Consider the following 56,146-nt stretch of genomic DNA (forward strand, 5'->3'; position numbering starts at 1 on the left):
GCTCGACGTGGCGCAACCGTGCCCGAAGGCGACGCAGTCCGATCGCGTCCATCCCGCCGAAGGGCGTGCGCAGCGCCTCCTCCCACTCCTGGGGCGTGCGGTCCTGCGGCGGCGTCAGCGCGAGCCGCACGACGCCGACGATGTCGCGCACGACGGACTCGCTGCCGAGCGGTCGCTGGATGCCGGCCGCCCTCGTCGGGATCTCCCGTGCGGCGAGCTCGGTCTCGAGCTGGGCGACCTGCCTCGTGTCGTGCGCGATGACCGCCATGCGGTCCCAGGGCACGTCGTCCGTCAGATGCCATTCCCGCATGACACCGGCGATGCGGTCGAGCTCCTCGTGCGGCGACGGCGCGAGGAAGGTCCGGACCGCAGGGTCGCTGTCGTCGGCGCTCGCAGAGGGCTGCGGCGCGCGGCGGTGATCCACTCGGCCCGCGGCCCCGATCGCCTGCGTCACGGCGCGGGTCAGTGTTGTGAGCTCGGCCGCCTGTCGATGCGGTACGTCGAGCACGTACACCTCACCGAGCGTCCCCGCGAGCTCCGCGAAGAGCTCGGGAGTCGCTCCGCGGAACGCCCCGGAGGAGATGTCGGGGTCGCCGAAGGCGAGCACGGCGATCTCTCGAGCCCGCAGCGCCTGCACGACCGCGACGCCGCCGCGCGTCAGCTCCTGGGCGTCGTCGATCAGCACGACGCGGAGCGGCGCGAGCGGACCGAGGGTGGCGGAGTCGGCCGTGCGCAGGATCTCCGCGGCTTCGGCGAGCAGATCGGCGGCGTCGCGGTGGGCGGCGCGTGCACTGTCCAGCACGGCGCGGTACTCGACCAGGAAGTCCGCAGCAGCCGTCCAGGCGGGGTCGCCCGCGGCGCGCAGCTCGGCCGGATGCGCTCCCAGTTCGACGCATTCGGCGAGGAACGCCCGCAGCTCCGAGCGGAATCCCGTGGACGCGCGTACGGATGGGCTCAACGCGTCGGGCCACACGATCGCCTCGTCCTCGGCGTCGCCCGCGAGCAGCTCGGCGATCAGGCGGTCCTGGTCGGCGCCGGTGAGCAGCGCGGGTGGCTCGGCGCCGGCACGCACCATCGCACCGCGCACGATCTGGAACGCGAACGACCCCAGAGAGCGCGCGAGCGGCCCCGGTGTCGCCTGGCCGATCCGCACCCCCACGCGGTCGCGCAGCGCGGTGGCCGCCTGCCGGTTCGGCGTCAGGACGAGGACCTGCTCCGGGGCGAGCCGCTCGACGTCGAGCAGGTGCACGACCCGCTCGATGAGCGTACGGGTCTTGCCGGTGCCCGGCGCGCCGATGATGATGCCCGATGATGTCGCCGCGGCGCCGATCACGGCGGTCTGCGCGGCATCCTGGGTCATGTCCTCCACGCTACTGGCGTGCGCCGACATCGCAGTCCGGCCCGCTCCCCCGCGCGTGTGCGCTCACGGCGAAACCGCGCCTTGACGCCGATCCGGCGTCATCCGCGCGGGGTAGAGTTGGGCGCACAGCAAGGTCGACGAGACAACGGGAGTACGCGTGGAAATCCGCATCGGCATCATCAACACCGGCCGCGAGCTCAGCTTCGAGACCGCCGCGAGCGCGGACGAGGTCCGCACCCAGGTCTCCTCGGCTCTCGAGCAGAACACGGCGCACCTGAGCTTCGCCGACGTCAAGGGCAACTCCTACCTCGTCCCGACCGCGCAGCTGGCGTACATCGAGCTCGGCACCGAGGAATCCCGCCGCGTCGGCTTCGTGGCCTGACCGGCGATGTACATCCTTCTCGCGCTGATCGGCGCGTGCGTGCTCGGCGTCGCCGCGCACTTCGTCCTGCCGGGGCGTGAGCTCCGCGGCGTGGCGCTCACGCCCGCGCTCGCGACGGTTCTCTCCGCGATCGCCTATACGGGCCTGCAATGGCTCGGCGTCGGCGAGGACAGCATCTGGCTGTGGCTGGCGAGCGTGCTCGGCGCGGTCGTGGTGGCCGGCGCCGTCACGGCGCTGATCGTCGGCATCCGCCGACGCACGGATGCCGAGGCCAAGGCCGCCCTCGGCATCTGACGGGGCGCCGATCCTCTTACGAGGCAAGTCCCATCGCATCCATGCGGCGGGCGTGTGCGCCCATGAGCTCGGTGTACACGGGTTCGACGCGCTCCTCGGTCATCGCGGCGAGCTCGGGCTGGCGCAGCGCCGACCGGCACACGAGGATCGTGTCCCCCACGAGCCGGCGGGCCCACATCGACAGCAGCGAGCGCCACTCGCCGTCGCCGTCGATCGTCTCCTGGATGATCGCGACGATCTCGTGCCGTGCGTCGTCCTCGCTGAGGATCGCCACGACACGCTCCCCGACCTCGCCGTAGCTCGATGCGAGCGCGAGGTAGAAGTCGTCGAGCATCCCGGCCGTGATGTACACCGAGAGCAGGGTCTCGCGCGGACGCGCCCCGATCGTCTTGCGACGGAACGCGTCGAGGTTCTCGCGGAAAGGCAGCATGAGCTGCGTCGGGTCGTCGCCCCGCTCGGCGATCAGATCGACGATCGCCCTGTGCTTGGTGAGGGCGGCGCCGGCGGCTCGGGACAGCGATTCCTTCTCGGAGAGCTCGGGCGTGGCGCGGATCAGGCGTGTGAGCGTCTCGAAGTAGCCGAGCTGCAGATACGCGGCCTGACCGAGGAACCGGTCGAGCTCGGGAGCGACCTCGGCGAAGTCGACCCTCGTCGCCGTGCCCTGATCGCCGCGACTGCGCAGCGTCATCGTCCGCCGGGGCGTCCGACGCTTCCAGAACCAGTTCACCACGGGCTTCACAATACTCGGGCGGACCTCCACTTCCAGGCCGAGCCACGCCCTGGGGGTAGGCTGTTCCCGTCCCCGCCGTCGGAGCGGGGCCCGCGCCTGTGGCACAAGAGACGGCGTGGATCCGTGAACGTGGCGATCTCACCGGTCGCCGGACAGGCATCTGAACATTGACAACCTTCGCTGATCTCGGAATCGATCAGGACATCGTCGACGCACTCGCCGCCAAGGGCATCGTCGACGCCTTCCCCATCCAGGAGCAGACCATCCCGCTGGGACTGCCCGGGCAGGACATCATCGGCCAGGCCAAGACCGGCACCGGCAAGACCTTCGGCTTCGGCATCCCGGTCGTGCAGCGGCTCGGCCAGAACCCCGAGCCCGGGGTCAAGGCACTCATCGTCGTCCCGACCCGCGAGCTCGCGGTGCAGGTGTACGAGGACATCGATCTGCTCACGAGCAACCGCTCCACGAGCGTCGTCGCGATCTACGGCGGCAAGGCGTACGAGGGGCAGATCGACCAGCTCAAGGCCGGAGCGCAGATCGTCGTCGGCACCCCCGGTCGTCTGATCGACCTGGCCGGCCAGCGTCTGCTCGACCTGTCGAACGCGACCGAGGTCGTTCTCGACGAGGCGGACAAGATGCTCGACCTCGGCTTCCTCGCCGACATCGAGAAGATCTTCCAGAAGGTCCCGGCGGTGCGGCACACGCAGCTGTTCTCGGCGACCATGCCCGGCCCGATCGTCGCGCTCGCGCGCCGCTTCATGTCGAACCCGATCCACATCCGTGCGAACGACCCCGACGAGGGTCTGACGCAGGCGAACATCAAGCACCTCGTCTACCGTGCGCACTCGCTCGACAAGGACGAGGTCATCGCGCGCATCCTCCAGGCCGAGGGCCGCGGCAAGACCGTGATCTTCACGCGCACCAAGCGTGCGGCGCAGCGCCTCGTCGACGAGCTCGGCGACCGCGGCTTCAACGTCGGCGGCGTGCACGGCGACATGGGCCAGGATCAGCGCGAGCGGTCGATGGCGGCGTTCAAGGCGGGCAAGAAGGACGTGCTGGTCGCGACCGACGTCGCCGCCCGCGGCATCGACGTCGACGACGTCACCCACGTCATCAACCACACGATCCCCGACGAGGAGAAGACCTACCTCCACCGCGCCGGTCGCACGGGACGAGCCGGCAAGACCGGCATCGCGGTCACGTTCGTCGACTGGGAGGACCTGCACAAGTGGGCCCTCATCAACCGCGCGCTGGAGTTCGGCCAGCCCGAGCCGCTGGAGACCTACTCCTCGAGCCCGCACCTGTACGAGGACCTCGACATCCCCGCCGGCACCAAGGGCCGTCTCGTCACGGCGCCGAAGGCCGAGAAGCCCGCACGCCAGCCGCGTCCCGAGCGCGCGGCGGACGCGGCGGCCGAGGGCACGGCGGAGGGCGGCACGCGCCGTCGTCGCCGTCGTCGCGGAGGGTCGAGCTCGGTGGGCTCGACGTTCGCCGAGGGCGCGAACGCCTCGTCATCCGGCGACGGACAGTCGGCTCCGTCCGCCGACCGCAGCGCGGAGGGCGCCGGCACGCACGACGGCGCCGGCAAGGAGCATCACGACGGCAAGCCGGCTCCCGCGCGTCGCCGTCGCCGCCGTCGCGGCGGCTCGGGCGCAGCCGGGACCACCCCGGTCGCCGGGGCCTGATCGCCCGGGACCTGGACGTCCGAGGGGGCGGATGCTGCAGCGGCGGCATCCGCCCCCTCCGTCGTCTCGGCCGCCCGCCTCGGAAGCGGCGGACGCGGCGGGTAGACCCACGTGACCATCACGACCGAGATGATCATGAGCAGGAACCATGAGCTGAGCTTGCTGAGCGACACCGGCTGCCACGCGATCACCTGATCGGGATAGGCCCAGGCACCCGCCCACGTGCCGATGTTCTCGGCGAGGTAGATGAACACCGCCACGCCCGCGAACACCGCGAGCAGCGGAAGCCGGATGGTCCGTCGCCACACGCGCGCGTGCATGATCGTCGGGGCCCACAGCAGCACGACGGCGGCGAGCAGCACCCAGCGCGCATCCCACCACCAGTGATGCGTGAAGAAGTTGACGTAGATCGCGGCGGCCAGTACCGTCGTCGCCCACCGCCACGGATAGCGGGTGAAGCCCAGGTCGAACAGCCGGTGCACGCGCACCATGTAGGAGCCGACCGCCGCGTACATGAAGCCGCTGAACAGAGGGACGCCGCCGATACGGAGGATGCCGTCGGCGGCATACGCCCACGATCCGACGTCGGTCTTGAACAGCTCCATGGCCGTCCCGGTGAGATGGAAGAGCACGATGACCCACAGCTCGCGACCCGATTCGAGGCGGAACACGAGCATCGCCACCTGGATCAGGACGGCGGTGATCGTCAGGGCATCGTTGCGCGCGAGCGCCGCGTCGTCGGGATACCACAGCCGCGCCGCGACGATCGCGAGGAGCAGCGCTGCGCCGAACACGCAGGCCCATGCCTGCTTGAGCACGAAGACCGCGAACTCGACGAGACCGGCCCGGAGACCCCCCGCGGGAGCACCGCGCAGCACACGGTGGGCGATCGCGTCGATGCGTCGTTCGAGGGGTGTCGCTCTCTGCATGCTCGGAACAGTATCGACGCTCCTCGACAGTTCGCCGTGAGTTGCGGTGCTCCGTCGCGATCGCGTCAGGGGTAGCGCGGCTCGCTTCCCGTCGCCCGCTCGATGAGCCGCGCCACCATGCGCTCGTCCGTCGTGTTCTCGCCGGGGAGGTTCGGCTTGCCGCTGCCGTGGTAGTCGCTCGACCCCGTCACGATGAGGTCGTGGTCTGCGGCGATGCGGCGCAGGGTCCGCTTGCCCGACTCGGTGTTCTCACGGTGGTCGATCTCGAAGCCGCCGAGTCCCTCCGCGATCAGCCTCTCGATGAACGGGATCGGCATCATGCGGTCGCGTCCGCTCGTCACGGGATGCGCGATGATCGCCACTCCCCCGGCATCCGTGATCAATCGCACCGCCGTGAGCGGGTCGGGCGCGTAGTGCGGCTCGTAGTACCCCTCGCGCGGATGCAGGATGCCGTCGAACGCCTCGGTGCGGTCGCGCACGATGCCCCGCGCCACGAGCGCGTCGGCGATGTGCGGCCTGCCCACGGTCGCATCCGGGGTCGTCTGGGCGAGCACGTCGTCCCAGTGCAGGTCGTAGTCGCGGCCGATGTTCCGCACGATGCGCTCGGCGCGACCGATCCGATCGCCGCGGATCCGCTGCGTCTCGGCGACGAGACCCGGGTGCGCAGGGTCGAAGAGGTAGCCCAGTACGTGCACGCTGCGCCACTCGTGCTTCGCCGACAGCTCCATGCCGGGAAGGAACGTCAGGCCGCGGCTCACGGCCTCCTCGCCCGCGGCGTCCCACCCGGTCGTGCGATCGTGATCCGTGAGGGCGAGCGTGCGGACGCCGTGGGCCTGGGCCTGGCGCACGACCTCGCGCGGCGACTCCGTACCGTCCGAGTGGTTGGAGTGCAGGTGCAGGTCAGCGGGACCCGCGAATCGGTGCGAGCGAACGACGGCCATCCTCCGAGAGTACCGAGCGCGGCCGGTCCGAGACGCGCACGGACACGGCAGGGTGTTCCCAGCGAGTCCTCCTAGGCTGGAGGGGATGCTGAGACTTCTGGGGATCCTGTTCACCGTGCTGCTCGCGATCGGGACGGCGATCGTGGTGTGGCCGCAGTTCTTCCACCTCGAGCAGACCTACCCCTTCGCACAGATCGTCGCGGCACGCGGCATCGTCCTGGCGGCGTTCCTCGGCATCGCCGTGCTGGCACTGCTCCTGACGATCGCACGCCCGCTGCGCGGCTTCGCCGCCTCGGTGCTCATCGTGGCGCTGCTCGGGGCCGGAGCGACCGGCGTGGTCGGCATGACGAGGGGGTTCGGGGCCGCCGGGCTCCCCGCCGCGACCGATGCCAGCATCCGCGTCCTCACCTGGAACACCGCAGGAGACGCGGTCACCGCCGAGCAGATCGCCCGTGAGGTGCTCGACCAGGGCGCCGACATCGTGGCGCTCCCGGAGACGACCGAGGCCGTCGGCGAGCAGGTCGCGGTCATGCTGCGCGACCAGGGACGCCCGATGTGGGTGCACCATGTGCAGTTCAAACCCGATGTGGTCGACGGCCCGAAGTCCTGGTTCACGACCGTGCTGGTGTCGCCGGAACTCGGCGAGTACTCGGTCATCGAGTCCTCGGAGGACGGCTCGAGCAACACCGGCTCGGTGCCGAGCGCGGTGCTCATGCCGGTCGGCGGCAACGGGAACGCACCGACGATCGTCGCCGTGCACGCCGTGGCCCCGCGCATGGAGGAGATGGAGGGTTGGCGCAGCGACCTCCGCTGGATCGCCGACCAATGCCCTGAGGGCAACTTCGTGCTCGCCGGGGACTTCAACGCGACCATCGACCACATGGCGGGACTCGGGGTCGACGGCGGCGACATGGGGTACTGCCGAGACGTCGCCTCGCGCACCGGCAACGGCCTGAGCGGCACGTGGCCGAGCTCGCTGCCCGCGCTGCTCGGCGCGCCGATCGACCACGTCATGGCCTCGCCGAACTGGACCCCGACGGGCTCCGAGGTGATCGACGACGCGAGCGGCAGCGACCACCGGGCGCTCGTGGTGCAGCTGGAGCCTGCGGGCTGAACCGCTCCGGCGCGGCATCCCGCTTCCCCGTCTCAGGTGACAGACTGGAGGGATGAGCACCGCAGAACGCGACACGATCGCTGAGCCCGCCGTCGAGACCGCCGCGGAGAAGCCGGCCGAGACCGGCACGACGAACCGCAAGCAGCCGTTCCCCCGCGGCTTCCTCGACACGATCTCCACCGGCTGGGCGGAGCGCCCCGAGCCCCTTCCCTCGCCCCGCGCGCAGGCCCCGTACGCCGCGACCCGTCGTGCGGCCGTGTCCGCCGCCTTCCCCGGGCTGCGCCTGGTGGTCCCCGCAGGCTCGCTCAAGCAGCGCAGCAACGACACCGACTATCCGTTCCGCGCGCACTCCGCGTTCGCCCACCTGACCGGCTGGGCAGCCGACAGCGAGCCCGACTCGATCCTCGTGTTCGAGCCGACCGACGACGGCCACGACGTGACCCTGTTCTTCCGTGAGCGCGCCGACCGCACGACCACGGAGTTCTACGCCGACGCGACCGTCGGCGAGTTCTGGATCGGCCCGCGCCCCTCGCTCGCCGGAGTCGCCGCCGACCTCGGCATCGCGACCGCGCACCTCGACGACTTCGCCTCCGTGGACGGCGAGCTGTTGCTCGAGGAGTCCGAGGACCTCACGCGCTTCGTCTCCGAGCTGCGTCTCGTGAAGGACGAGTACGAGATCGCCGAGATGCGCCGCGCGGTCGACATCACCGCCCAGGGCTTCGACGACATCATCCGCGCTCTGCCCGACGCGGTCTCGCATGCCCGCGGCGAGCGCGTCGTGGAGGGCGTCTTCCACCGCCGCGCGCGAGAGGACGGCAACGGAGAGGGGTACGACACGATCGCGGCCTCCGGTCCGCACGCCTGCTACCTGCACTGGACGCGCAACGACGGCACCGTGGTCCCGGGCGACCTGATCCTCGTGGATGCGGGCGTGGAGGCCGACAGCCTGTACACGGCCGACATCACCCGCACGCTCCCCGTCTCTGGTTCGTTCACCGAGGTGCAGCGCCGAGTGTACGAGACGGTGCGCGAGGCCGCGGACGCCGCGTTCGCGGCCGCGCGAGTGGGTGTCCGCTTCCGTGAGGTGCACGAGGCCGCCATGAAGGTCATCGCCGCCCGCACCGCCGAATGGGGTCTGCTCCCCGTGACGGCCGAGGAGGCGCTCGACGCGGATGCCGGCGGGCAGCACCGTCGCTACATGGTGCACGGCACCTCGCACCACCTGGGCATCGACGTGCACGACTGCGCGCAGGCGCGCCGGGAGATGTACTACGACGGGATCCTCGCCCCCGGCATGGTGTTCACGATCGAGCCGGGCCTGTACTTCCAGATCGACGACGTGACGGTACCGGCCGAGTACCGCGGCATCGGCGTGCGCATCGAGGACGACATCCTCATGACGGAGGACGGCCCGGTGAACCTCTCGGCGGACATCCCCCGCACCGCCGACGAGATCGAGGCGTGGATCGCCCGAGTGCAGGGCTGAGCGCCGCACGTGCATGACGGCGAGCTCGGGGTCACCGACGAGGTCGCCGCGCGGCTGATCGCGCAGCGTTTCCCCGAGCTCGCCGGCCTGCCGCTGCGTCGGCTGCGGACCGCGGCGACGGTGAACACGATCGTCCGCATCGGCGACGATCACGTGGCGCGCTTCCCCCTCGTGGGCGAGTCGGAGGAGCGGCTGCGCGCCGAGGCCGCGGCCATGGTCGAGTTCGCCGATGCCTCGCCGGTCGTTGCGTCCGTTCCCGTGGGTGTGGGCGCGGCGTCGGAGGAGTTCGACTCCGCGTGGTCGGTGCAGACGTGGGTCGCGGGCGATCCGGTCGGACCCGTCACGCACGAGTCCTCCGACGACTTCGCTCGCGATGTGGTCGGTGTGGTCTCCGCTCTTCGCGCGGTGCCGCGGCGCGGCCGCGTCTTCGGCGGGCGCGGGCGCGGAGGTCGGCTGCGCGACCACGACGACTGGGTGGAGCACTGCCTGGGTCAGAGCACGCGGCTGGTGGACGTCGGTCGGGTGAGGCGACTGTGGCGTGCGCTGCGCGATCTGCCGACGGCCGGACCCGATGTCATGAGCCACCGCGACCTCACGCCGTTCAACCTTCTCTCCGCGGGTGATCGCCTGGCGGGGGTGCTGGACACCGGCGGTTTCGGCCCTGCGGATCCGGCACTCGACCTCGTCGCCGCCTGGCACCTGTTCGACGCCGACCGCCGCGACATCGTCCGTGACGGCCTGGGAGCGGATGCCGTCGCCTGGCGCCGCGGAGCCGCCTGGGCCTTGCAGCAGGCGATGGGGCTCGTCTGGTACTACGTGGAGAGCAACCCGGCGATGAGCGGACTAGGCCTCTCGACCGTGGGGCGCCTGCTGTCGGACGAGGAGCTGGCGGCACTCCGTTGACCGTCAATCGTCGGTCTCGGCGGCGATCTCGACCTTGAACCCCTGGGCGTTCTCGAGCCAGCCCGCGTAGTGGTCGGGCCCTCCCGCGTGCGGATAGCGGTCGTGATAGAGCGGGTTCCAGCCGTGGTCTGGCGCCTCGCCCATCAGCGCGTCGACCTCGCCGGGCGTCCCACCCCAGAATGCGAGATGGTTCAGGCCGGAACGACGCCGGTCGTGCTCGGGCGCTGCGAGGTTGGGCGAGGTCGTCAGCGTCAGGTAGGTCGTCCCCGCCTCCCACGTCCGCCCCTCCGACCACTGCCCGGTCTGCTCCAGTCCGAGCCTCTCGAGCAGCCAGCTCCACGAGCGCGCCGCCTCCTCGATGTCGGGCACCCAGATCTCGACGTGGTGCAGGCCCTTCACGACGGGAGTCCCCGGTGAACAGCGGCAGGAGCGAGGATCGGGGCACCGGGTTCGAGGTTCACCCCGCCATGCTGTCAAGCCTGTGCGAACGTAGCAATATATGGCGCGAGCGAGGCGCCGATCTGCTCTGCCGGGCGCTTGCGTCCCTTGACCTCGAACGTGTGGCCGCCGCCGTCGATCCACACGACGCGCGCATCCTGGCAGGTCTGCACGACGGCCTCGAACTGGTCGACGGGCTGGATGAACGGATCGTTCGAACCCTCCACGAACAGCTGCGGCACTGAGATCGCCGGCAGGTGCTCGGCGCGCGGCTTCTCGGGACGACCCGGCGGGTGCAGCGGATACCCGAGGTACGCGAGGCCGTCGACCGCGAGCCCCTCGGCCACCGCCATCGACGCCATGCGCCCTCCGTACGACTTGCCCGTCGCCCAGATGCGCGAGTTCGGTGCCTGCTCACGCGCGAAGGTCACGACCGCGTTCCAGGTCGCCACGGCATGAGTGGCGGGCCCCGGCATCCGGCGACCCTGTTCGACGTACGGGAAGTTGAACCGCAACGTCGCGAAGCCGAGTTCTCCGAGGGCTTCCGCGAATCCGGTCAGGAACGGATGGTCCTTGCCCGTGCCGGCCCCGTGGGCGATCACCACGACGTCGTCGCGCGTGCCCTCGCTCCAGTCCGCGGACACCGTCACGGAGCCGGTGGACAGCTGGACCGGGATCGAGGGCATCAGCGGCGCAGGAACGGGATAGCGAATGGGATCCGCATCACCTTGCCGGCGGAGGCTCGCACCATGCCCACGATCACGAGCACGACGTGCAGCACCGACAGCGCGAAGTAGATCGTGATGATCGTGCCGAACGGGAAGAAGCCCTCGATCGGCCCGCGTGCGGAGAGGGCGAAGAGCAGCACGAAATGGCTGATCACGAGCACGGTCGACACGAGGAGATATGTGAGGCCCCAGTTCAGCGCGACACGCGCGTTCTCGGCGGCCACACCGCCCGATCGGCGCGAAGCTCCCCCGCTCACCGCCATCGCGATGCCGGAGGCGAGACCCCCGACGAACGGGAAGGGGATGAGGATGAGCAGCCCGAGCGCCCACGGCAGGAGTCCGCGCGGAGGAGGTGCCGCAGGGTAGACGCCAGCGGGGTACCCGGGAGCGGGCGCCGCGTACCCGGGAGCCTGGGCCGCGTGCGTCGGGGGCTGCGTCGGCTGTCCCGGTGCCTGCGCCGGGAATCCGGGAGCCGCGGGCGGTGCGACCTGCCCCGGCACGACGGGCGGGGCAGGCGGCGCAGGCGGTTGCGGGACCGCGGACGGCGTCTCGGGTCGGATCGGCTCGTCGGCGCTCATCAGGCTCCTTCGGCGGGTTTCGGTCCGGCGGCCGGTCCGCTGCCCGGCTCCTGCTCGGGCGTCGTCTCCGGGTCGGCGGGGCGCGGGGGGATCGGCGCCTCAGCACCCTCCGGAGGAGCCGTGACCGCGGGCGGTGTCTGATCGGCGGGAGCCGGCGGCTGCGCCTGCCCCTCCCCGCTTCCGGGCGTGATGCGCTCGCCGTACCGCGGCGGCTCGTCGAGGTTCACGGGAGGACGCACCGTGGCTGGGCGGACCGCGCCGAGGACCTGGCGCGCCTTCGCGAGCGATGCGGCCTGCACGCGCACCTCGTAGTGGTCGGCGGCGAACTGCGTGACACTCGCGAAGTCGCGCCGACGACGGACGATCGCGTAGGTCACGAGGCTGAGGATCATCCCGAGCGCGACGCCGATGAAGACGAAGCCGACGAACATCTGGATCGGCACCTCGGGGTTGCCGATCACGAGGATCGCGGCGAGGAAGAGTCCGATGAGCACGCCGTTGATGGCGCCGGATCGCGCGGCGGCGGCGTAGCCGAGTCGACCGGTGATGCGCTCGACCGTGCGCACGCTCTGCCCGACGATCGTGATGTCGCGCGCGGGCACCTCCTGGGCGATGAGCTTCGACACCGTCTTCTGGGCACCCTCGTAATCGCGCGTCGAGGCGACGATCTCCCCTTCGTCGCGGCTGTCGGCGGGACGGTTCAGCATGCTCATCCCGCCATTGTTCCATGCCTCCCCCTGATCGGCCCGGGAGCGGCCGGATCGGAGGCGGATGCCGCGTCGCACGCACGACCGGCGGACTACGCTGGACGAGTGAGCACACAACGGGTATTCGCCGCGCGCCTGGCTGGCTGCGCCGTCTTCGACCCCGTGGGCGATCGGCTCGGCAAGGTCCGTGACGTCGTCATCGTGTACCGAAGTACCGCGGCCCCGCGCGTCATCGGCCTCGTCGTCGAGATCCCCGGGCGCCGCCAGGTGTTCCTGTCGATCGGACGCGTGACCTCGATCCGCTCCGGCCAGGTGATCAGCACCGGCCTCATCAACGTGCGCCGCTTCTCCCCCAGGGCGGGCGAGGTGCGAGTGCTCGCCGAGCTGCTCGGGCGTCGGGTGAGCCTCGTCGACGGCAGCGGTGACGCCGTCATCGAGGACGTCGCGATCGAGCCGAACCGGCTCGGGGAATGGGCGATCAGCCAGCTCTTCCTGCGCCGCCCGAAGACGAGCGCCTCGCCGTTCGCGAAGGGATCGACCACGTTCGCGGCCTGGAGCGAGGTCGCCGAGGAGCGCGCGCCCGGCGAGGCGCAGTCGGCCGAGCAGCTCGTCGCCTCCTATTCGGAGCTGCACGCCGCAGACCTCGCCAACACGCTCCTCGATCTGCCACAGCAGCGCATGATCGAGGTGGCGGAGGAGCTCTCCGACGATCGTCTCGCCGACGCTCTCGAAGAGATGCCCGAGGACGAGCAGGTGCACATCCTCGACCGCCTCGGCGACGAGCGCGCCGCGGACATCCTCGACCAGATGGAGCCCGACGACGCGGCCGACCTGCTCGCCCAGCTCCCGCCGAACCGCCTGGAGCAGCTCCTCGAGCTCATGGAGCCCGAGGAGGCGGAGGACGTGCGGATGCTGCTCCGCTACGGCCCCGACACGGCCGGCGGTCTCATGACGCCGGAGCCGATCATCCTGTCCGCCGACGCCACGGTCGCCGAGGCGCTCGCACTGATCCGCCGGCACGAGCTGCACCCGGCCCTCGCTGCCGCCGTCTTCGTGACCCTGCCGCCTTTCGAGACGCCCACGGGACGCCTCCTCGGCATGGTGCATTTCCAGCGGATGCTGCGCTCCCCGCCGCACGAGCGCCTGGGCGCGATCGTCGACGACAGCCTCGAGCCCGTGCCTGTCACGGCCTCGGCCGCCGAGGTCGCGCGCATGCTGGCGAGCTACGATCTCGTGTCGCTGCCCGTGATCGACACGGCGCATCGCCTGGTCGGCGCGATCAGCATCGACGACGTACTCGACTACCTGCTGCCCGACGACTGGCGCACGCACGACAGCGACGAGCCCGTGCAGGCCACGGCTCCGGGTGCGGCCACCGCCCGCGCACAGAGCGCTCCCGCCCCGCGGAAGGAGGTCGGATGATGGCCCGCTCGCCTCGCCTCGACGCTCCCGGCCGCGGATCCTCCCGGCCCCGGGCGACGTCCCGCGACCGGTTCGGCCGCTTCACCGAGTGGGTCGCCCGCGCCATGGGGACGCCCGCGTTCCTCGTGATCCTCAGCCTGTTCTGCATCCTGTGGATCGGATGGAACACCCTGATGCCCGACGGCCTGCGCTTCGACGACGCCGCTCTGGGTTTCACGGCGCTCACGCTCATGCTCTCGCTGCAGGCGTCTTACGCCGCGCCCCTGATCCTCCTCGCGCAGAACCGTCAGGACGACCGCGACCGGGTGCAGATCGAGCAGGACCGTCAGCGCGCCGAGCGCAACCTCGCCGACACCGAGTACCTGGCGCGCGAGATCGTGGCGCTGCGGATGTCGCTCGAGGAGCGCAACTCCCAGGTGGTGACGCGCGACGTTCTCCGCCAGGAGCTCAAGGCGCTGCTGGTCGAGCTCGGCGACTCCGACGAGCCGTCGGGGACGCATGCGGGGCAGCACGTCGACGATCGCCGGTCGAGCGGTCGCACGACCCCATGAGCTCCGCGGATTCCGTCCGAGCGGCGGTGGCGGCGGTCTCGGATCCCGAGCTCCGGCGTCCGATCGGCGACCTCGACATGGTGCGCGAGATCTCGGTGGAGGGATCGCGCGCACACGTCGCGATCGTCCTGACGATCGTCGGATGCCCGGCGGCGCAGCGCATCGAGTCCGACGTGCGCGCTGCCGCGGCCGCCGTGCCTGGCGTCGACGATGTCGAAGTCGAGGTCGGGGTCATGACGCCCGCCGAGCGCAAGGCACTCACCGAGAAGCTCCGCGACGGCCGTGCGCCGCGGCAGATGCCCTTCGGCCCCGATTCGCTGACCCGGGTGATCCTCGTCTCCAGCGGCAAGGGCGGAGTCGGCAAGTCCACGGTCACGGCGAACCTCGCCGTCGCCCTCGCCGAGCAGGGCCTCGCGGTCGGTCTGGTCGACGCCGACGTGCACGGCTTCTCGATCCCCGGCCTGCTCGGCATCGCCGCCGGCACCCAGCCCACCCGGATCGACGACCTCATGCTCCCTCCCGTCGCGCACGGGGTGAAGACCATCTCGATCGGCATGTTCCTGCGCGACGGGGAGGCCGTGGTCGCGTGGCGCGGTCCGATGCTGCACCGCACCGTGCAGCAGTTCCTGACCGACGTGTTCTTCGGCGCCCTCGACGTGCTGCTGATCGACATGCCTCCGGGCACCGGCGACATCGCGATCTCGATCGGACAGATCCTGCCGCACGCCGAGGTCCTCGTCGTCACCACACCGCAGGCCGCGGCGTCCGACGTGGCGATCCGCAGCGGCCTCGTCGCGCGGCAGACCGGGCAGAGGGTGATCGGCGTGGTCGAGAACATGGGCCCCCTCACGCTGCCCGACGGAACCGTGGTCGACCTGTTCGGCTCGGGCGGAGGAACGGCCGTCGCGGATGCGCTGTCCGAGACCGAAGAGGTCCCGCTGCTCGCGAGCATCCCGCTGAGCCCCGGTCTGCGTGCGGGAGGAGACGCCGGAGTCCCGATCGTGCTCGCGGATCCGACGGATGCCGCCGCCGCGGCGATCCGCGATCTCGCACGCTCGCTGTCGCGCCGGGGGCGCGGCCTGTCCGGGCGCCCGCTGCCCATGTCCCTCGGCTGAGAGGATCCCATGACGATCACGATCGATGAGGGCCTCCTGCGCCGCATGGCGCGCGATGCGGCCGTCTACGGGTTGACCCGTCCGTGGGCCATCGTGATGTGGGTGGCGCTGGCCGCCGGCCTCGCGCTGAGCTTCCTGACGCTCGGCACAGGTGCAGCCGATGACGCCGATGCAGCGGCGTGGCTGCCCCTCGCCACGCTCGGGCTGGGCGTCGTCGCGGTCCTCGCGACCGTGTCGAGCGCCCGTCGCGCCGTGCGCACGGCTACTCCGCCGGGCACGGTGGTCTGGGCCCGGCTCGAGCCGGACACCCTGCAGATCGGGGCCGACCGCCGCGTGTCCGACATCCGCTACCGCGAGTTCGAGGGGATCCGGGTGGGCCGTGACGCCGTGATCCTGCGTATCCGCAACAGCACGGCGGTCACGGTCGTCCCCCGGGTGCTGCTGACGGACGACGACATCGCCCGGCTGAGACTCAGCGTCGCCTGACCGAACCCGTCAGGTCGATTCCGGCCCGTCAGGTCGATTCCGGGTCGTACGGCGGCGGGTTGTCCCGTGAGAAGTCGGGGCGGACGACCCGCGAATCCGGCTTCACGACGGCCGGCTCCGCGACCACGGGCGTCGGTGTGGCCCGAGCGGGGGTGTTGTCGTCCTCGAACAGCGCGTCGCGGATGATGCGCCGCGGGTCGTACTGGCGGGGATCGAGGCGGCGCCAGTCGACGTCGTCGATCTCGGGCCCCATCTCGTCGCGCACACGACTCTTGGTGTCGCGGAGGAACTCGCCTGCTCGGCGCGCGAGCTTGGCGACGCTCTCGGCATAGCGCGGCAGCCGCTCCGGTCCGACGAGCAGCACAGCGATCAGACCGATCAGCAGCAGCTTCTCGAAGGTGATCCCGAACTGCATCTCCCCAGGCTACCGCCGCGCCTGCCCGCCCGTCGCACGCCGAGCGCATACCCTGGGAGAACAGACCCCTGAGGCAGGAGATCCAGGCCATGAGCGAGAACGATGCGAACGCACGCTTCCTCCGTGAATCCATCGTCGAGCCGTCCTCGATCGCCCGTGCCCGCGCCCACGCCGTAGAGCTCGGGGCCGCGCCCCTCAGCGCCGCGCTCGGCTCGCAGATCGCCGTGCTCGCGGCGGCGACGGGTGCGCGTTCTATGGTCGAGATCGGCACGGGCGCCGGAGTCTCCGGACTGTGGCTGCTGCGCGGCGCCCCTCAGGCCGTGCTGACCTCCATCGACAACGAGCCCGAGCATCTGGCGGCCGCCCGTCAGGCGTTCGCGGACGCCCGCATCCCGGCCACCAAGGCGCGCTTCATCACGGGCCGGGCATCGGATGTCCTCCCCCGCATGAACGAGGCGTCGTACGACATCGTGCTCGTCGACGCCGACCCCGAGAACGTCATCGAGTACGTCGAGCACGGTCTGCGGCTCGTGCGGACGGGCGGCATGGTGCTCGTGCCGCGCGTGCTGGCCGGCGGTCGCGTCGCCGATCCCGTGCAGCGCGATGAGATCACCGCCGCCTACCGCTCCCTCGTGCAGGAGACCCAGGAGTCGGCCGCTGTCCTCGCGACCGTCTCCCCCGCGGCTGAGGGGCTGCTCCAGCTCCTCAGCATCGGCACCGACTGACGCGATCCCGGGCGACGCGGATACGCTGCGGATACGCGAAGAGGGCGACGGATCGCATCCGTCGCCCTCTTGCGGGTCCGCCTCAGAGCGGGCCAGAGTCGATCAGGCCGGCGCCACGACGGCTGCCAGCACGTCGTGGAGTTCCTTCGCCTCGGCGTCGTTCACGGAGACGACCAGACGGCCGCCGCCTTCGAGCGGGACGCGCACGATGATGAGTCGCCCTTCTTTCACGGCCTCCATGGGTCCGTCGCCGGTCCTCGGCTTCATCGCTGCCATCGTGGGCTCCTTTTCCTCCGGTGGTATGCGATCAGTTTATCGGGTGTCACTCGAACCTGAGCGTCGACCGTGAAGAAATGCATCAAGGATTAACAATCACGGAACCTGCCAGAACGTGTTCCCGAGGGCGTAGACGTGGAAGATCCACACCCATTGGCCCAGGATGCAGACGGCCAGCACGCCGAAGCGCCAAAGGCGCGAGCGCGGCACGGCGACCGCTCCCCACAGCGGACTGAGCGGCAGCAGGAGGCGGAAGGTGCTCGACTGCGGGAAGAAGACGGCTAGCAGGTACAGCAGGTAGCTCGCGCTCCACAGTCGCAGATCGGCGCCGAGCGCACGCACCTGCGGGAGGAGCAGCAGGGCCGCCCCGACGGCCACCACCATCAGCGCGAGCACGGTCGGCCCCCATTCCCCCGGCAGTCCCCACTGGGCGAACCAGAACGACGAGGACTGGATCCATCCTTCGAATGGGATGAACGTGTCCACACCGCCGGCGATCCAGTGCTGGCGCCAGGCCAGCTCGGTCGCGAGATACGCCCCGGGGTCTCCCGTCACGAGTGCGGCGATCCCCTGCCACGCGAAGCCGCAGGCCGTCGCGAGCGCGCCGAGCACGAGGATGTGCACGACCTCTCCGCGCGACAGCGGATCGTCGCGGCGATGCACCAGACGCAGGATGCCGTGCAGCCCGAGGTACAGCGCGAACGCGAGGATCCCCGGGCGGGTGAACGCCATGACGGGGATCAGCAGATACAGCCAGGCGTAGCGGCGCCGCGCGGTGGCGTCGAGCGCGAGGAACAGCAGAAGCAGGAACAGCGTCTCGGCGTACCCGACCTGGAACATCGCCGCGAGCGGCCCGAAGGCGAAGAACGCCACCGACCACATCGCCGCCGAGCGTCCGATGCGGTCCCGCAGCAGTCGATGCAGCGCGAGGCATGCGAGGTACCCGGCCCCGAAGGAGACGAGCAGTGCCCCCATGCCCCACGAGCCGAACACGAACCCCACGGCCTTCGCGACGAACGCGAAGACCGGCATGAACGCCCACGCGTTCTCCGCGACGTCACCGGAGTCGGTGAGCGGCAGCTCCGAGGGGTACCCGTTCTCGGCGACCAGCCAGTACCACTGCGCGTCCCAGCCGACGACGAAGTCGGCGAGTCCCGCGTCGGCGCCGAACCGCGACAGCGAGGTCGACTGCACGGCGGCGACGATCATGAGAGCGGTGGTCACGAGACGGGCCGCGACGTAGACGATCGCGATCCTTCCGGGCAGCGGGATGCCGGCCCAGCGGCGCGCGGCGGTCAGCGCGAGCTGAGCCATGCACGCAGTCCTCGCTCGACGGCGTCGATCTGCGCGACGGGCACGCGCTCCTCATCGTGGTGCGCGAGGTGCGGGTCGCCGGGGCCGTAGTTCACGGCGGGGATGCCCAGCGCCGAGAAGCGCGCGACGTCGGTCCAGCCGTACTTCGGGCGGGGCTCGGCGCCGACCGCGGCGACGAACTCCTGGGCGATCGGGGCGTCGAGACCGGGACGGGCGCCCTCGGCGGCATCCGTGATCTCGACGTCGAAGCCGGCCAGGAGGTTGCGGATGTGCGCTTCGGCGTCCGCCGCGGTCTTGCTCGGCGCGAACCGGTAGTTGACCTCGATCTCGCAGGCGTCGGGGATCACGTTGCCGGCCACTCCGCCGGAGATGCGCACGGCGCTCATGCTCTCGCGGTACAGCAGGCCCTCCACGGGCACCTCCCGCGCCCGGTACTCGGCCAGCCGGGCGAGGATCGGGGCGGCACGGTGGATCGCGTTCTCCCCGATCCAGGCGCGGGCGGCATGCGCGCGCACGCCCGAAGTGCGGACGATCGCCCGCATGGTGCCGTTGCAGCCGCCCTCGACCTCGCCGTTGGAGGGCTCGCCCAGGATCGCGAAGTCGGCCTGGAACAGGTCGGGGCGCACGGCGGCGAGCAGCGCGAGGCCGTTCTTGGATGCCTCGACCTCCTCGTTGTCGTACCACATCCAGGTGATGTCGACCGCAGGATCGGTGAGCTCGGCCGCGAGCTTGAGCTGCACCGCGACTCCCGCCTTCATGTCGACCGTGCCGCGCCCCCAGAGGTACGGCTCGCCGTCGATCTCGATGTCGCGCGTGGGGACGTTGTCGTTGATCGGCACCGTGTCGATGTGACCCGCGATCGCGACGCGCTGCGCGCGCCCGAGCTCCGTCCGGGCGCCGATCGTGTTGCCGTGCCTGATCACCTCGAGGTGGGGGTACGCCGATACCGCGTCCTCGATGAGGTCGGCGAGGGTCTTCTCGTCGCCGGACACGCTCGGGACGTCGCAGATCGCGCGGGTCAGATCAAGAGAGGACGCGGTCAGATCGAGCACCATCCCCCCAGCCTACTTACCGCGTCACGTGGACGTCAGCGCCCGGGCGGGGCGATAGCGTGGAGGCATGACTGAGGCGCGCACCGTATGGGGTACCGGACTTTCGACCATCGCCGCGGACGGCACCGCGCTGGACGCGTGGTTCCCCGAGGTGTCCACGACCGCTCCGACGCCCGGGGACGCGGCCGCCGCGCTGCTCACGCTGGATGCCGTCGCGGGGCCGGACGAGCGGCGGAACGTCACGGTCGAGACCGTGCAGCTGCACATCGACCTCGACGCGGCTCCTGCGTCGACCGCCGACGCCTACCTCCGACTGCACGCGCTGTCGCACCTCGTCGTGCGTCCGAACGAGGTGAACCTCGACGGGATCTTCGCGCATCTGCCGATCGTCGCCTGGACCAACGCGGGGCCCGTGCATCCCGACGACGCCGCGCGCCTGCGTCCGCTGCTGCAGCGGGCCGGCATCCAGGTGCAGGGCCTCGACAAGTTCCCGCGTCTGACCGACTACGTGCAGCCGACCGGGGTGCGCATCGCGGACGCCTCGCGCGTGCGCCTCGGCGCCTACCTCTCCCCTGGCACAACGGTCATGCACGAGGGCTTCGTGAACTTCAACGCCGGCACGCTCGGCGCGTCGATGGTCGAGGGCCGCATCTCCCAGGGCGTCGTGGTCGGCGATGGCAGCGACATCGGCGGCGGCGCATCCATCATGGGCACCCTGTCGGGTGGCGGCTCCCACCGTGTGTCGATCGGCGCCCGCACGCTGCTGGGCGCGAACGCCGGCATCGGCATCTCCCTCGGGGACGACTGCGTGGTGGAGGCGGGGCTCTACGTGACCGCCGGCACCAAGATCGTCGTCGCCGACGGTCCCGCGACAGCGGGCGGAGGACTGCCGACCGTCAAGGGCGCGGAACTGTCGGGCGAGAACGGCATCCTCTTCCGCCGCAACTCGCTGAGCGGCGCGGTCGAGGCAGTGCGCCGGGCAGGCGTGGGCGTGACCCTGAACGAGGCGCTGCACGCCTGAGCGCGCCGCTCAGCCTCGGCGGCCCCCGCACTGATATGCTGGGACCGTCATCCGGACGACCCGTCCGCTGATGTCGTCGTCGTCACGGGGTCTCCGAGGACCGAAACGAGCACGCGGAACGCTGCTCCCGTACCAGCCGCTGCTGGCCTTTCGCACGGCGAACCGATGCGCTCCCTGCGCCGTCGCCACCCCTCATCCAGAACCCTCGCGTGCGATCCGCCGTGCGCGCTGCCGGAGTAACCCCATGCCTTCCTTCCTCGATCTCGGCGTTCCCGCCGATCTCGCCGCCGTGCTCGCCGAGTCCGGCAAGACTGAAGCGTTCGCCATTCAGCGCGACACGCTCCCCGACTCCCTCGCCGGACGCGACCTCCTCGGTCGCGGACGCACGGGCAGCGGCAAGACCATCGCGTTCGCGCTCCCGCTCGTCGCGCGCCTCGCCGCCTCCGGCAAGAAGCGCCGCGCCGGCCTGCCCCGAGGTCTCGTCCTCGCGCCGACCCGCGAGCTCGCCACGCAGATCGCCGCGACCGTCGCTCCCCTCGCCGCCGCCGCCGGCCTCAAGGTCACGACGGTGTTCGGCGGCGTGAGCCAGCGTCCGCAGGAGCAGGCGCTGAACGGCGGTGTGGACATCGTCGTGGCGTGCCCTGGTCGCCTCGAGGACCTCATGAAGCAGAAGGTCGTGCGCCTGAGCGAGATCGAGGTCACCGTGCTCGACGAGGCCGACCACATGGCCGACCTCGGCTTCCTGCCCGGCGTCACCCGCATCCTCACCGCCACCCCGGCGGGCGGTCAGCGCCTGCTGTTCAGCGCCACCCTCGACCGAGGAATCGACACGCTCGCGCGCCGCTTCCTCGTGAACCCGGTGAGCCACGAGGTCGACGAGGCCAGCGTGCCGGTCGGCGAGATGACGCACCGCGTGCTCGTCGTGGACTCCACCGAGAACAAGACGACCCTGGTGCGCGACCTCGCCTCCGGCACCGGCCGGCGCATCCTCTTCACGCGCACGAAGCACCAGGCCAAGAAGCTCGCCAAGCAGCTCACCGCGGCGGGCATCCCGGCGGTCGACCTGCACGGCAACCTGTCGCAGAACGCCCGCGAGCGCAATCTCGGCGCCTTCTCGTCCGACCCGGACGACGGCGGTGTGCGCGTGCTCGTCGCGACCGACGTCGCGGCCCGCGGCGTGCACGTCGACAACGTCGACCTCGTGGTGCACGTCGACCCGCCCATGGAGCACAAGGCGTACCTGCACCGCTCCGGCCGCACTGCGCGTGCCGGCGCCGCCGGCACCGTCGTCACGGTCGTGCTCCCCGAGCAGCGCCGCGACGTGAAGGACCTGCTGCGCAAGGCCGCGATCAGCGCGCCCCTGGAGGACCTCACCTCGGCCGCCGTGACCGAGCTCGTGCCGGAGCGCGCCCCGCACGTGCGCCCCGCGCCCGTCCAGCAGCAGCAGCGTCAGGCGCCGAAGCAGCGTCCCGCCGGCGGAGAGCGGAACGGAGCAGCCACCCCACCTGCCCGTCGTCGCCGTCGCCCCCGTTCGGGTGGCCAGGGCGCTGCCCAGGGCGGCGGCGCCCGTCAGGGCGGCCGCGGACGCGGCGGTCAGGCGCGCTGACGCAGCGCCGACAGACGAGAAGAGCGGATGCCGTGACGGCATCCGCTCTTCTTGTTTCTGACGACGATGCGTCAGCGGGTCTGGAACGTGCGCTCCGCCGATCCCGTGTACAGCTGCTGCGGGCGGCCGATCTTGGTCTGCGGGTCGAGCTGCAGCTCGCGCCACTGGGCGAGCCAGCCGGGCAGGCGGCCGATCGCGAACAGCACGGTGAACATGCGCGTCGGGAAGCCCATCGCCTTGTAGATCACTCCGGTGTAGAAGTCGACGTTCGGGTACAGGCGACGCTCCTTGAAGTAGTCGTCTGCGAGCGCGATCTCCTCGAGCTCCTGCGCGAGGTCGAGCAGCGGGTCGGTGACGCCGAGCTCGGCCAGCACCTCGGCCGCGGCCTGCTTGACGAGCTTCGCGCGCGGGTCGTAGTTCTTGTACACCCGGTGCCCGAAGCCCATGAGCTTCACGCCTTCTTCCTTGTTCTTCACCCGCTCGACGAAGCGCGAGACGCTCTGACCCGAGTCGCGAATCTGTCCGAGCATCGTGAGCACGGCCTCATTCGCGCCGCCGTGGAGCGGACCGGAAAGGGCCTGGATGCCGGCCGAGATCGAGGCGAACTGGTTGGCGCCGGTCGATCCGACCAGACGCACGGTCGAGGTGGAGGCGTTCTGCTCGTGGTCCTCGTGGAGGATGAGCAGCAGCTCGAGCGCCTTCGACATCACCGGGTTGATCTCGTAGGGCTCGGAGTTGACGCCGAAGTTGAGCTTCAGGAAGTTCTCGACGAAGCCGAGCGAGTTGTCCGGGTAGAGGAACGCCTGTCCGACGCTCTTCTTGTGCGCGTACGCCGCGATCACCGGCAGCTTGGCCAGCATGCGGATCATGTTGAGCTCGACGTGCTCGGGGTTGTGGGGGTCGGTCTGACCCTCGTAGTAGGTCGAGAGCGCGGCGACCGCCGAGGAGAGCACCGACATCGGGTGCGCGGTGTGCGGGAGCGCCGAGAAGAAGCGCTTGAGGTCCTCGTGCAGCAGCGTGTGGCGGCGGATCTTCTCGTCGAACTCCGCGAGCTCCGCGGCGGAGGGAAGCTCGCCGTAGATGAGGAGCCAGGCGACCTCGAGGTAGCTCGTGTTGCCCGCGAGCTGCTCGATCGGGTACCCGCGGTAGCGCAGGATGCCCTTGTCGCCGTCGATGAAGGTGATCTCCGACTTGGTGGACGCCGTGTTGACGAAGCCGTAGTCGAGGCCCGTGTAGCCGGTCTGGCGGGTCAGGGTCGAGAAGTCGATGCTGTCGTACCCGGCGGTGCCGCGTACGAGAGGGAACTCGGCGGTGGTCTCGCCGATCGTCAGCGTCGCCTTCGCCTGCTGGTCTGCCGCTGCGCTCACGCGTGGGCCTCCTCTGGGGTCGTCATCAAGCCTTTTGTGGCGATGTCACGGCGTCGTGCGCCGAGCCGGATCGAGATCGTCGATACGCGACCGAATCGCTCCTACAGCCTAGTAGTCGCACCGGCCTACTGTGACAACCGACAAAACAATGACGGTCTGCCGGGTGTTTCCTACAGAGTCACGGACTGAAGACGGCGAGCGGCCTCGAGCACCCGCTCGGTCGGCGCCGTGAGCGCCAGTCGCACATGCTTGCCGGAGTGCGCGCCGTAGAAGGGACCGGGCCCCGCGAGGATGCCGAGATCCGCGAGCCGTCCCATGCTCGCCCAGGCATCCTCCCCCGCGGTCGCCCACAGGTAGAGACCCGCCTCCGAGCCGTCGATCCGGAAACCGGCAGCCTCGAGCGCGGGGCGCAGCGCATCGCGGCGCTCCCGGTACAGCTCCTTCTGCGCCGCCACGTGCTCGTCGTCGCCGAGGGCGACCGCCATGGCGTGCTGCACGGGGGCGGGCGGCATGAGGCCCAGGTGCTTGCGTGCGGTCAGCAGGTCGCCGACGATGCGCGCGCACCCCGCCAGGAACGCGGCGCGATAGCCGGCGAGGTTGGACTGCTTGCTCAGCGAGTACACGCTCAGCAGGTTCGCTCGGCTGCCGCCCGTCACCCGAGGGTCGAGGATCGACGGCACGGGCTCGCTCGCCCATCGGCCGTCCCAGCCCAGCTCCGCGTAGCACTCGTCGCTCGCGAGGACGGCGCCGAGTTCCCGAGCACGCACCACGGCCGCAGCCAGCTCCTCGACCGTCCAGGTGCGACCGTCGGGGTTGCCCGGGGTGTTGATCCAGATGAGCTTCGCACCCTCAGGCCACTCCGCCGGGTCATCCGCCGCGAGCGGCGTCGCTCCCACCACGCGCGCGCCGACCTCGTAGGTCGGGTAGGCGACGCGGGGGTGCACGACGATGTCGCCCTCCCCCAGGCCCAGCAGCGTCGGCAGCAGCGCGACCAGCTCCTTCGAGCCGATCGTGGGCAGCACGTTGTCGGTCGTGAGATCCTCGACGCCGCGGCGACGGGCGTACCAGGCGACGATCGCCTCGCGCAGCGAGGGGGTGCCCACCGTCTGCGGGTACGCGTGCGCGTCGGTGGCCTCGGCGAGTGCCCGGCGGATCAGCTCGGGCGTCGGATCGACCGGCGAGCCGACAGAGAGGTCGACGAGGCCCTGCGGATGCTGCGCCGCGCGCTCACGGTAAGGGACGACCGCATCCCAGGGGTAGTCGGCCAGGTCGTGGACGCTCACGGGCTACTCGCCCTGGGGCGGGAGCGCCGCGATGATGGGGTGATCGTGCGCGATCACGCCGACCTTGGCCGCACCACCGGGCGAGCCGACCTCGTCGAAGAACTCGACGTTGGCCTTGTAGTAGTCCTGCCATTCCTCGGGCAGGTCGTCCTCGTAGTAGATGGCCTCGACGGGGCACACGGGTTCGCACGCGCCGCAGTCCACGCATTCATCGGGGTGGATGTACAGCGAACGCTCACCCTCGTAGATGCAGTCAACGGGGCATTCGTCGATGCAGGCGCGATCCTTGACATCGACGCACGGAAGGGCGATCACATACGTCACCCCTCCAGTCTACGACCCGTGGCCTGTGCGCTCTCCCTGCGCGGGTCGCGGGACGACGCCGGGCACCTCGGTGATCGGGGCAGCCGGCGCCGTGTCCTCGGGGACGGATGCCGCGCCCGGCGCCTCGGTACGCACCGGTACGCGCGAGAGCGAGGGCCAGGCCACCACGAGGAGCACGAGACCCGCGACCAGGTAGATCCAGATCTGACCGCTCAGCGAATCCTGAACGACGATCGACCCACCGGGACCGACGCCGGAGATCAGGATGAGCATCCCGACCATGCCGAGTCCTGCCGCGAGCGCCGCGCCACGGTCGTGGGTGAGAGCCCGGATCGCGACGAGGATCGCGCCGCAGGCGATGGCGCCGACGATGAGCCCCGTGGGCACCGGGCCCCACGTCACGCTGTGGGCGATCGTCCCGGCGACGCCGAACACACCGCCGACCAGGGCCGCTGCCACCCACGACAGCACTCGGGAGATCCATCCGCTACGCACGCAACGATCCTACGCGGGCGGGAGCTGCACCCGTTCTCCGCCCTCTCAGCCGGCGAGACCGAACAGGCGCAGCAGGGCCGCCGTCACTGCTGCCGCGACGACCACCACGAGGAACGACTGCCGCAGCCACAGCAGACCCGCCGCGACGAGCACCGCGGGAACACGGGCGTCCACGATCACGGCCTGCCCGTCACCCAGCGTCTGCACCGCCACCAGCGCCGCGAGCAGTGCCACCGTGAGGAGGTCGGAGATGCGGGCGGGGCGTGGGCGCTCGAGCACCTTCGGCGGCACGAGGTAGCCGACCGCTTTGAGACCGAGGCAGATCACCGCAGCGAGCAGCACGGCGCTCCACACGCTCACCGGATCACCTCGGGCTGCGGTGCAGCGGGGTCCGCGTCACGGCCCAGCCAGTCGAACCATCCCACCAGGATCGCGACGCCGGCGGCCACGAGCACCGGCAGCCCCGGCATGAGCGCAGGGGTCAGGGCGGCCGCGACCACCGCCGCGGCGATGCCGACAGCGACCGCCTGGCGCTGCTTCAGGCGCGGCCACAGCAGCGCGAGGAAGGCCGCGGCCGCCGCCGCATCCAGCCCCCACGTCTTCGGGTCGCCCAGCACGTCACCCACGAGCGCGCCGATGAGCGTCGTGGCGTTCCACCCGAGGAAGATGCCGATGCCGGTGACCCAGAAGCCGACGCGCCGCAGACGAGGGTCGCTCTGCGACACCGCCACGGCCGTGGACTCGTCGATCGTGAAGTGGGCCGCGAGGACGCGGCGTCCCGCGGTCGTGCCGACGATGGGCGACATCCTCATGCCGTAGGCGACGTTGCGCACACCGAGCAGCACGGCCGAGGCGATCGCGGACGGCAGCGCGGCGACCCCGCCGGCCGCGAACACCCCGACGAACGCGAACTGCGACCCGCCGGTGAACATCAGCAGGCTCAGGACGCACGTCTGCCACACGTCGAGGCCGGAGGCGACGGCGAGCGCGCCGAAGGAGACGCCGTACGCACTGGTGGCGAGCACGACCCCGAGCGCTTCGCGCCACACCTCGCGTTCGGCGGTCACGCGAGCTCCGTTCGCTTCACTGAACACATGGTCATAATTCTGAACATTCGCGGATGGATAGTCAAGCGAACGATCGTTTGACATGATGAACGGATGGACGACCTCCGCACCCGCATAGCGCGCACCCTCCGACGAGAGCGCGAAGCCGCGGCGATCTCCGTCTCGGAACTCGCCCGACGTGCCGGGATCTCGAAGGCCACGGTCTCCCAACTCGAGTCCGGGGCCGCCAACCCCAGCGTCGAGACTCTGTGGGCTCTCGGCGTCGCGCTCGGCATCCCCTTCGCCGTCCTGGTGGATCAGCAGCAGAACGCACCGACCCTGATCCGGGCCGACGAGCTCGCGGGCGTCCCCTCCGCCGCCGCGGCCTACAGTGCGACGCTGCTCTCGGCGAGCCCGCCGGGAGCGCGCCGCGACCTGTACGTGATCACCGCGGAGCCCGGCGACCCACGCCGCTCCGACCCGCATCACGCCGGCACCACCGAGCACGTGATCCTCATCTCCGGCCAGGCTCACATCGGCCCTGTCGGCGCACCCGTTTTACTGAACCCCGGCGACTACCTTTCTTACCCCGGGGACGTGCCGCACGTGTTCGACGCGACCGTGGCAGGCACCCGCGCCGTACTCATCTCCGAGCTCCGCTGACCTCACTCCGAGCGAGTCGCGGGCGACGGATCGGGGATCTCGTCCGGCTTGTACCGCGGTAGACGCGAGGCAGGCAGGATTGCGATCGCGCTGATCCCCGCGAGGATCAGCAGCCCGAGACGCAGAGTGCCCAGGCGCGTCTGCTCGTTCACCTCGACGGCCGCGTCGATCTGCGCGGGTGTCGCGTCCGTCTGCGCGAGAACGGCACGCAGGTCGTCGTTGCTGATGAAGTTCACCTCGTCGAGGTCGACCTGTGCGACCAGCTCCGGCGGCAGCTCGGGATGCTCGACGACAGCGCGCGCCACTCCGAGACCGAGCAGCGACACGAGCAGCGCGCCGGCGACCGCCGTGCCGACCGCCGAGGCCAGATTCTGCGTGGTGCCGCGCAGCGATCCGACGTCGCCCGCCAGCTCGGAGGGGGCAGCGGTCACGAGCACGTTGAACACGAGGGTGACGAGCGCGCCCTGTCCGATCCCGAAGACCACGAGACCCAGGATCGTCGGCAGCGTCTCCCAGTTGTTGTCGACCACGAAGGAGAGCCAGACGAGCGCGGCTGTCGTCAGCACGAACCCGGCCACGCCGATCACGCGCGGCGGATAGCGGCGGTAGAACCGCACGACGAGCGTCGCCGTCACGAACACCGTGAGGTTGAACGGCATCATCGCGAGCGAGGTGTCGAACGGCGTGCGCCCCTGCACGATCTGGATGTACAGCGGGATCGTGAAGTTCACGCACGCCTCGAGCGCCACCACGATGAACATCGCGTACACGGCCGCGCGCTCGCGCGAGGAGTCGAGGACGCTGAGATCGATCAGTGGGACCTTGCCCTCCGCCATCCGCCGACGCGTCCACAGGAAGAACAGCTGACCGAGCACGACGCCCACCACGATGAACACCGGTGCAGGCGACAGTCCGAGGATGCTGAACGGCGCAGCCTCGGTCGCCGCGACGGCGCCCCACCCGTTGAGGTTGTTGAAGCCGAGGGTGAGCAGCACGATCGCCGCTCCGATCAGCAGGGAGGCGACGAGGTCGATGCGGATGGAGGCGTCGCCTCTGTCGCTGCGCAGCGTGAAGCTGAACGCGAAGACCACGACGGCGATACCGAGCACGATCGCGAACATCGGACGCCATCCGACCAGCGTCCCGAGCGTGCCCCCGATGAGGAACGCGGTGACTCCCGAGATCGCCCGCGCCGAGCCGATCGCCCCGATTGCCGTGGCCTGCTGCGTGCCGCGGTAGTTCTCGGCGATGAGCGCCACGATCGAGGGCACGATGATGGCCGCAGCCGCGCCCGCGACCGCCTGGCCCGCGATCGCCCACCCCACGCTCGGCGAGACGATCATGAGCACGGCGGACCCCGCGAAGAGCACGATGACGACGCGGAAGATCAGCACCCATCCGACCCTCTGCCCGAGCTTCGCTCCGGTCATCACGAGCGCGGCGACCGCGAGCCCGTACATCACGATCGTGGTGCTGGCGACGGTGGGCGGCACGCCGAACTCGCTCACGATGCCGCCCAAGGAGATCGGGAGGGCTGCGACGTTGAACGACATCAGCACCTGTGCCAGGAAAAGACTGATGAGCGGGAGCCAGGACTTCCTGACCTCGGTCGACGCCGTGTGTGCCATGCGGAGCTCCTCTGGGATGGTGGGGGATCTCAGTCCCCGGGGTGCTGCGCTGCAGCGGGCGCGGAGGCGAACAGGTTCAGCCCGAGGGACCGGGACAGATGTGCGATCGCGAGCTGCGCGCGCACCGAGTTGCCCGCGTGGTCGAGTCGCGGCGAGAACCCCGCGACGGCTCCTTTCCCGGGCGAGACCGCGACGATGCCGCCGGAGACGCCGGACTTCGCCGGGAGGCCGATCTCGAACAGCCACTCCCCCGAGCGTTCGTACAGCCCGGTGGCTGCGGCGACCGCGAGCGTGTCGCGACAGACCTCGGCCGACACGACCTGAGCCCCGGAGACCGGGTTGACCCCGCCGTCCGCCAAGGTCGCACCCATCACGGCGAGGTCGTGGGCGTCGACGAGGAGGGCGCACTGGCGCGTGTACACGTCGACGATCTCGTCAGGGTCCCCCTCCAGCCGTCCATAGCTGCGCAGCAGTCGCCCGATCGCGCGGTTGCGGTCGTTCGTGGCGGCTTCGGAGGCGTACACGGTGCCGTCCAGACTCAACGGGCGCCCCGCGAAAGCCGACAGCCCTTCCCGCAGGCGCTCCCACTGCTCGACCGCGGTCGCCCCCGGCATCAGGGCGGTCGTCGCGATCGCCCCGGCATTGACCATCGGGTTCATGGGGTGTCCGCCATTGAGCTCGAGCGCCATGACCGAGTTGAAGGCGAGACCGGTGTTGTTGACGCCGACGATCTCGCGCACCCGCTCGTGACCGTGCTCCTGGATCGCGAGGGCGTAGACGAAGAGCTTCGAGATCGACTGGATCGAGAAGGCATGGTCGGCGTCGCCGGCGTCGTGCACTCCGCCGTCGACCTCGATCAGCGCCAGTCCGAAGAGATCGGGGTCCACGGCAGCCAGGACGGGGATGTAGTCGGCGACGGTCCCCGTCCGGTCGTCGGCGTACCTGCCGTGCGCTTCGAGGACGAGTTCGTCGACGCGGGCCCAGCCGGGCAGCGCACCGGTGGACACGCTCTGGGGAACTCCCTGCAATGCTGTGGGATCCACGCGCCCTCCTCCGGATCGACGACGCCCCACCCGTCCTCCCTCACGGTAGTGCGGCGACGGCCCCCTGCCTAGGGGTCCGAGGACCGGAAGGCAGAGGGCCGTCGAGGGCGGTGTGAGAACTCAGTACCAGTTCGAGGCCTGCGAGTGCCCCCAGGCGCTGCATGGCGAGCCGTACGCACGGTCGATGTAGCCGAGGCCCCAGGCGATCTGAGTCGCCGCGTTGGTCTGCCAATCGCTGCCGGCCGAGGCCATCTTGCTGCCGGGGAGAGCCTGCGGGATGCCGGTGGCGCCGCCGTTCTTGTTGTACGCCTGGTAGTTCCAGCCGGACTCCTTGGTCCACAGCGAGTTCAGGCAGGAGAACTCGCCGTCGCCCCAGCCGTACTGGCTCGACATCATCTGCCGCGCCGTGGCCTTGGCGCCCTCGACCGTGTTGGCCTGGGCGAGGGCGGCCGCAGCCGCGGCCGCCTGCTCCTCCGCGACCTTGCGCTGCTGGGCGGCGGCGTACGCCTGCTGCAGCGCGGCGGTCTCGGCGACGATCTCGTCGGTCCCGGTGACGGTGTAAGCCGTCAGGCTCGTGACCTCGCGCGCCGACAGGTCGTCGCGGTCGCCGAGGCGGTCGATCCACGCGGTCAGATCGGTCGTGTCGACGGCAGCCGGCGCTCCGGCGAGGTCGAGACCGGAGGCTGCGACCTCGGAGCTGAGTGCGGTGGCCGCGGACATGGCGTCCTCGGCGAGGGAGATCGTGATGGCCGAGTCATCGACCGACTTGCCGGTCGGCTGCGGCGAGCCGGTCACGAAGGATGTGACGTCGGCGACGGCATCCGGGATCTCGGCGCCTGCGGCCGGAGCCGAGACCAGGCCGACGGTGAGAGCGGCGCCGACGACGCCGGCGGCGACGGTGCCGAAGATCCACTTCGGACGTCGCGAGGTGACCGCGGCACGCGCTTCGGCCACGTCGGAGGCGCGCCGGAGCGCGCGGGTGTTCTGCAACATGGGTAATCGACTTTCGGGTCGTCGTGCGCCCTCCGCGGGACCCTCATCGGGAGTCGATCCCGGGCGCAAGGTAACGATTCTGCAACATCGACCCTGGATGCTTCATGAGAGAGGGCCCCGCCCCGTCGATCTCGACGGTGCGGGGCCCTCTCAGGACCTGCGTATACCCAGGCTCAGGCGTTGGCGTCCTGGCGCTTCAGGCGCGCGGTCTCGCGGGCACGGGTGTTCGCGTCCAGGTTGACCTTGCGGATGCGCACGCTCTCCGGCGTGACCTCGACGCATTCGTCGTCGCGCGCGAATTCGAGGCTCTCCTCGAGCGTCAGCACGCGCGGCGGCGTCATCGACTCGAAGTTGTCGGCCGTGGCCGAACGCATGTTGGTGAGCTTCTTCTCCTTGGTGATGTTCACGTCCATATCGTCGGCGCGCGAGTTCTCGCCGATCACCATGCCCTCGTATACCTCGGCGGTCGGCTGCACGAAGAACGACATGCGCTCCTGCAGGGCGATGATCGCGAACGGCGTGACCACACCGGAGCGGTCGGCGACGATGGAGCCGTTCTGGCGCGTCGTGATCTGTCCGGCCCAGGGCTCGTAGCCGTGGGAGATCGCGTTCGCGATGCCCGTGCCGCGGGTGGTGGTGAGGAACTCGCTGCGGAAGCCGATCAGACCGCGGGAGGGGACGATGAACTCCATGCGCACCCAGCCGGTGCCGTGGTTGGTCATGTTCTCCATGCGGCCCTTGCGGTTCGCGAGGAGCTGCGTGATCGCGCCGAGGTGCTCCTCCGGCGTGTCGATCGTGAGGTGCTCGAAGGGCTCGTAGGTCTTGCCGTCGATCTTCTTGGTGACCACCTGTGGCTTGCCCACCGTGAGCTCGAAGCCTTCGCGACGCATGTTCTCGACGAGGATGGCGAGAGCGAGCTCGCCGCGGCCCTGCACCTCCCACGCATCCGGGCGGCCGATGTCGACGACCTTGAGCGAGACGTTTCCGATGAGTTCGCGGTCGAGACGGTCCTTGACCATGCGGGCGGTGAGCTTGTGCCCCTTGACCTTGCCCATGAGGGGCGAGGTGTTGGTGCCGATCGTCATCGAGATGGCGGGGTCGTCGACCGTGATGGCCGGCAGCGGACGCACATCCTCGGGGTCGGCGATCGTCTCGCCGATCGTGATGTTCTCGAAGCCGGCGATCGCGACGATGTCGCCGGGGCCGGCGGACTCGGCGGGGTAGCGCTCGAGCGCACGGGTCTTGAGCAGCTCCGTGATGCGGGCGTTGCTCGTCGTGCCGTCCGAGCGCACCCAGGCGACCGTCTGGCCCTTCTTGAGCGTGCCGTTGAAGACGCGCAGCAGCGCGAGACGACCGAGGAACGGGCTCGAGTCGAGGTTCGTGACCCACGCCTGCAGCGGGGCCTCGTCGTCGTAGGACGGCGCCGGGACGTGCTCCAGGATCGCGCCGAACAGCGGCTCGAGGTCGTCGTTGTCGGGCAGCGAGCCGTCGGCGGGACGGTTCAGCGAGGCCGCGCCGGCGCGGCCGGACGCGTAGACCACCGGCACGTCGAGCAGCGCGTCGACGTCGAGGTCGGGCACGTCGTCGACGAGGTCGGAAGCCAGGCCGAGGAGCAGATCGTGCGCCTCCTCCTCGACCTCGGCGATGCGGGCGTCGGGGCGGTCGGTCTTGTTGACCAGGAGGATCACGGGGAGCTTGGCCTCGAGCGCCTTGCGCAGCACGAAGCGGGTCTGCGGCAGCGGACCCTCGCTCGCGTCGACGAGCAGCACGACGCCGTCGACCATGGAGAGGCCTCGCTCGACCTCGCCGCCGAAGTCGGCGTGGCCGGGGGTGTCGATCACGTTGATCGTGATCTCCTCGCCGTTCGCGTGGGCACCCTTGTAGGTGATCGCGGTGTTCTTCGCGAGGATCGTGATGCCCTTCTCGCGCTCCAGGTCGTTGGAGTCCATCGCGCGCTCGTCGACGTGGGCGTGTTCGCCGAACGAGCCCGTCTGACGCAGCATGGCGTCGACGAGAGTGGTCTTGCCGTGGTCGACGTGGGCGACGATTGCGACGTTGCGGAGGTCAGAGCGAAGGGCGTGCGCCATGCAAGTGTCCTAAAAGAGTGTGGGTTTTCGCCGGGAAGCCGACATTCCAGGTTACCGTACGCGCACGGCTGGTTCCTGAGCACGAGAAGTACGATCGGGAGCGTGACGGCCGCTGATCTCTCCCCCTCCCCCTCGCGCTCCCGACTCTGGTGGGAGATCGCGATCGTGCTGGCCCTCGGGCTGGGGCAGTCCGCGGTGTACGCGATCGTCCAGCTCGCCTACCGGCTGACCGACACCACGCCGCTCGCCGACCAGACCGCGACGCTCAACCCCTCACGCAGCGACCGCGAGGTGTTCGACCTGATCTACCAGATCCTGTCGATCGGCTTCTCGATCGTGCCGGTCCTGCTCGTCTGCTTCCTGCTGTGGCAGTCGCGACGTCCGCACCTCGAGCGACTGGGGCTCGACGGCAGGAGGATCGGATCGGATGCCGGGCGCGGCGTCCTGCTCGTGCTCGCGATCGGCATCCCCGGACTCGGCCTGTACATCGTCGGGCGGGCGCTGGGGTGGTTCGTGGCGGTCAACCCCGCCGGCCTCGATGCGCACTGGTGGACCGTCCCCGTGCTGCTGCTCGCCGCTGCGCGCGCGTCGATCCAGGAGGAGTTCGTGGTGCTCGGCTACCTGTTCGCGCGGCTCCGCCAGCTGGGCTGGGGGCCGTGGCCGATCATCGTGGCCACGTCCCTGCTGCGCGCGAGCTATCACCTGTACCAGGGTCCCGGTGCGTTCGTCGGCAACCTCGCGATGGGACTGCTGTTCGGTTGGCTCTTCCAGCGCTCAGGCCGCCTGATGCCGTTCCTCGTCGCGCACTTCCTGATCGACGCGACCGTGTTCGTGGGCTACCCGTGGGCTGCCGCGACATGGCCCGACCTCTTCGGGCTCCCGGGCTGAGCGAGAGTCGGGTCAGCTGCCGGCGATCAGCACCGCTGCGGCCGCCCAGACCACGATGAGACCGAGCGCGACGAGGGCCGCGAGGTCCCAGGTGCGCGTGATCGGAGCATCCGCGCCGAGGCCGGCCGCCTCCCAGCGGTCGCGGATCTCTGTGAGGTCGGCGATGCCGGTCGGGACCTTCGCCTCCTCGTCTCCGGTCGGGCGACGCACCGGCCTCGCACGCGCCGGGCCGCCGTAGCAGGTGACGTCACGACCGTCGTCGAGCGAGAACACGAGCTGCCAGCGCAGGTCGATGTCGCGCACGCGGTTCCATCCGAAGGACGTGCGACGGAGCATGTTCTGCACGGTCGCGCCACGCTCGTCGATCCGGACGACCGAGACGAAGGCGATCTCGTAGACCACCCACAGTCCGAGCAGCACCCAGGGGGCGAGCAGGAGCATCTGTCCCCACCCTGCGCGCACGACGGCATCGCCGAGGAGGAACAGCGCGAGGAGCGAGCACAGCACCAACGAGACGGGCCCGGAGACCGCGCGGAAAGTCCGCACGGCTCCGGGCCGGGAGTCCTGCGACACGGTCAGTGACCGCCCAGGGTGATCGATGCGCCGGGGATCGCCTGCAGAAGGCGCTCGGTGTACTCCTGCTGCGGGTTGGCGAAGATCTCGTCGACCGTGCCCTGCTCAACGATCCTGCCCTTCTCCATCACGCACACGAGGTCGCTTGACACGCGAACGACTGCGAGGTCGTGCGTGATGAACAGGTACGTGAGTCCCAGCTCCGACTGCAGTTCCGCGAGCAGCCGCAGCACCTGGTCCTGCACGAGCACGTCGAGAGCGGAGACCGCCTCGTCGAGCACGATGATGTCGGGCTTGAGCGCCAGGGCGCGGGCGATCGCGACACGCTGACGCTGACCGCCCGACAGCTCGTTCGCATACCGGGTCGCGAGCGCGCGAGGCAGCGCGACCTGATCGAGCAGTTCCTCGACGCGCTCGCGACGTGAGGCGCGATCGCCGACCCCGTGGATCTGCAGCGGTTCGGCGATCGTGTTGCCGATGTTGCGCAGCGGATCCAGCGAACCGTACGGATCCTGGAAGACGGGCTGCATGCGACGGCGGAGACCGAAGGCCTGAGCGTTCGACAGGTTCGACACGTCCTGACCGTCGATCTCGATCGTTCCCGCGGTCGGGTCCTCGAGCTTGAGCACCATCTTGGCGACGGTGGACTTGCCCGATCCGGATTCACCCACCAGCGCGAGCGTCTTGCCGCGCGGGATCTCGAAGGACACGTCGTCCACGGCGCGGAAGTCCTCGCTGCGGAATCCGCCCTGGCGGATCTTGTAGTCCTTCGTGAGCCCGGCCACGCGAACCGTCGGTGGGATGTCCGCGAGGTCCTCGAGCGTCTCGATCCCGCGATCCTCCACGACGGCCTGGATACGCTGCGACGCCACGCTGGGCGCCGCCGCGACGAGCCGCTTGGTGTACGGATGCTGCGGGTTCTCGAGGATCTCCCGGCTGGGGCCCGCCTCGACGATGTTGCCGCCGTTCATCACGATGATCTTGTCCGCGCGCTCGGCCGCGAGGCCGAGGTCGTGCGTGATCAGGAGCACCGAGGTGCCCTTGTCGCGCGTGAGCGACGCCATGTGGTCGAGGATGACCCGCTGCACCGTCACGTCGAGGGCCGAGGTCGGCTCGTCGGCGATCAGGAGCTTCGGATCGGCAGCGAGCCCGATCCCGATCAGCGCGCGCTGGCGCATGCCGCCCGAGAACTGATGCGGGAACTGGTGCAGTCGACGCTCGGCGTCGGCGAGCCCGGCCTGCTGCAGGACCTCGACCGCCCTGGCCTTGACGGCCTGGCGTCCCTGGGCGATGCCGTTCGCGCGGATCGCCTCCTTGACCTGGAAGCCGATGCTCCACACGGGGTTGAGGTTCGACATCGGGTCCTGCGGCACGAAGCCGATGTCCCGGCCGCGGACCGCCTCGATATCGCGACGGCCGAGCTTCGTCAGCTCCCGCCCCTCGAGCGTGATCGATCCGCCGGTGACCTGACCGGTCCCGGGCAGCAGGTTGACGATCGCCGTGGCGGTCGTCGACTTTCCGGAGCCCGACTCGCCGACGATCGCAACCGTCTCGCCGGGGAGGATGTCGAAGCTCACGCCATGCAGAACCTCGCGCAATCCCTCCTGCGTGCGGAAGGCGACCTTGAGGTCGCGGATGCTCAGCAGCGGGACCTGTTCGGTGATTCGCTCGCTCATCGGCGTGCCCTCGCCTTCGGGTCGAGGGCGTCTCGGATGAGCTCGCCCAGAGTGACGAACGCGAGCACCGCGAGGGTGAGCGCGATCGACGGATAGATGAGGGCCATCGGCGCGACGCGCAGCGAGGCCTGGGCCTTGCCGATGTCAAGCCCCCACGACATCACGCCGCTGCCGAGACCCACCCCGAGGAACGACAGAGTCGCCTCGGCGACGATCGCAGCCGCGAGGCCGAGGGTCGACACCACGAGCAGAGGCGCGATCGCGTTGGGGATGACGTGGTTCAGGAGGATCTTGAACTTCGACTGCCCCAGAGCCTGAGAGGCCATGACGAAATCGGCCTGGCGCACACGGAGCACCTCCGCTCGCACGACACGAGCTGTGGATGCCCACGCGAAGCCGCCGATCGCGAACGCGAGCGTCCACACCGAGCGCGAGTCACGGAACACCGTCATCACGACCACGGCCGCGAGGATGTACGGGATCGCGAAGAAGATGTCTCCGATGCGCGACAGGATCGAGTCGAGCCACCCGCCGTAGAAGCCCGCGAGAGCGCCCATGATCAGTCCCAGGATCGACGAGATCACTGTGGCGATCAGGCCGACCGCCAGGGACGTCTGCGATCCCCAGACGATGCGGGCGTAGATGTCGCACCCCTGGAAGGTGAAGCCGAGGGGATGCCCGTCGGCCGGTCCGCCGTTGCTGTTCGAGAGCTGGCAGTCGTCGTTCGGCGGCGTGGCTGTGAACAGCGTCGGCCACAACGCCATCACGAGGAAGAACAGCGCCAGCACGACCGAGAACCAGAACAGCGGACGGCGACGCAGGTCGTGCCAGGCATCGCGCCAGAGGTTGCTGGGCTTGTCCGAGATCCGGACGGCGTCGACCGCGATCGACTCCGTCTCGACGGCGGCCACGTAGTGATTCTGAGAGGTGGGATCAGGCATAGCGAATCCTCGGGTCGAGCAGACCGTAAAGCAGGTCGATGAATAGGTTCACCAGCACGTACAGGATGACGAAGACCGTCACGAACGAGACGACGGTCGGTCCTTCGCCGCGCTGGATCGCCTGGAAGAGCGTGTTTCCGACACCGGGCACGTTGAAGATGCCCTCGGTGACGGTCGCGCCCACCAGCAGCACGCCGAAGTTCGTGGCGGAGTTGGTGATGACCGGGATGAGGGAGTTGCGCAACACGTGAACCGGCAGCACCCGCGAGCGCGAGAGGCCCTTGCTGTACGCGGTGCGCACCCAGTCCTGGTTGAGCGTGTCGATGACCGAGCTGCGCATCAGGCGCATACTCACTGCGTAGAGGCTGAAGCCGAGCACGATCGCCGGGAGCCAGAGCCCACCCCAGCCGTTGTCGGCGCCGACCGTCGGTTTGAACCACCCCCATTGGATGGCCAAGAAGTATTGGGCGAGGAACGAGATGACGAAGATCGGGATCGCGATCGCGACGAGGGCCACGACAAGCGAGACGTTGTCGAAGATCTTGCCCTTGCGCAGCGCGGAGATCGTGCCGATGATGATCGCCAGCGTGAACTCGATGGCGATCGCCATGACGGCGAGGCGACCCGTTACCGGCAGAGTCGCCGCGAGCACGGCGGAGACGGGGCGACCGGAGTAGGTCATGCCGAGGTCTCCCTGGAACACGCCAGCGATGTAGTAGCCGTACTGCACGATGAACGGCTCGTTCAGGTGGTACTGCTCGCGCAGCTGCGTGACGACCGCCGGGCTCGGCGTCTTGTCGCCGAACAGGGCGAGGATCGGGTCGCCGGGCATGGCGAACACCAGGAAGTAGATGAGCAGGGTGGCCCCGAAGAAGACCGGGATCACCTGCAGAAGACGTCTCAGGATGTAACCGAGCATCCGCTGTCCCTTCTGAGGGGCGAAGAAAGCGAGGCGAACACAAGCCTGTGAGGCGGTGACGAAGAATCGTCACCGCCTCACAGGTGAAGTGCCGTCAGACTTTACTCGCCGGCCTTCGTGATCGCGTAATACAGCGGGACCGAGTTCCAGCCGAACGTGACGTTGTCGACGCCCTCGCTGAAGCCACCGGTCACGTTGGAGTACCACAGCGGGATCGCGGGAAGATCCTGGAACAGGACCTCCTGCGCCTTGGTGAAGTCCTCGATCTGCGCGTCGGGGTCGGGGTTGGAGATGCCGGCCTTGATGAGGTCGTCGAACTCGGGGTTCGAGTAGTCACCGTCGTTCGAGCCTGCACCGGTCGCGTAGAGCGGTCCGAGGAAGTTGTACAGACCCGGGTAGTCGGCCTGCCAGCCCGAACGCGCCGCCGTGGTGATGGTGCGGTCGTTGATCTTCTTGCGAAGGTCCTGGAAGGTCGGGTACGGGTCGCCCGATGCCTCGATGCCCAGCGTGTTCTTGATGCTGTTGCTCACCGCGTCGACCCAGGCGTCGTGTCCGCCGTCGGAGTTGTACGCGATCTTGAACTCGCCCTCCCACGGGGAGATGGCGTCGGCCTCGGCCCACAGCTTCTTCGCCTCGTCGGGGTTGTACTCGAGGACCTCGTTGCCGGGGACCGAGTCCGACCAGCCGTCGATCACCGGGGAGGTGAAGTCGGATGCCGGGGTGCGGGTGCCCGAGAAGATCGTCTCGGTGATCTCCTCGCGGTTGATCGCCATCGACAGCGCCTGGCGGCGCAGCTGGCCCTCTTCGCCGCTGAAGTGCGGGAGGAACTGTCCGATCGTGAAGGACTGGAACACAGCGGACGGCTGGTTCACGGCGCGGTCGCCGAGCTCGTCCTGGAAGACCGGCAGGGATCCCGTCGGGATCGCGTCGATCACATCGACGTCCCCACTCTGCAGGTCGGCGTAGGCGGCCTCCTGCGTGGCGTAGAACTTGATGGTCAGACCGCCGTTGACTGCCTTGCGGCCGCCCTCGTAGTCGTCGTTGCGGACGAGGTCGATCTGGACGTCGTGCTGCCACGCGTCCTCGCCGTCGATCATGTACGGGCCGTTGCCGATCGGGTTCTGGCCGAAGGCGTCCATGTCCTCGAAGGCCACGTCGGGCAGCGGGTAGAACGCCGAGTAACCGAGACGCAGTGCGAAGTCGGACGCCGGCTTGTTCAGCGCGATCGTGAAGGTGTAGTCGTCGACCTGCTTCAGACCCGACATGTCGCCCTGGGCACCGAACACGTCGTCGTCGGGGTTGTTGGGGTCACCTGCGTCGTTGACGAAGCCCTCGATGTCCTCGAAGAAGTACCCGGAGAGCTGGGCGTTCTCCGCCTGAGCTCCGTAGTTCCACGCCTTGATGAAGTTGTCGGCGGTGACCTCTTCACCGTTGGTGAACTTCACGCCTTCCTTGAGCTTGACCGTGATGTTCTGCGGGTCCTCGGTGGTGATCTCCTCGGCCACGTCGTTGACCGGCTTGCCGTCGGCGTCGTAGTAGATGAGACCGGCGAAGATCTCGTCGAGGATCTTTCCGCCACCCACCTCGTTGGTGTTGGTGGGGATGAGCGGGTTCTCGGGCTCGGAGCCGTTCGTGGTGATGATGGCATCCGCGTTGACGTCGCCGCCGGCGTTGCCGCCGTCGTCGTTGCCGCCGCTCGCGCAGCCCGCGAGCGCCAGGGCGCCGATCGCGAACAGCGCGGTGCCCGCAAGGGCGATCTTGTTGCGCTTCACTTTGTGTCCTCCTGTGGACGGGTATTCATCAGACTGCGCGCTCATCGTCGAACACGTAGGGATGGATTGAGCGTAACCCGGCGTTCGGCACGGGGCGCACTCGGCTAATGAACCGTTACTGAGTGGTGATCAACCGTAATATCGCGGAAACACGGGACGCCGTGCCCCGGACGGGTGCACGGCGTCTCGAGTGTTCTCGCTCGCGGATCAGGCGAAGGCCTCCACGGGCGGGCAGGCGCACACGAGGTTGCGGTCGCCGTAGGCCTGGTCGATGCGGCGCACCGGCGGCCAGTACTTGCCGGCGACGAGCGCGTGCACGGGATACGCGGCCTCCTCGCGCGTGTACGGATGGGTCCACTCCCCCGCGATGAGCGACACCGCGGTGTGCGGGGCGTGCACAAGCGGGTTGTCCGCTGCCGGCCAGCGCCGGGCGGCGACCGCGTCCGCCTCGGCCTTGATCATGATCATGGCCTCGACGAAACGCTCGATCTCGCCGATGTCCTCCGACTCGGTCGGCTCGACCATGAGCGTGCCCGCCACCGGGAACGACATGGTCGGCGCGTGGAAACCGTAGTCGATCAGGCGCTTGGCGACGTCGTCGACCGTGATCCCCGTGGCCTCCTTGAGCGGTCGCAGATCGAGGATGCACTCGTGCGCGACACGACCGTTCTCGCCCGTGTACAGCACCGGGAAGTGCTCTCCGAGGCGCGCGGCGATGTAGTTCGCCGAGAGCACGGCCGCAGCCGTCGCGCGACGCAGGCCGTCGGCGCCCATCATGCGCACGTACGCCCACGAGATCGGCAGGATGCCGGCGGAGCCGTAGGGCGCAGCGGAGATCGGACCTCCGTCGAACACGAAGCCTCCGGCGTGCTCGGCGCGCTGAGCGAGCGGATGCGAGGGCAGGAACGGCGCGAGGTGCGCCTTCGCCGCGACCGGGCCGACCCCGGGTCCACCGCCGCCGTGCGGGATCGCGAACGTCTTGTGCAGGTTCAGGTGCGAGACGTCGCCGCCCAGGTCGCCGAAGCGCGCGTAGCCGAGCAGCGCGTTGAGGTTGGCTCCGTCGACGTAGACCTGGCCGCCGGCCTCGTGCACGGCCGTGGTGATCTCGACCACGTCCTGCTCGTACACGCCGTGCGTCGACGGGTACGTGATCATGAGCGCCGAGAGCGCGTCCGCGTGCAGCTCGATCTTGGCGCGCAGATCGGCGAGATCGACGTTGCCGAGCTCGTCGCACGCGACCACGACGACCTTCATGCCGGCGAGCACGGCCGAGGCTGCGTTCGTGCCGTGCGCGGATGACGGGATCAGGCACACGGTGCGCTGGTTGTCGCCGTTCGCGAGGTGGTAGCCGCGGATCGCCAGCAGACCCGCGAGCTCGCCCTGCGAGCCCGCGTTCGGCTGCAGCGACACCGCGTCGTAGCCCGTGACCTCGGCGAGCCACGCCTCGAGCTGATCGATCAGCTCGAGGTAGCCCTCGACGTCGGAGGCCGGGGCGAAGGGGTGGATGCCGGCGAACTCTGGCCACGTGATGGCTGCCATCTCGGTGGCCGCGTTGAGCTTCATGGTGCACGAGCCCAGCGGGATCATGCCGCGGTCGAGCGCGTAGTCGCGGTCGGCGAGGCTCTTGAGATAGCGCATCATGGCGGTCTCGCTGCGGTGCGCATGGAAGACCGGGTGCGTGAGGTACTCGTCCTGACGGTGGAGGGCGTCGGGGAGCGCTGACCGTCCTCCGACGAAGGCGAACGCCCGCTGCTCCGGCCCACCGAACACCTGAGCGACCTCGTGCACATCGGCGATCGAGGTCGTCTCGTCGACCGAGATGCCCACGGTGTCGGCATCCGCCGCACGCACCAGGATGCCGCGCTCGTGCGCTGCGGCCACCAGCTCTCTCGCCCGACCGGGAACGCGCACCTGAACGGTGTCGAAGAACGCCTCATGCACGACCTCCGCGCCTGCGTCTACAAGCCAGTCGCGCAGCAGAGCCGCCTTCGCAGCCGTCTCGGCCGCGATCGCCCTCAGTCCCTCGGGGCCGTGGTAGACGGCGTACATCGCGGCCATCACGGCGAGGAGCACCTGGGCGGTGCAGATGTTCGAGGTGGCCTTCTCCCGGCGGATGTGCTGCTCGCGCGTCTGCAGCGACAGACGGTAGGCAGGGCGCCCGTCCGCGTCGACCGAGACTCCGACCAGCCGACCCGGCAGCTGGCGCTCGAGACCCGCGCGCACCGCCATGTAGCCCGCGTGCGGTCCGCCGAAGCCCATGGGCACGCCGAACCGCTGCGTCGTGCCGACCGCCACGTCCGCGCCGAGGCTGCCCGGCGAGGAGATGAGCGTGAGCGCGAGGAGGTCGGCCGCGACCACCGCGAGCCCGCCGGCGAGATGCACGGCGTCGATCACGGCGCTCGGGTCCCACACGCGTCCGGAGGCGCCGGGGTACTGCACGAAGACGCCGAACAGTTCGGCGGGCAGCTGCTCCCCACCCGCGAGGTCGACCGTCACGAGGTCGATGCCGACGGCCTCGGCGCGCGCGGCGAGCAGTGCCCGGGTCTGCGGGAAGGCGTCAGCATCCACGGCGAACACGGTCGACGCCGTCTTGGAGGCGCGTCGCGCGAGCAGCATCCCCTCGACGACCGCGGTGGACTCGTCGAGCATCGAGGCGTTGGCGGTCGAGAGCCCGGTGAGCTCCGACACCATCGTCTGGAAGTTGATGAGAGCCTCCAGGCGGCCCTGGGAGATCTCCGGCTGGTACGGCGTGTAGGCGGTGTACCAGGACGGGTTCTCGAGCACGTTGCGCTGGATCACGCTCGGCGTGATCGTGCCGTAGTACCCAAGGCCGATCATCGGCCGGTTCACCGTGTTGCGCGCTGCGAGCGCTCGCAGGTCCGCGAGAGCCTCGGTCTCGCTCGCCGCGGCCGGGATGACGCTCTCGGTGCGCGCGGGCGTGTAGATCGCGGAGGGCACGGCCTCGCGCATGAGCGCGTCGACCGGACTGGCGTCCGCGGCGTCGGCGCCCAGCCCGAGTGCGTCGAGCATGTGCCGCTGGGCGGCGTCGGTGGTTCCGATGTGACGATCGGCGAAAGAGACCACTGGTCGATCAGCCCTCCGTGTGCGCGACGTAGGCGTCGCGGTCGAGCAGTCCGTCGAGCGCGTCGTCGGCGACCTCGACCTTGATGAGCCAGGCGTCCTCGAACGGCGAGGAGTTCAGCAGGGCGGGGTCGTCGACGACGGCCTGGTTGATCTCCGTGACCGTGCCGGTCACGGGCGCGTAGAGCTCGGAGACCGACTTGGTCGACTCCGCCTCGCCGAACACGTCGCCGCGGGCGAACGCGGCGCCGACCGCGGGGAGCTCGACGAACACGATGTCGCCGAGCGCGTCAGCGGCGAAGTCGGTGATCCCGACGGTCGCCACGGAGCCGTCGAGGGCGACCCACTCGTGCTCTTCGCTGTACTTGAGGGTGGTCAGATCAGTCATTTCGTCCTCCGGTAGAAAGGCAGAGCGGTCACGGTCGCGGGGATCTTCGTCCCCCGCACGTCAAGGAATACTGCGGTTCCCTCCTCAGCGGAAGAAGGAGTCACGTAGGCCATCGCGATCGGGTGGCCGAGAGTCGGGCTCAGCGCGCCGCTCGTGATCTCGCCGAGCACCGTGTCGTCCTCGGCGACGACCGCGTAGCCCGCACGTCCGGCGCGCTTGCCCTCCGCGGCGAGTCCCACGAGGACGCGAGCGTCGGATGCCGGTTCGACGGCGTCCTTGCCGACGAAGCGCTCCTTCGCCGTGACGACGACGCGGCCGAGGCCGGCCTGCGCGGGCGCGGTGTCGAGGGTGAGCTCGTGGCCGTACAGCGGCATCCCCGCCTCGAGGCGCAACGTGTCGCGGGCGGCGAGGCCCGCGGGCACCAGACCGTGGTCCTTCCCCGCGGCGAGCACGGCATCCCACAGATCCGCGGCGTGCTCCGCCGGCACGAGCAGCTCGAAGCCGTCCTCGCCCGTGTATCCGGTGCGGGCCAGGAGCAGCGGCGCGTCAGCGAAGCGCGCCGAGGCCCACGCGTAGTACTTCTGCTCCGACCACGGGATGCTGACCTCGTCGATCCCGGGGGTCGCGGCGACGATGCGCTCGGAGTTCGGCCCCTGCACCGCGATGAGCGCGTAGTCGTCGGAGACGTCGTCGACCGCCACGTCGAAGCCGTCGACGCGGGCGGACAGCGCCTCGCGCACGGCATCCCGGTTGCCCGCGTTGGAGATGACCAGGTAGTCGTCGTCCTGCAGGCGGTACACGATGACGTCGTCGACGATGCCACCCGACTCGGCCAGCAGCAGCGAGTACTTGGCCTTGCCGACGGCGAGGGCCGAGAGGCGTCCCGCCAGGGCGTAGTCCAGGTAGGCGCCCGCATCGGCCCCGCGCACCGTGAACTCCGCCATGTGCGAGATGTCGAAGATGCCCGCGGCCTGGCGCACCGCGTGGTGCTCGGCGAGGTCGGACGTGTAGCGGACCGGCATCTGCCAGCCGCCGAAATCGGTGAACGAGGCTCCGAGCGCCTCGTGGCGGTCTCGAAGCGGCGTGTAGCGGGGGTCGGACATGGAGTTCTCCCGGGCGTGGGCGGGTGGAACGGCGACAGCACCGTTCCTCGGAACTCCCCCTCTGTCATGGGCCTGAGAGCTTCGCCCCTCGAAAGGGGCTTTCACCGTCGGCGGATCCCTGACGCGAAGAGAGTGCGGGGAGACTCGCGGAACTCGTCTCACCAGGGTTTCGACTCGGGCGTGGGCGCCCTCGCTCAACCCGATTTCTCGCTTCGCTCGAAATCGCTTTCCAGAGTGGCCGGAACCGCGCGGTACGCGTACCTGAGAGATTGGCGGGGAGGCTTGCTCCTTCGGTGCCCGGCTGCGTTCGCCGGGGCTCTCCCGCGTGGTCCATTCGGCCGATGTTCGATTGTGGTCTCAGTGTAGCGGCTGGACCGCCGTTGCCCCGTCGACGCTCAGAGCCCGGCGAGCTCCGCCCGCACCTCGTCGCGCAGACGACCCAGATTCTCCGGTTCCGGCGCCGCCCCGAGAAGCGTCCTCGTGTACTCGTGCTGCGGATTCAGGATCACGTCGTCGGCCGGCCCGCGCTCCACCACGTCGCCCTTGTAGAGCACCATGATCTCGTCGGAGAAGTGCCGGGCGGTCGCGAGGTCGTGCGTGATGTACAGCACGCCGAGGTCGTCCTCGCGCTGCAGATCGGCCAGCAGGTTCAGCACCCCGAGCCGGATCGACACGTCGAGCATCGACACGGGCTCGTCCGCCACGATGAACCGCGCGCCCGGGGCCAGGGCACGGGCGATCGCGACGCGCTGGCGCTGACCTCCCGAGAGTTCGTGCGGGCGACGCTCGGCGAAGCTCTCGGCGGGCGTCAGACGCACGCGCTCGAGCAGCTCCAGCGCACGCTCGCGCACCTGCGCGGTCGACAGCTTCGGGTGGTGCAGCCGAATCGGGCGCTCGAGGTGGTGGAAGATCGTGTGGAAGGGGTTCAGCGAGGCGAACGGGTCCTGGAACACCATCTGCACCTGCGAGCGGTACGCCTCCACGGCGCGGCCACTCATGCCGCTCTCCTGCCCGTCGAGCAGGATCTGCCCGCTGGTGGGGGTCTCCAGCTTCATCAGCATCCGCGCGATCGTCGACTTGCCCGACCCGGACTCGCCCACGAGAGCGACGGTCTTGCCCGCCTCGATCGTGAACGAGACGTCCTTCACGGCGTGCAGGATCGAGGTCTTGAACCCCGACCGGAGGTGGAAGTCCTTGACGAGGTTCCTCGCCTCGAGGGTGGTGACGCTCATCGGATCTCCTCCTGGCTCGCACGGCTGCCCGTACGGACGAAGTCGCCGCGCTCGCCCGTGAGACTCGGGAAGCTCGACAGCAGCCGCTTGGTGTACTCGTGCTGAGGGGTGCGGTAGATCTCCTCGGCCGTCCCCTGCTCCACGATCTCGCCCTGCAGCATGACGGCGATCCGATCGCTGATCTCGATGAGCATCGGCAGGTCGTGCGTGATGAAGATGACCGCGAACCCGAGACGCTCGCGCAGGCGCATGATCTCGCGGATGATGCCGCGCTGCACGACCACGTCCAGCGCCGTCGTGGGCTCGTCCATGACCATGACCTGGGGGTCGAGCGCGAGGGCCATCGCGATCATCATGCGCTGCCGCATACCGCCCGACAGCTCGTGCGGGAAGCTCGTGAGCCGCGAGGGGTCGACTCCCACGAGGGTGAGCAGCTCCTCGGCCCGGGCCTGCTTATCCTTCTTCGACATCCCCGGACGGTGCGTGTCGAAGATGTCGAAGATCTGCGCCCTGACGTCGATCACCGGGTTGAGGGAGTTCATCGCCCCCTGGAATACCATCGAGATCTTGTCCCAGCGGAACGCGCGGAGCCCGTCGCCGTCGAGCGCGACCACGTCGATGTCGGTGCCGCTGCGGTCATGGAACACGATCTCGCCGTCGGTCATCAGCGCCGGCGCCTTGAGCAGCCGGTTCATGCCGTACGCGAGGGTCGTCTTGCCGCAGCCCGACTCCCCCGCGAGCCCGAGGATCTCTCCGCGGTTCAGGGTCAGCGACACGTTGCGGACCGCCTTGACCGGCGGGTCGACCTCGTACTCGATGGACACATTGCGAGCCGTCAGCACGGCCTCCGGAGCGCTCACGCGGCGACCCCCTTCGTCTTGGCGGCCTTGCGCACACGGCGCGCGGCATCCGGTGCGTTGCGGAGCTTCGGGTTGATGACCTCGTCGATCGCGAAGTTGATGAGGGCGAGGCCGGCGCCGAGCACGGCGATCATGACCCCTGGCGGCACGAACCACCACCACGCGCCACGTCCGAGGGCCTGTCCGGACTGCGCATCGTTGAGGATGCTGCCCCAGGTGATCGACGAGTTCGGTCCGAGACCGAGGTACGACAGACCGGCCTCGCCCAGGATCGCGAAGATGATCGCGAACAGGAACTGCGCGGTCAGCAGCGGCAGGAGGTTCGGCATGATCTCGACGAGGATGACGCGGAACGACCTCTCCCCCGCGACTTTGGATGCGTAGACGTAGTCGCGGGTGCGCAGCGACCTGGTCTGCAGTCGCAGGACGTACGCGGCACCGGCCCAGGACGTGATGCCGAGGACGAACGCCACGAGCTGCCAGCTGCGCTGAGGCACGAACGAGGCGATCACCATCACCAGAGGGAGGCCGGGGATCACGATCATGACGTTGGTGAGCAGCGCGAGCGCGTCCTCGCGCCATCCGCCCAGGTATCCGGCGAGCACACCGAACACGAGCGACAGCACGATCGCGATGCCGCCGGCGACGAGGCCGACGAGCAGCGACCCCTGGGCGCCGATCGCCAGCTGCGCGAGCATATCGTTGCCGAGTTTGGTGGTGCCGAGCCAGTGCTCCGCGGACGGCGGCTGCAGGGCCGCGTTGTCGGTGCTCCGCGGGTTCTGCGTGAACATCGGGGCGATGACGGCGAACAGCACGATCGACAGCACGAGGATCACGCCGACGATGAACTTCGGCGAGCGGCTGGGCAGCAGCCCGCGGCCCTTCTTCGGCTTCCGCGTCGCGATCGCGACAGTCGTGGCCGGCTCGTCGGTCGGCTGCTCCTTGACGATCTGCATCGGGGTGAGCTTGGTGTCAGACATTCTGGCGCGCCCTCGGGTCGATGAATCCGTAGATCAGGTCCATGAAGAAGTTGGCGGCGAGCACCGTGATGGTGATGACGAGGAAGAGACCCTGCATGAGCGCGTAGTCGTTGTTCGTCACCGCCTGGAACATGAGCTTGCCGATCCCCGGGTAGGTGAAGACCTGCTCCATGACGATGGAGCCGGCGACCACGAAGCCGAGCGTGATGGAGAAGCCGGCGATCGACGGGATCGCCGCGTTCCGGGCCGCGTAGGTCGTCATGATGCGACGCGGGCGCAGGCCCTTGGCCTCGGCGGTGAGCACGTAGTCCTCGGACATGGTCTGCACCATCATGTTGCGCATGCCGAACAGCCATCCGCCGACCGAGCTGATCACGATCGTGAAGGCCGGCAGGATCGCGTGCGACACGGCGTTCGAGAAGAACGCCCACGTCGGCTCGGGGCCGTCCGGGAAGTCGAAGACGTCGTAGCCGCCGAAGATCGGGAACCAGCCGAGTCCGACCGCGAAGACCGCGACGAGGATCAGAGCCATCCAGAAGTACGGGATGGACTGCAGCACGGTGGTCGCCGGGATGATGTGGTCGACCCAGGTGCCGCGCTTCCATCCGGCCCAGGCGCCGAGCACGACGCCGAGGATGAACGAGATGACGGTCGCGGTGCCGACGAGGATGAGCGTCCAGGGCAGCGCCTGGCCGATCAGCTCGGTCACCGGGGTCGGGAACTTGGTGACGGAGACTCCCAGATCGCCCTGGAACATCCGCCCCCAATAGGAGAGGTACTGCTCCCAGAGGGAGGAGTCGTCCCCGCCGAGCAGCAGCTTGATGTTGCGGATCGTGGTCTCGGAGACCTCGCCGCCCGCACGCTGCATCTTCGCGATCATGATGTCGGCGGGATTGCCCGGCATCATGCGGGGAAGCAGGAAGTTGATCGAGATAGCGGCCCACAGCGTGAACGCGTAGAACCCTATCCTTCGTGCATAGAACTTCATGACGGTCTTCTTCGACTTCCTGCTTCCCCGGTGACGGTGCGGTTACTTGGCGGGCTGGAGGTGCGTCAGGACGTAGCCTGCCGCGATCGCGCCCCAGGACGGCGGGAACGCGTACAGGTCGTCCTCGGTCGGCCAGCCGGTGTAGTCCTTCGTGTTGTAGAAGGTCTGCGTCGCATTGATCACGAGCGGGATGTAGGGCAGGTCACGGACGATCTCGGTCTGGATCGTGCCGTACAGCTCCTTCTTGGTCGCTTCGTCGTTCGTGCTGATCGCCGACTGCACCGCGGTGTCGACGACGGGGTTGTTGTACCGGCTGAAGTTCCAGCGGCCGGTGGGGACCTCTTCGCCGACCGGGCCGGTGGAGCCGACGGCCGTGCCGCCGAACCAGTCGCGGTAGATCTGGAACGGGTCGGCGACAGAGGTGCCGATCATTCCGCCGACGATGAGCTGGAAGTCACCGCTCTGGCGCGAGTCGGAGAACTCCTGCCACTGCACGGTGGAGGCGTTGATCTTGATGCCCGCGGCCTCGGCCTGCTCGGCGATCAGCTTGGCGGCGTCGTTGTAGTCCGTCCAGCCGTCGACCGAGGTGAGCGTCATCTCGACCTTCTGGCCGCCCTTCTCGTAGATGCCGTCCGAGCCCTTGGTGTAGCCGGCGGCCTCGAGGATGGAGCCGGCCTCGTCGGCGTTCGCCTCCTGGGGGCTGACCTCGTTGGCGGGGTCGGCGACCCACTTCTCGTCGCGCGGGAGCAGTGCGTAGGTGGGCGAGATGTCGCCGGTGAGACCGACGAACGCCTTGTCCTTGATCGTGCCGCGGTCGATCGCGGCGTTGAGCGCCTGACGCACGGCGACGTCGGTCTGCGGGCCTGCGCAGCCGAGCTCGGCGTTCGAGCAGGTGTAGAGCACCGTCGGGTCCTGCGGGGTGTTGATCCAGGAGATCGCGCCGTTCGCCGTGACGTCGTCCGGGTTCGGGATGAACATGCCCGTCCAGTCGAGCTTGCCGGCGGCGAGCAGGTCCTGAGCGGTCTGGTTGTTGTCGACCGCGATGTACTGGACCTTCTTGACTCCGAGCTCGTCGGCGTCGCGGAAGTTCTCGTTCGCGACGAGGGTGTACGACTCGCTCGTGGTCTTGTCGACCACGTAGGCGCCGGATCCCACCGGGTCCTCGTTGGCGAAGTTCGCGTAGTCGTCGACGTCCGCCCAGATGTGCTCGGGGAGGATGTACGTCGACCCGAGGCGCTGGAACTCCGTCGTGTACTGGGCCGAGGAGTAGGTGAGGACGACGGTCGTGTCGTCGGTCGCCTCGGCGGACACCAGGCCGTTGCCCTCGGGGTTGTTGGCCTCGTAGTTGAACGAGAAGGCGACGTCGGCGGCGGTCAGCGGCTCGCCGTCGCTCCACTTGAGGTCGGGCTTGATGGTGACCGTGATCACCGTGCCGTCCTCGTTGTACTCGTAGGAGTCGCCGATCAGGCCCTCGGGCTCGGAGTCCGCGGTCTTGTTGAAGAAGAACAGCGGCTCGTAGATCGGACCCAGCGCGCCGTGCAGGACGGTCGGCGCGAACGGGTTGTAGTTCGCGGTGATGGGGGTCTGGCTTCCGGCCCAGACGCGGAGAGCGCGGTCGCCGTCGGCTCCGCCTCCCTCGCTGCCGCCGGCGCCACAGGCCGTGAGGCCCAGGGCGAGGACGGAGGCCCCCGCCACAGCGGTGAGCGCGATCTTGCGCTTTCCGTTACGGATCATTCTGTCAATTCCTCTCGGTGCTGCACTGCAGGAGGGATTCTCCGGGAAGGAGACGGATCCCCGGGCGGGGGTCTCGGGCAAGCCCCTATAGGGGTTTGTTAGGACAGTAACCTAACAAACCCGATTCCGGTGAACAAGAGTTCTGCCCCGTCCCAGATAACGTTTCGGACTCGACGCCGCGGGAACGTCACACAGTGGCACTAAGGGTCCCGACGACACTAAGATCGATTCCGGAGGTTAAGGTGATGATGACTCAAACCCGCGAGATCGATGTGGCCGTGTCGACGGTCATCCTCACGCTGCGCCGATCGGAAAGCGGAGAACCCGTGCTGGCACTCCCCCTGGTGCGCCGCACCCGCGAGCCCTTCGAGGGACAATGGGCCCTGCCCGGCGGATGGCTCACGACCGCGGAATCGCCCGTGGATGCCGCGGCGCGCACGCTCGCCGAGACCACGGGTCTCACCCCGAGCTACCTCGAGCAGCTCTACGCCTTCGGGGCCGTCGACCGCTCCCCCACCCGGGTGGTCTCGATCGTGTACTGGGCTCTGCTGCGGCAGGACGACGTGGATGCGCAGAGCGCCGCACACCGCGCATCCGGCCTCGCACCCGAGAACGTGAGCTGGTTCGACCTGACCGAGCTCCCCGTGCTCGCCTTCGACCACGACAAGATCGTCGACTACGCGCTGTGGCGCCTGCGGAACAAGGTCGGCTACACCCGGGTCGCCCACGGCTTCCTCCCCGCCGAGTTCACGCTGGCGGAGCTGCGCGAGGCCTACCAGGCGATCCTCGGACGCTCGCTCGACCCCGCGAACTTCCGGCGCCAGGTCGAGGCGACCGGCACCCTCCTCCCCACCGACCGCTTCCGCACCGGAAGCCATCGGCCCGCCCGACTGTACCGATACGACACCGATGTGGAGCTGGCCGACCACGGCCCGCTCGGCCCCGAGGAAACGAGCATCCGATGAGCATCACCTTCGTCCCCACCCCGCCCGTCCCGCCGCTCGACGCATCGGTCGACCACGCGATCCAGGCGATCGTCGCGGGCGCGTCGACCGACGAGACCTGTGCGACCGACCTCGCGGTCGGACCCTGGGACTTCGACACCCGACCGGGCTACGGCCCCGGCTCCTCCATGGGCGACGTGATCCCGACCGGGGCGCCGCGCCAGGGCGAGCTCCCCCGCGAGTACCGCGAGGCGGGCGAGGACGAGCTCGACGAGCGCATCCGGGCCGCGAAGGAGACCCTCGGCGATCGCGTGGTCGTGCTCGGCCACTTCTACCAGCGCGAGGAGGTCGTGCGCCACGCGGACTATGTGGGCGACTCCTTCCAGCTCGCCACCGCCGCGAAGGGTCGCACCGACGCCGAGGCGATCGTCTTCTGCGGCGTGCACTTCATGGCGGAGACGGCGGATCTGCTGTCGGGACCCGACCAGGCGGTGGTCCTGCCCAATCTCGCGGCGGGCTGCTCCATGGCGGATATGGCGGACATCGATCAGGTGGAGGACTGCTGGGAGCAGCTCGCTGAGGTCCTCGGCGATCTCGACGCGCAGGACGCGGACGGCCGTGTGCCCGTGATCCCCGTGACCTACATGAACTCCTCCGCGGCGATCAAGGGCTTCGTCGGCCGTCATGGCGGCATCGTGTGCACCTCCTCGAACGCGGAGACCGTGCTCGAGTGGGCGTTCGAGCGCGGACGCCGGGTGCTGTTCTTCCCCGACCAGCACCTCGGTCGCAACACGGCCAGGGCCATGGGTGTGCCGCTCGAGCGGATGCCGATGTGGAACCCTCGTCGCGCCCTCGGCGGCTCGACCGCCGCAGAGCTCGAGGACTCCCGGGTGATCCTCTGGCACGGTTTCTGCTCGGTGCACCGCCGGTTCACGGTCGCGCAGATCGACCAGGCTCGCGCCGAGCACCCCGGCGTACGCGTGATCGTGCACCCCGAGTGCCCGATGGAGGTCGTGGATGCCGCGGACGAGGCCGGCTCCACCGACTACATCCGCCGGGCGATCGCCGCCGTCGAGGAGCCCACCACCTTCGCGGTCGGCACCGAGATCAACCTCGTGCGCCGCCTCGCCGCGCAGTTCCCGCAGCACGAGATCTTCTGCCTCGACCCGGTCGTGTGCCCGTGCTCGACCATGTACCGCATCCACCCCGGCTACCTCGCGTGGGTGCTGGAGGAGCTCGTCGCCGGTCGCACCCCGAACCGCATCTCCGTGTCCGACGACGTGGCCGCCCCTGCGCGCGTCGCCCTCGAGCGGATGCTGGCGACGAAGCCGCGAGTGGCGGCGAGCGCGCGATGACCGTCGTCGTGGTCGGGTCCGGCATCGCCGGTCTCACCGCCGCGTTGCACGCGCACGAACGCGGCCACAGCGTCGTGCTCGTCACGAAGGGACGACTGGGCGACGGGTGCACCCCGTTCGCCCAGGGCGGCGTCGCCGGGGTCTACGGGCCCGACGACTCCGCGGAGCAGCACGCGGCCGACACCCTCGACGCGGGCGCGGGGCTGTCCGACCCGCGTGCGGTGGCGGCGCTGGTCCAGGATGCCGGGGCGCGGATCGCCGAGCTGATCGCGCGAGGCGTGGCGTTCGACCGCTCCCCCGACGGCCGCCTCCTGCTCGGGCGTGAGGCCGCTCACCGCCACGCGCGGATCGTGCACGCCGGGGGCGACGCGACCGGGGCCGCGATCTCGCAGGCGCTGGTCGGAGCGGTGCGATCGACGGAGATCGAGGTGCGGGAGCATGCACTGCTCGTGGACCTCCTCGTGACCGACGGTCGCGTGCACGGCGTGCGTCTGCTCACGGACGAGGCCGTGGCGGAGCGGGAGGCCACGAGCGTGATCCTGGCGACGGGTGGAGCAGGGCAGCTCTACGCGCACACCACGAACCCCGCGGGCGCGACCGGAGACGGCATCGCTGCTGCCCTGCGCGCGGGGGCCGCGGTGGCCGACCTCGAGTTCGTGCAGTTCCACCCGACCGTGCTCGTGGGCGACGCCCCGTTCCTGGTCTCCGAGGCCGTGCGCGGCGAGGGGGCCACCCTCGTCGACGAGGACGGCCGACGCTTCATCTTTGATACGCACCCGGACGGCGAGCTCGCTCCCCGCGACGTCGTCGCCCGCGCGATCGCGCGCCGCGCGGCCGAGCAGGGGTCGCCGGTGCGCCTCGATGCCACGGCACTCGGTGCGGAGCGGCTCGCGAAGCGCTTCCCCACGATCGACCGGGTGACGCGCGAACGCGGTCTCGACTGGGCACGGGAGCCGATCCCCGTGACGCCCGCCGCGCACTACCTGATGGGCGGCGTGGTCACCGATCTCGACGGCCGCACGACTCTTCCGGGTCTGTTCGCGGTGGGAGAGGTCGCGCGCACCGGCGTGCACGGCGCCAACCGGCTCGCGTCGAACTCTCTCCTGGAGGGGGCCGTGTTCGCGGCACGCGCCGTAGCGGCGCTCGAGGAGCCGTGGCCTTTCGTGCCCGCGCTCCCCGTCGACTCCGTCTCCGACGCGGTGTCCCCCATCGGACTCGCGCCCTTCGACCGTGCGGCTCTGCAGCGGCTGATGTGGGACGACGTCGGCCTGCTCCGCACCGATGAGGGCCTGCGGCGCGCTTTCGCGACCGTGCGCGCCTGGATCGCCTCCGCACCCGCGCCTCGGACCGTGGCCGAGCACGAGGATGCTGCGCTCCTGCTGGTCGCCGAGGCCACCGCATCCGCCGCCCTCGCCCGCGTCGAACCGGTCGGCGCCCACTACCGCGAACCCGCCGGCGACCTCGTCGGCCCCGTCCTGGAGACCGTCTGATGCTCACCCCTGCCCAGATCATCCGCGTCGTCGGAGCCGCGCTCGAGGAGGATGCGCCCTGGGGCGACCTCACGAGCACGACCCTGCTCCCTGCTGACGCGACCGCGACCGCCGACCTCGTCGCCCGGGAGGCGGGCGTGTTCAGCGGCGGCGAGGTCTTCACCGCCGCGTTCGCCCTCACGGATGCTCGGGTGAGCGTCGACGTGCACGTCGGCGACGGAGACGAGTTCGCGCCGGGTGATGTGCTCGCCTCGGTGTCGGGCAGCGCCCGCAGCATCCTCACCTCCGAGCGCATCGCCCTGAACTTCGTGCAGCGCATGAGCGGCATCGCGACACTGACCTCGTCCTATGTGCGCGCGATCGACGGCACCTCGGCGCGCATCGCCGACACCCGCAAGACCACCCCGGGGCTGCGAGCGTTCGAGCGCCATGCCGTGCGCTCCGGCGGCGGGTACAACCACCGCCACTCGCTGTCGGACGCCGTGATGGCCAAGGACAACCACCTCGCCGTCCTGCAGCGCTCGGGACAGGATCTCGCCGGCGCGCTGCGCGAGGCCCTCCGGCACCTGCCGCACACCACGCACGTCGTGGTCGAGGTCGACAGGCTCGACCAGATCGAGACCGTGCTCGCGGGCGGGGCGCACACCGTGCTGCTCGACAACTTCGCTCTCGACGACCTGCGCGCCGGAGTCGCCCTGATCGGCGACCGTGCCCAGACGGAGGCCTCGGGGGGCGTGAACCTCGACACCGTGGCGGGTATCGCGGCGACCGGCGTCGACGTGATCTCGGTCGGCGCCCTCACGCACTCGGCACGAGCGCTGGACCTGGGCCTGGACGTGCGGATCGACTGAGCGGATGCTGTACCTCGACCACGCCGCCACCTCCCCCCTCCGCCCGGAGGTGCGCGACGCCATGCTCCCCTACCTCGTGGGCGTGTTCGGCAACCCGTCGAGTCACCACACGGTCGGCGAGGCCGCTGCGGATGCGCTCGAGGATGCACGGGCACGAGTCGCCCGCAGGCTGGGGTTCCGTTCGGGGGATGTGATCTTCACCGGCGGCGGAACAGAGGCCAACAACCTGGCGATCAAAGGCATCACGCTCGCCACGATCGAGCTCGGGCGACGACACCTCGTCGTCTCCCCGATCGAGCACGAGTCGGTCCTCGAGCCGGCCGACTACCTCCGGCGCTTCCACGGTGTCGACGTGACGCGGATCGCCGTCGACGCCGCCGGGCGCATCGCCGACGAGGACCTGCGCGCGGTCGTCCGCGAGGACACCGCGCTGGTGTCGATCGGCCATGCCAACAACGAGATCGGCACGGTGCAGGACGTCGCTGCCCTGGCCGCCGTGGCCCGGGACGCGGGAGTTCCGCTCCACGTCGACGCCGTGCAGTCGGCGGGATGGCTGCCCCTCGATGCGCTGGGCGCGGACGCGCTCAGCCTCGCCGGCCACAAGATCGGCGCTCCGAAGGGCATCGGCGTCCTCGCGATCCGCGGTCGCATCCCGCTCGAGCCGCTGCTGCACGGCGGCGGGCAGGAGCGCGGACGACGCTCGGGCACCGAGAACGTGGCAGGCGCCGTGGCGCTCGCGACCGCCCTCGACCTCGCCGCGGAGGAACAGGACGCGGTGCGCGAGCGGGTGGGCGCGGCGACGTCGCGTTTCATCACGGCGGTCCTCGCGACGGTGCCGAGCGCCGCGCTCACGGGCGACCCCGTGCGGCGGCTGCCGGGATGCGCGAGCTTCACGTTCGCCGGTGTGAACGGCGAGACCGTGCTGCTCGAGCTCGAACGGCGCGGGGTCGTGTCGTCGAGCGGTTCGGCGTGCGCCGCCGACAGCGGAGAGCCCTCCCATGTGCTGCTCGCCTGCGGCATCGACGCCGACGTGGCCCAGACCGCCGTGCGGTTCACCTTCGGCCGCGAACCGCTGCCCGAGGACGCCCCCGAACGGCTCGCGACGATCGTCGCCGACGCGGTGCACGCGGCTTCCGGCGTCTGAGCATCCGTCCCCGCATGCGATCACGGCCATAGACTCGACC

The 56,146-nt window shown here is 69.8% G+C and carries 55 protein-coding genes and 1 riboswitch (1 of these 56 cut by a window edge); of the genes, 20 read left to right on the forward strand and 35 right to left on the reverse strand.

The genetic code is table 11. From position 1 onward, the window contains the following. On the reverse strand, window positions 1–1,360 hold the beginning of the coding sequence (locus AKH00_RS04170) for an ATP-dependent helicase (protein ID WP_050721409.1). It extends 1,880 nt beyond the left edge of the window; only the first 1,360 of its 3,240 coding nucleotides appear in the window; the start codon lies at window positions 1,358–1,360; its stop codon lies beyond the left edge, outside the window. A 157-nt stretch (window positions 1,361–1,517) separates the two neighbouring features. On the opposite strand from AKH00_RS04170, the gene AKH00_RS04175 reads away from it, so the two are divergent. Together AKH00_RS04175 and AKH00_RS04180 are read left to right on the forward strand one after the other, a co-directional pair. Next, entirely contained in the window at window positions 1,518–1,742 is a 225-nt protein-coding gene (locus AKH00_RS04175) for a DUF3107 domain-containing protein (RefSeq protein WP_050721410.1), read from the forward strand. A 6-nt stretch (window positions 1,743–1,748) separates the two neighbouring features. Then, window positions 1,749–2,036, forward strand: coding sequence for a hypothetical protein (locus tag AKH00_RS04180; RefSeq protein WP_050721411.1), 288 nt, complete (start codon window positions 1,749–1,751; stop codon window positions 2,034–2,036). Between the two features lie 16 nt (window positions 2,037–2,052). Here the strand turns inward: AKH00_RS04180 and AKH00_RS04185 are convergent, their stop codons facing one another. Continuing rightward, window positions 2,053–2,766 carry a ferritin-like fold-containing protein gene (locus AKH00_RS04185; protein ID WP_050722041.1) on the reverse strand — a complete coding sequence of 238 codons (714 nt, stop codon included), beginning with the start codon at window positions 2,764–2,766 and terminating at the stop codon, window positions 2,053–2,055. Window positions 2,767–2,933: 167 nt separating this feature from the next. Between AKH00_RS04185 and AKH00_RS04190 the strand changes: the two genes are divergently transcribed. Then, the gene (locus AKH00_RS04190) at window positions 2,934–4,451 is read left to right on the forward strand and encodes a DEAD/DEAH box helicase (RefSeq protein ID WP_050721412.1); all 1,518 of its coding nucleotides are present in this window, start codon (window positions 2,934–2,936) and stop codon (window positions 4,449–4,451) included. On the opposite strand, the gene AKH00_RS04195 is transcribed toward AKH00_RS04190, so the two are convergent. After that, window positions 4,361–5,380 (reverse strand): DUF817 domain-containing protein, encoded by a 1,020-nt coding sequence (locus AKH00_RS04195; protein ID WP_082297388.1) that lies wholly within the window; start codon window positions 5,378–5,380, stop codon window positions 4,361–4,363. The two genes, AKH00_RS04190 and AKH00_RS04195, sit on opposite strands and share 91 nt — an antisense overlap. Before the next feature lie 65 nt (window positions 5,381–5,445). Beyond that, complete coding sequence (locus AKH00_RS04200; RefSeq protein WP_050721413.1) at window positions 5,446–6,321, reverse strand: PHP domain-containing protein; 876 nt, start codon at window positions 6,319–6,321, stop codon at window positions 5,446–5,448. Window positions 6,322–6,406: 85 nt separating this feature from the next. Here AKH00_RS04200 and AKH00_RS04205 point away from each other — a divergent pair, with 85 nt between their 5' ends. From AKH00_RS04205 to AKH00_RS04215, 3 genes are read left to right on the forward strand one after another with little or no spacing between them, the layout of a single operon-like run. Further along, window positions 6,407–7,435 carry an endonuclease/exonuclease/phosphatase family protein gene (locus AKH00_RS04205; RefSeq protein WP_050721414.1) on the forward strand — a complete coding sequence of 343 codons (1,029 nt, stop codon included), beginning with the start codon at window positions 6,407–6,409 and terminating at the stop codon, window positions 7,433–7,435. A gap of 52 nt (window positions 7,436–7,487) precedes the next feature. Continuing rightward, window positions 7,488–8,921, forward strand: coding sequence for an aminopeptidase P family protein (locus AKH00_RS04210; protein WP_050721415.1), 1,434 nt, complete (start codon window positions 7,488–7,490; stop codon window positions 8,919–8,921). Window positions 8,922–8,930: 9 nt separating this feature from the next. After that, window positions 8,931–9,824 (forward strand): phosphotransferase, encoded by an 894-nt coding sequence (locus tag AKH00_RS04215; RefSeq protein ID WP_050721416.1) that lies wholly within the window; start codon window positions 8,931–8,933, stop codon window positions 9,822–9,824. A gap of 3 nt (window positions 9,825–9,827) precedes the next feature. Here AKH00_RS04215 and AKH00_RS04220 read toward each other — a convergent pair whose 3' ends face one another. The 4 genes from AKH00_RS04220 to AKH00_RS04235 form a co-directional block, all read right to left on the reverse strand. Further along, a complete protein-coding gene (locus AKH00_RS04220) occupies window positions 9,828–10,223 on the reverse strand; it encodes a VOC family protein (RefSeq protein WP_050721417.1) in 396 nt (131 codons plus the stop codon). Window positions 10,224–10,297: 74 nt separating this feature from the next. Then, a complete protein-coding gene (locus AKH00_RS04225) occupies window positions 10,298–10,948 on the reverse strand; it encodes an alpha/beta hydrolase family protein (RefSeq protein ID WP_050721418.1) in 651 nt (216 codons plus the stop codon). Beyond that, on the reverse strand, window positions 10,948–11,568 hold the full coding sequence (locus AKH00_RS17570) for a DUF4870 domain-containing protein (RefSeq protein WP_082297389.1): 621 nt from the start codon (window positions 11,566–11,568) through the stop codon (window positions 10,948–10,950). Before AKH00_RS17570 ends, AKH00_RS04225 begins: the two co-directional genes overlap by 1 nt. Beyond that, window positions 11,568–12,281, reverse strand: a complete 714-nt coding sequence (locus AKH00_RS04235; RefSeq protein WP_050721419.1) for a general stress protein — start codon at window positions 12,279–12,281, stop codon at window positions 11,568–11,570. Before AKH00_RS04235 ends, AKH00_RS17570 begins: the two co-directional genes overlap by 1 nt. Before the next feature lie 99 nt (window positions 12,282–12,380). Here AKH00_RS04235 and AKH00_RS04240 point away from each other — a divergent pair, with 99 nt between their 5' ends. Genes AKH00_RS04240 through AKH00_RS04255 form a run of 4 tightly spaced genes read left to right on the forward strand, consistent with a single transcriptional unit; the run spans window position 12,381 to window position 15,849 of the window. After that, window positions 12,381–13,697 carry a magnesium transporter MgtE N-terminal domain-containing protein gene (locus tag AKH00_RS04240; protein ID WP_050721420.1) on the forward strand — a complete coding sequence of 439 codons (1,317 nt, stop codon included), beginning with the start codon at window positions 12,381–12,383 and terminating at the stop codon, window positions 13,695–13,697. Beyond that, a complete protein-coding gene (locus AKH00_RS04245) occupies window positions 13,697–14,248 on the forward strand; it encodes a DUF1003 domain-containing protein (protein ID WP_050721421.1) in 552 nt (183 codons plus the stop codon). Before AKH00_RS04240 ends, AKH00_RS04245 begins: the two co-directional genes overlap by 1 nt. Further along, the gene (locus AKH00_RS04250) at window positions 14,245–15,363 is read left to right on the forward strand and encodes an Mrp/NBP35 family ATP-binding protein (protein ID WP_050721422.1); all 1,119 of its coding nucleotides are present in this window, start codon (window positions 14,245–14,247) and stop codon (window positions 15,361–15,363) included. The genes AKH00_RS04245 and AKH00_RS04250 overlap by 4 nt, the downstream gene beginning before the upstream one ends. 9 nt (window positions 15,364–15,372) lie before the next feature. Then, window positions 15,373–15,849, forward strand: a complete 477-nt coding sequence (locus tag AKH00_RS04255) for a hypothetical protein (protein ID WP_050721423.1) — start codon at window positions 15,373–15,375, stop codon at window positions 15,847–15,849. Window positions 15,850–15,877: 28 nt separating this feature from the next. Here AKH00_RS04255 and AKH00_RS04260 read toward each other — a convergent pair whose 3' ends face one another. Next, on the reverse strand, window positions 15,878–16,264 hold the full coding sequence (locus AKH00_RS04260) for a twin-arginine translocase TatA/TatE family subunit (protein ID WP_050721424.1): 387 nt from the start codon (window positions 16,262–16,264) through the stop codon (window positions 15,878–15,880). A gap of 89 nt (window positions 16,265–16,353) precedes the next feature. On the opposite strand from AKH00_RS04260, the gene AKH00_RS04265 reads away from it, so the two are divergent. Continuing rightward, window positions 16,354–16,989 carry an O-methyltransferase gene (locus tag AKH00_RS04265; protein ID WP_050721425.1) on the forward strand — a complete coding sequence of 212 codons (636 nt, stop codon included), beginning with the start codon at window positions 16,354–16,356 and terminating at the stop codon, window positions 16,987–16,989. A gap of 102 nt (window positions 16,990–17,091) precedes the next feature. Here the strand turns inward: AKH00_RS04265 and AKH00_RS17575 are convergent, their stop codons facing one another. The 3 genes from AKH00_RS17575 to dapE all read right to left on the reverse strand — a co-directional run bounded on the left by AKH00_RS17575 (window position 17,092) and on the right by dapE (window position 19,634). Beyond that, window positions 17,092–17,265, reverse strand: a complete 174-nt coding sequence (locus tag AKH00_RS17575) for a DUF3117 domain-containing protein (RefSeq protein WP_017203323.1) — start codon at window positions 17,263–17,265, stop codon at window positions 17,092–17,094. Window positions 17,266–17,361: 96 nt separating this feature from the next. Then, window positions 17,362–18,579 (reverse strand): hypothetical protein, encoded by a 1,218-nt coding sequence (locus AKH00_RS04270; RefSeq protein ID WP_050721426.1) that lies wholly within the window; start codon window positions 18,577–18,579, stop codon window positions 17,362–17,364. After that, on the reverse strand, window positions 18,561–19,634 hold the full coding sequence (gene dapE / locus AKH00_RS04275) for a succinyl-diaminopimelate desuccinylase (protein ID WP_050721427.1): 1,074 nt from the start codon (window positions 19,632–19,634) through the stop codon (window positions 18,561–18,563). The genes AKH00_RS04270 and dapE overlap by 19 nt, the downstream gene beginning before the upstream one ends. A gap of 64 nt (window positions 19,635–19,698) precedes the next feature. Here dapE and dapD point away from each other — a divergent pair, with 64 nt between their 5' ends. Then, entirely contained in the window at window positions 19,699–20,652 is a 954-nt protein-coding gene (dapD, locus tag AKH00_RS04280; protein WP_050721428.1) for a 2,3,4,5-tetrahydropyridine-2,6-dicarboxylate N-succinyltransferase, read from the forward strand. A gap of 244 nt (window positions 20,653–20,896) precedes the next feature. Continuing rightward, window positions 20,897–22,258 carry a DEAD/DEAH box helicase gene (locus AKH00_RS04285; RefSeq protein WP_050721429.1) on the forward strand — a complete coding sequence of 454 codons (1,362 nt, stop codon included), beginning with the start codon at window positions 20,897–20,899 and terminating at the stop codon, window positions 22,256–22,258. A 71-nt stretch (window positions 22,259–22,329) separates the two neighbouring features. Here the strand turns inward: AKH00_RS04285 and AKH00_RS04290 are convergent, their stop codons facing one another. The 6 genes from AKH00_RS04290 to AKH00_RS04315 form a co-directional block, all read right to left on the reverse strand. Then, a complete protein-coding gene (locus tag AKH00_RS04290; protein WP_082297390.1) occupies window positions 22,330–23,625 on the reverse strand; it encodes a citrate synthase in 1,296 nt (431 codons plus the stop codon). Between the two features lie 170 nt (window positions 23,626–23,795). Then, complete coding sequence (gene dapC, locus AKH00_RS04295; RefSeq protein ID WP_050721430.1) at window positions 23,796–24,908, reverse strand: succinyldiaminopimelate transaminase; 1,113 nt, start codon at window positions 24,906–24,908, stop codon at window positions 23,796–23,798. 3 nt (window positions 24,909–24,911) lie between these two features. Next, window positions 24,912–25,232, reverse strand: a complete 321-nt coding sequence (gene fdxA / locus AKH00_RS04300) for a ferredoxin (RefSeq protein WP_050721431.1) — start codon at window positions 25,230–25,232, stop codon at window positions 24,912–24,914. A gap of 9 nt (window positions 25,233–25,241) precedes the next feature. Continuing rightward, complete coding sequence (locus AKH00_RS04305) at window positions 25,242–25,727, reverse strand: histidinol dehydrogenase (protein ID WP_235556687.1); 486 nt, start codon at window positions 25,725–25,727, stop codon at window positions 25,242–25,244. A 45-nt stretch (window positions 25,728–25,772) separates the two neighbouring features. Further along, complete coding sequence (locus tag AKH00_RS04310; RefSeq protein WP_050721432.1) at window positions 25,773–26,087, reverse strand: AzlD domain-containing protein; 315 nt, start codon at window positions 26,085–26,087, stop codon at window positions 25,773–25,775. Then, complete coding sequence (locus tag AKH00_RS04315) at window positions 26,084–26,794, reverse strand: AzlC family ABC transporter permease (protein WP_050721433.1); 711 nt, start codon at window positions 26,792–26,794, stop codon at window positions 26,084–26,086. Before AKH00_RS04315 ends, AKH00_RS04310 begins: the two co-directional genes overlap by 4 nt. 93 nt (window positions 26,795–26,887) lie before the next feature. Here AKH00_RS04315 and AKH00_RS04320 point away from each other — a divergent pair, with 93 nt between their 5' ends. After that, window positions 26,888–27,436, forward strand: coding sequence for a helix-turn-helix domain-containing protein (locus tag AKH00_RS04320; RefSeq protein ID WP_050721434.1), 549 nt, complete (start codon window positions 26,888–26,890; stop codon window positions 27,434–27,436). A gap of 2 nt (window positions 27,437–27,438) precedes the next feature. Here AKH00_RS04320 and AKH00_RS04325 read toward each other — a convergent pair whose 3' ends face one another. From AKH00_RS04325 to typA, 4 genes are all read right to left on the reverse strand, one after another. Next, window positions 27,439–29,064 (reverse strand): MFS transporter, encoded by a 1,626-nt coding sequence (locus AKH00_RS04325; RefSeq protein ID WP_050721435.1) that lies wholly within the window; start codon window positions 29,062–29,064, stop codon window positions 27,439–27,441. Between the two features lie 29 nt (window positions 29,065–29,093). After that, a complete protein-coding gene (gene glsA / locus AKH00_RS04330; protein WP_050721436.1) occupies window positions 29,094–30,107 on the reverse strand; it encodes a glutaminase A in 1,014 nt (337 codons plus the stop codon). A 120-nt stretch (window positions 30,108–30,227) separates the two neighbouring features. Continuing rightward, window positions 30,228–31,100: a hypothetical protein gene (locus AKH00_RS04335; RefSeq protein WP_050721437.1), complete on the reverse strand. Its 873-nt coding sequence runs from the start codon at window positions 31,098–31,100 to the stop codon at window positions 30,228–30,230. Between the two features lie 173 nt (window positions 31,101–31,273). Continuing rightward, window positions 31,274–33,187: a translational GTPase TypA gene (gene typA, locus AKH00_RS04340; protein ID WP_050721438.1), complete on the reverse strand. Its 1,914-nt coding sequence runs from the start codon at window positions 33,185–33,187 to the stop codon at window positions 31,274–31,276. Window positions 33,188–33,289: 102 nt separating this feature from the next. Here typA and AKH00_RS04345 point away from each other — a divergent pair, with 102 nt between their 5' ends. Next, entirely contained in the window at window positions 33,290–34,075 is a 786-nt protein-coding gene (locus AKH00_RS04345) for a CPBP family intramembrane glutamic endopeptidase (protein WP_235556688.1), read from the forward strand. 12 nt (window positions 34,076–34,087) lie between these two features. On the opposite strand, the gene AKH00_RS04350 is transcribed toward AKH00_RS04345, so the two are convergent. The 13 genes from AKH00_RS04350 to AKH00_RS04410 form a co-directional block, all read right to left on the reverse strand. Further along, window positions 34,088–34,648 carry a hypothetical protein gene (locus tag AKH00_RS04350; protein WP_050721439.1) on the reverse strand — a complete coding sequence of 187 codons (561 nt, stop codon included), beginning with the start codon at window positions 34,646–34,648 and terminating at the stop codon, window positions 34,088–34,090. A gap of 2 nt (window positions 34,649–34,650) precedes the next feature. After that, window positions 34,651–36,324, reverse strand: coding sequence for a dipeptide ABC transporter ATP-binding protein (locus AKH00_RS04355; protein ID WP_050721440.1), 1,674 nt, complete (start codon window positions 36,322–36,324; stop codon window positions 34,651–34,653). Continuing rightward, window positions 36,321–37,265: an ABC transporter permease gene (locus AKH00_RS04360; protein WP_050721441.1), complete on the reverse strand. Its 945-nt coding sequence runs from the start codon at window positions 37,263–37,265 to the stop codon at window positions 36,321–36,323. The genes AKH00_RS04355 and AKH00_RS04360 overlap by 4 nt, the downstream gene beginning before the upstream one ends. Continuing rightward, window positions 37,258–38,184, reverse strand: coding sequence for an ABC transporter permease (locus tag AKH00_RS04365; protein WP_050721442.1), 927 nt, complete (start codon window positions 38,182–38,184; stop codon window positions 37,258–37,260). Before AKH00_RS04365 ends, AKH00_RS04360 begins: the two co-directional genes overlap by 8 nt. A 101-nt stretch (window positions 38,185–38,285) precedes the next feature. Further along, on the reverse strand, window positions 38,286–39,956 hold the full coding sequence (locus tag AKH00_RS04370; protein ID WP_200903793.1) for a peptide ABC transporter substrate-binding protein: 1,671 nt from the start codon (window positions 39,954–39,956) through the stop codon (window positions 38,286–38,288). A gap of 207 nt (window positions 39,957–40,163) precedes the next feature. Beyond that, on the reverse strand, window positions 40,164–42,986 hold the full coding sequence (gene gcvP, locus AKH00_RS04375; RefSeq protein WP_050722045.1) for an aminomethyl-transferring glycine dehydrogenase: 2,823 nt from the start codon (window positions 42,984–42,986) through the stop codon (window positions 40,164–40,166). A gap of 61 nt (window positions 42,987–43,047) precedes the next feature. Continuing rightward, window positions 43,048–43,425: a glycine cleavage system protein GcvH gene (gene gcvH / locus AKH00_RS04380; protein ID WP_050721444.1), complete on the reverse strand. Its 378-nt coding sequence runs from the start codon at window positions 43,423–43,425 to the stop codon at window positions 43,048–43,050. Beyond that, entirely contained in the window at window positions 43,422–44,528 is a 1,107-nt protein-coding gene (gene gcvT, locus AKH00_RS04385; RefSeq protein WP_050721445.1) for a glycine cleavage system aminomethyltransferase GcvT, read from the reverse strand. The genes gcvH and gcvT overlap by 4 nt, the downstream gene beginning before the upstream one ends. A gap of 239 nt (window positions 44,529–44,767) precedes the next feature. Then, window positions 44,768–44,862: riboswitch (glycine riboswitch) on the reverse strand. A 61-nt stretch (window positions 44,863–44,923) separates the two neighbouring features. Further along, on the reverse strand, window positions 44,924–45,760 hold the full coding sequence (locus AKH00_RS04390; RefSeq protein WP_050721446.1) for an ABC transporter ATP-binding protein: 837 nt from the start codon (window positions 45,758–45,760) through the stop codon (window positions 44,924–44,926). Next, the gene (locus AKH00_RS04395) at window positions 45,757–46,620 is read right to left on the reverse strand and encodes an ABC transporter ATP-binding protein (protein ID WP_050721447.1); all 864 of its coding nucleotides are present in this window, start codon (window positions 46,618–46,620) and stop codon (window positions 45,757–45,759) included. The genes AKH00_RS04390 and AKH00_RS04395 overlap by 4 nt, the downstream gene beginning before the upstream one ends. Further along, entirely contained in the window at window positions 46,617–47,600 is a 984-nt protein-coding gene (locus AKH00_RS04400) for an ABC transporter permease (RefSeq protein ID WP_050721448.1), read from the reverse strand. Before AKH00_RS04400 ends, AKH00_RS04395 begins: the two co-directional genes overlap by 4 nt. Beyond that, window positions 47,593–48,588: an ABC transporter permease gene (locus AKH00_RS04405; RefSeq protein ID WP_050721449.1), complete on the reverse strand. Its 996-nt coding sequence runs from the start codon at window positions 48,586–48,588 to the stop codon at window positions 47,593–47,595. The genes AKH00_RS04400 and AKH00_RS04405 overlap by 8 nt, the downstream gene beginning before the upstream one ends. 42 nt (window positions 48,589–48,630) lie before the next feature. Then, a complete protein-coding gene (locus AKH00_RS04410; protein WP_050721450.1) occupies window positions 48,631–50,322 on the reverse strand; it encodes an ABC transporter substrate-binding protein in 1,692 nt (563 codons plus the stop codon). A gap of 248 nt (window positions 50,323–50,570) precedes the next feature. On the opposite strand from AKH00_RS04410, the gene AKH00_RS04415 reads away from it, so the two are divergent. The 5 genes from AKH00_RS04415 to AKH00_RS04435 are packed head-to-tail and all read left to right on the forward strand — an operon-like array spanning window position 50,571 to window position 56,106. Next, window positions 50,571–51,287, forward strand: coding sequence for an NUDIX hydrolase (locus AKH00_RS04415; protein ID WP_050722046.1), 717 nt, complete (start codon window positions 50,571–50,573; stop codon window positions 51,285–51,287). Then, a complete protein-coding gene (gene nadA / locus AKH00_RS04420) occupies window positions 51,284–52,621 on the forward strand; it encodes a quinolinate synthase NadA (protein ID WP_050721451.1) in 1,338 nt (445 codons plus the stop codon). Before AKH00_RS04415 ends, nadA begins: the two co-directional genes overlap by 4 nt. Further along, window positions 52,618–54,111 (forward strand): L-aspartate oxidase, encoded by a 1,494-nt coding sequence (gene nadB / locus AKH00_RS04425; protein ID WP_050721452.1) that lies wholly within the window; start codon window positions 52,618–52,620, stop codon window positions 54,109–54,111. Before nadA ends, nadB begins: the two co-directional genes overlap by 4 nt. Beyond that, window positions 54,111–54,962: a carboxylating nicotinate-nucleotide diphosphorylase gene (gene nadC / locus AKH00_RS04430; RefSeq protein WP_050721453.1), complete on the forward strand. Its 852-nt coding sequence runs from the start codon at window positions 54,111–54,113 to the stop codon at window positions 54,960–54,962. The genes nadB and nadC overlap by 1 nt, the downstream gene beginning before the upstream one ends. A 4-nt stretch (window positions 54,963–54,966) precedes the next feature. After that, on the forward strand, window positions 54,967–56,106 hold the full coding sequence (locus tag AKH00_RS04435) for a cysteine desulfurase family protein (RefSeq protein WP_050721454.1): 1,140 nt from the start codon (window positions 54,967–54,969) through the stop codon (window positions 56,104–56,106). Window positions 56,107–56,146 lie beyond the last annotated feature (40 nt).

It is taken from the genome of Microbacterium sp. GCS4, from assembly GCF_001262495.1.
Classification (GTDB): Bacteria; Actinomycetota; Actinomycetes; order Actinomycetales; family Microbacteriaceae; genus Microbacterium.

Excerpts from the sequence above, each read along its gene's own strand:
- AKH00_RS04180 (WP_050721411.1), top strand. The coding sequence starts at position 1,749 with ATGTACATCCTTCTCGCGCTGATCGGCGCGTGCGTGCTCGGCGTCGCC.
- AKH00_RS04195 (WP_082297388.1), bottom strand. The coding sequence starts at position 5,380 with ATGCAGAGAGCGACACCCCTCGAACGACGCATCGACGCGATCGCCCAC.
- AKH00_RS04200 (WP_050721413.1), bottom strand. The coding sequence starts at position 6,321 with ATGGCCGTCGTTCGCTCGCACCGATTCGCGGGTCCCGCTGACCTGCAC.
- AKH00_RS04205 (WP_050721414.1), top strand. The coding sequence starts at position 6,407 with ATGCTGAGACTTCTGGGGATCCTGTTCACCGTGCTGCTCGCGATCGGG.
- AKH00_RS04210 (WP_050721415.1), top strand. The coding sequence starts at position 7,488 with ATGAGCACCGCAGAACGCGACACGATCGCTGAGCCCGCCGTCGAGACC.
- AKH00_RS04225 (WP_050721418.1), bottom strand. The coding sequence starts at position 10,948 with ATGCCCTCGATCCCGGTCCAGCTGTCCACCGGCTCCGTGACGGTGTCC.
- AKH00_RS17570 (WP_082297389.1), bottom strand. The coding sequence starts at position 11,568 with ATGAGCGCCGACGAGCCGATCCGACCCGAGACGCCGTCCGCGGTCCCG.
- AKH00_RS04235 (WP_050721419.1), bottom strand. The coding sequence starts at position 12,281 with ATGAGCATGCTGAACCGTCCCGCCGACAGCCGCGACGAAGGGGAGATC.
- AKH00_RS04245 (WP_050721421.1), top strand. The coding sequence starts at position 13,697 with ATGGCCCGCTCGCCTCGCCTCGACGCTCCCGGCCGCGGATCCTCCCGG.
- AKH00_RS04250 (WP_050721422.1), top strand. The coding sequence starts at position 14,245 with ATGAGCTCCGCGGATTCCGTCCGAGCGGCGGTGGCGGCGGTCTCGGAT.
- AKH00_RS04255 (WP_050721423.1), top strand. The coding sequence starts at position 15,373 with ATGACGATCACGATCGATGAGGGCCTCCTGCGCCGCATGGCGCGCGAT.
- AKH00_RS04260 (WP_050721424.1), bottom strand. The coding sequence starts at position 16,264 with ATGCAGTTCGGGATCACCTTCGAGAAGCTGCTGCTGATCGGTCTGATC.
- AKH00_RS04265 (WP_050721425.1), top strand. The coding sequence starts at position 16,354 with ATGAGCGAGAACGATGCGAACGCACGCTTCCTCCGTGAATCCATCGTC.
- AKH00_RS17575 (WP_017203323.1), bottom strand. The coding sequence starts at position 17,265 with ATGGCAGCGATGAAGCCGAGGACCGGCGACGGACCCATGGAGGCCGTG.
- AKH00_RS04270 (WP_050721426.1), bottom strand. The coding sequence starts at position 18,579 with ATGGCTCAGCTCGCGCTGACCGCCGCGCGCCGCTGGGCCGGCATCCCG.
- dapE (WP_050721427.1), bottom strand. The coding sequence starts at position 19,634 with ATGGTGCTCGATCTGACCGCGTCCTCTCTTGATCTGACCCGCGCGATC.
- dapD (WP_050721428.1), top strand. The coding sequence starts at position 19,699 with ATGACTGAGGCGCGCACCGTATGGGGTACCGGACTTTCGACCATCGCC.
- AKH00_RS04285 (WP_050721429.1), top strand. The coding sequence starts at position 20,897 with ATGCCTTCCTTCCTCGATCTCGGCGTTCCCGCCGATCTCGCCGCCGTG.
- AKH00_RS04320 (WP_050721434.1), top strand. The coding sequence starts at position 26,888 with ATGGACGACCTCCGCACCCGCATAGCGCGCACCCTCCGACGAGAGCGC.
- AKH00_RS04325 (WP_050721435.1), bottom strand. The coding sequence starts at position 29,064 with ATGGCACACACGGCGTCGACCGAGGTCAGGAAGTCCTGGCTCCCGCTC.
- AKH00_RS04335 (WP_050721437.1), bottom strand. The coding sequence starts at position 31,100 with ATGTTGCAGAACACCCGCGCGCTCCGGCGCGCCTCCGACGTGGCCGAA.
- typA (WP_050721438.1), bottom strand. The coding sequence starts at position 33,187 with ATGGCGCACGCCCTTCGCTCTGACCTCCGCAACGTCGCAATCGTCGCC.
- AKH00_RS04355 (WP_050721440.1), bottom strand. The coding sequence starts at position 36,324 with ATGAGCGAGCGAATCACCGAACAGGTCCCGCTGCTGAGCATCCGCGAC.
- AKH00_RS04360 (WP_050721441.1), bottom strand. The coding sequence starts at position 37,265 with ATGCCTGATCCCACCTCTCAGAATCACTACGTGGCCGCCGTCGAGACG.
- AKH00_RS04365 (WP_050721442.1), bottom strand. The coding sequence starts at position 38,184 with ATGCTCGGTTACATCCTGAGACGTCTTCTGCAGGTGATCCCGGTCTTC.
- gcvP (WP_050722045.1), bottom strand. The coding sequence starts at position 42,986 with ATGCTCGACGCACTCGGGCTGGGCGCCGACGCCGCGGACGCCAGTCCG.
- gcvH (WP_050721444.1), bottom strand. The coding sequence starts at position 43,425 with ATGACTGATCTGACCACCCTCAAGTACAGCGAAGAGCACGAGTGGGTC.
- gcvT (WP_050721445.1), bottom strand. The coding sequence starts at position 44,528 with ATGTCCGACCCCCGCTACACGCCGCTTCGAGACCGCCACGAGGCGCTC.
- AKH00_RS04390 (WP_050721446.1), bottom strand. The coding sequence starts at position 45,760 with ATGAGCGTCACCACCCTCGAGGCGAGGAACCTCGTCAAGGACTTCCAC.
- AKH00_RS04400 (WP_050721448.1), bottom strand. The coding sequence starts at position 47,600 with ATGTCTGACACCAAGCTCACCCCGATGCAGATCGTCAAGGAGCAGCCG.
- AKH00_RS04405 (WP_050721449.1), bottom strand. The coding sequence starts at position 48,588 with ATGAAGTTCTATGCACGAAGGATAGGGTTCTACGCGTTCACGCTGTGG.
- AKH00_RS04410 (WP_050721450.1), bottom strand. The coding sequence starts at position 50,322 with ATGATCCGTAACGGAAAGCGCAAGATCGCGCTCACCGCTGTGGCGGGG.
- AKH00_RS04415 (WP_050722046.1), top strand. The coding sequence starts at position 50,571 with ATGACTCAAACCCGCGAGATCGATGTGGCCGTGTCGACGGTCATCCTC.
- nadA (WP_050721451.1), top strand. The coding sequence starts at position 51,284 with ATGAGCATCACCTTCGTCCCCACCCCGCCCGTCCCGCCGCTCGACGCA.
- nadB (WP_050721452.1), top strand. The coding sequence starts at position 52,618 with ATGACCGTCGTCGTGGTCGGGTCCGGCATCGCCGGTCTCACCGCCGCG.
- nadC (WP_050721453.1), top strand. The coding sequence starts at position 54,111 with ATGCTCACCCCTGCCCAGATCATCCGCGTCGTCGGAGCCGCGCTCGAG.
- AKH00_RS04435 (WP_050721454.1), top strand. The coding sequence starts at position 54,967 with ATGCTGTACCTCGACCACGCCGCCACCTCCCCCCTCCGCCCGGAGGTG.